Here is a 57,671-nt window from a genome sequence, read left to right on the forward strand (position 1 = left end):
CTTATTATATAAGGATTCTTTTTTGTATCAAAAGTATACAAGGTAAAAAGATAAGATCGGCGAACACGATCTTATCTTTAGCACAAGGAGTAAACAAAAAGGATAACCATTATATTTTTATTTTGCTTAGATTTTTGCTGATTCTTAATATTAAAGCCATAATCAACAAGAGTATATATTGAGAAAGTAATTACAAATTTTGTTGTAAATGTTTAAAAAAATGAAAGTAAACTTTCACTTTCCTCTAAATATTGACTTAATAGAATTTTTTTATCGAATTTTTTTAATGTCTTGAACAATTTCGTCATAAGGAGTATTTTCGACACCTGAATATTTTTTTAGAACTTTTCCATTTTTGTTAATCAGATAAAAACTTGTGCCATGTATAACTTGTGTATCATTTTCTGGCTTAGTTACAAGTGATTGGAAGTTTTCTTTAGCAAAATTTTCAATATCTGCTCTTTTATATCCCGTGAGGAAATGAGTCCTATTTCCATCCATTTCATAGACCTTCATAAATTCTGTTATTTTTTCTGGTGTGTCTACTTCAGGATCAACACTAAATGATACAAATTCTACATCTTTAATCCCGTCCGTATTCAACATTCTCTGGATTTTTGCCATATTTGCTGTCATAGGTGGACAAACTGTTTGGCAACTTGTAAAGAAGAAATCAGCTACCCAAATTTTATCTTGTAACTCAGCGGATCCAAATGGCTTCCCATTTTGATCTGTAAATGAGAACTTTTGCACATCCCAATTTAGTGAATTGTTGAGTTCTGCATCTTTGCATGCTCCTAGAGCTATAACTGTGAATATAAGTATAAGTGATCTAATGAAATTCGTTTTTTTCATATGTATTTATCTCCTTTCAATTTTTATAGATTTTACGGAATGGTTATATGAACTACCCAACACTCGGTAGCATTTACTTTGGTTAATTTTTATTTTTAATAGCCATCGAATTAATCCCCTTGTTCCAGGGTATTTATACTACTACTACTACTATGCATATAGCTTCCACTTTGATGCTTATAGTTCACAAGACTGCTTATAATTAAGATTGTTAGGTATGTCATTAGTACATACATTACGGATCATAATAAAAGGTTAAAGGTAAAGTTAAAACAAGAAGATATTATCTAGTACTTTGTTATACAAAGCGCGATAGCTGATAAGAAGTATTATATGTAAGGAAAAATAGATAGTTCATTCAAGAACTTATTGACAATACTAGTAATAAATTCATCTCGGTATGATCCTTGAATTAATATCCTTCATAAGAGTGAGAAAACACCATATATTTGGATAACGTGTTAAAAATAGAGTTAACTATAGTATAAATTAAAGATTAAATTATACATATTGAGAAAATATTTTAGAGATTGAATATTAAGATTTCCCCTATTAAAATTAAATTTGAAATGAAAGGATAATCTGTAAGCATGGCCCTTATGTAGAAAAGAGATAGGACTATTTCTATCTCTTTTTGTTATGCTGTCAGTTTATATATCTTTGATTAATTCTTTAGACACATGTAAAAGAATTTAAATTATGCCTGATATATTCCTTTTATTAAGTTAACTAAGTTAATTGATTCTAGAATCTTATAACATTAGGAGGATAGCAAATGAAAAATTATCAACTTACACAGATTTTAAGAGAAAAAAGAAATTTAGACAAAAATTATTATGAATTTTTGCATGAAACGGATCTAAGTATGGGGATTTATGAATTGAAAGCAGGATCTTTAGATATGCAACAACCACATACAGAAGATGAAGTATATTATATTATCAATGGCAGAGCACAACTTGTAGTAGAAAGTGAAAATATTTTTGTGGAAACTGGTTCTATTATTTATGTAAAGGCTAACATGAAGCATAGATTTCATACTATTGAAGAAGATCTCACGGTACTAGTTTTCTTTGCACCTGCTGAATACTCTTGCGAAAAAGATTTTAAATTACAACGATAATTGCATAATAAGAAAGGTAAAAATAAATATCTTTTTATCAAGTTTGTTTCAATTAGACAACAACTAATTATAGGCAAGTATGTTATTCCATTAAAGAAAAATAAATTTTTTCAATAAATAATAATCAATAGAAAAAAACATAAATGTTAAAAATAGTAAATTTATGTTTAAAAAAGGTAAACTTTACGGCGTTTTAATGAATTCTTGTTTGTTTTTCTTAAGTAAAAATATCTAGTTGTATGACTTTTGATTTGGGAATATTTAGTATTTTTTCGCATAAAAATATATTTACGGGAAAATATTTCTAAATATTTCTAATCTATTGAACAATCAAAAGTTTTAGTATACGATTACAACGTGTTATCAAGATATACAGAGAAGAAAAGGAGATTACATATGAAAAATAAAAAAATTGGAATCATCATGAGAAAAGGTTATAGCATTCATGGTGATCATATTGAAACTGCAGGAAGAATATCTGATGAACTTTACTTGTTTACGAGTGTACCAAGTAAAACAATGGATGCGCGCTTTAAAGAAGTAATTGTACTTGAAGATGCTTCTGAAATAGATGCTGAAAATTATATTTTTACAAAAGGAAAAGATCTAGGAATTAGCTTTTTTGTAACTTGGCAAGAAACTGATATTGTCTTAACTGCTAAAATTAATGAACGCTTTGGGAATAAAGCGTTATCTGTTGAAGCTGCTACGACATCTCGAGATAAATCAAAGCAGAGAGAATTTATGTTAAAGAATTCCATTGTTAGTCCTAAATTTGCAAAAGTTAATTCTATAGAGGATGCAGAGAAAGAAATAGAAAATATTCCTTTCCCTGTAATCATTAAGCCTACTATGGCTGCTAGCAGTGAATCTGTATATTTAGTTAACAACTTAGAAGAATTGAATAATTCATTAGAAAAAATTATTAATCTTTCTAAAACAAATAAAGGATTCTACTTTAACCAAACACAACAATGTGTGGCATTAGTAGAAGAATTTCTGACTGGTGAAGAAATTACAGTTGATGGAGTCGTTTTAAATGGAGAATTTTACCTTGGTGGAATTCACAATAAAAATAAAATGATGGGCCCATATTTCGAGGAAGATGAATACACTTTACCGTATGTTGGTGTAGATGAAGACATAGTTGTTAATATTGCTAAAGAAATATGTGGAAAATTAGCTATTGAAAACAGTTTATTTAATGTAGAACTACGCCGAGATACGCAAGGGAATTTTAAAGTTGTAGAATTTAGTACTAGAATCAGTGGCGGGCATGTTTATCGTAATATACGTGATGTACATGGAATTGATTTAGTAGCCGTTAATATTCTTGGTTTATTAGATTGTAAAGGGGATATTATGGAATTCTTCTTAACTAGATCTACAACACCAAAATCTTGTACTTGTATTAAATTTGTATATAGATCTGGAATTATAAAGAAAAATGAATTGGGAATTGTTGCTGAACAGCCAGAGTATAAGGCTTACTATCCTGTAGCAAAAGTAGGAGCTGAAGTATATCATGCTCCAAAAGGATTTGATATAACGGGCTTACTTTCATTAAGAGCACCATATAATGATAAATCTGATGTAGAAAAATTGCGCCAAAGAGCTAGAGTATTAGATAATCAATTAGATATAGAATTAGAAATTCCGGTACATGCATAAAAACTTAAGTAAATCTGGTTGTTATATTCCTTGTTTTAAATGAGGAATATAACCGCTAGATTTATCGATAAAGTATTTAATAGTATCAATTTAAAACCAAGTAATCCTATATGTATTATCATAGAAATGGAGTGGAAAATATTATGAATAAAAAAGTATCTATTTTGGGAGCACCTACTTACTTCGGAGCTAGTATAGGAGGGGTTGACCTTGGACCATATGTTGTAAGATATGGTGGTATGTCGAAACAATTAACTGAAATCGGGATTGATTTTGTTGATCTAGGAGACATTTCTCTTCCTTCAACCAATAATGAAAATTATGGAATTGTCAAACAAGAGTTTTCAAATGAAGTAATTGATATATGTAAAAATATTGCTTCAACAGTTGAGAACGAATTGGAAAAAGGGCATTTTCCATTAGTTTTAGGAGGAGATCATAGTATTGCAATTGGTACTGTTACTGGAATTCTTAGAAAAGTACCACGATTGGGAGTAATCTGGTTTGATGCTCATGGAGATGCAAATACATTTGAAACATCGATTTCTGGTAATATTCATGGGATGTCTTTAGCAATTCTCTTAGGATACGGTAACGAAAAATTTAAAGATTTTCTAGAGAAAGAAACTAAAATTGATCCAAAGAATATCGTACAAATAGGAATTCGTGATTTAGACCCGGGGGAAGAAGAGTTTCTCAAAAATTTAGGAGTAACAATTTTTACAGCAGAAGATGTGAGAAAACAAGGAATAAAAAGTATTATGGAAAAGGCAATTAAGATTCTCAATAATAATACAGATGCAGTTCATCTAACATTTGATTTAGATGCTTTAGATCCTGAATTTGCTCCTGGAGGAGGATTGGCAGTTCCACATGGTTTAAGTTTAGATGATACAAAAGAGGCAATTGATATGCTAAGAAATAATACAAACCTAGTAGCTGCAGAGTTCACGGAAATAAACCCTATATTAGACAAGGATAATATTACTGTCAACACAACAATTGAACTTATCACTGAACTTTTAAGTAAGAAAGTTACTATGTCTAAATAAAAATTTTTCTGAAATTATTTTTAAAACTATAAAAAAACTATAAAAAAAATATAAAAAAAATATAAAAAATAAAATTATATACGAGAATTTAAAAAAAACGAAGAGGACGAGTCAAATGAATAATAAAATCTATGACGTTATTGGAATTGGATTTGGGCCAGCGAACCTAGCTTTAGCAACTGCTATTGAAGAAGAAAATAATTCAATGGAAAGAATTTTTCTAGAAGAAAAAACGCACTATCAATGGCATCCAGGGATGCTTTTAGATAATACAAATATTCAAATTTCATTTTTGAAAGACCTTGTAACTCTAAAAAATCCTAAAAGTAAATTCTCCTTCTTAAATTATCTACATGAAAATGAAAGACTAAGCGATTTTATTAATCTCTCAGAGTTTTATCCGTCACGACTTGAATACAATGATTATATGTCTTGGGTTGCTTCTCAATTAGAAGATCACGTTTATTATAGTCGAACAGTAATTTCAGTAGACCCTATTGTGTCTGAAGATTCAGTCGAATTATTAGAAGTTATTGTGCAAAATACAAAAACTAATCAATTAGAGAGCTATATTACTAAAAATATTGTTTTGGCTACGGGTGGAACACCAAGAACGCCAATAAATATTGAAATGAATAATAGTAGAGTATTTCATTCAAGTCAATTTAAAAACAAAATTAATAACTTTGAACAGAATGATGCTCATAAGTTTTTAGTTGTAGGATCGGGACAAAGTTCAGCTGAATTATTTTTCCATCTAATCAATAATTATCCGAAATCAGATATTACGGCAACGATGAGACCTTTCTCATATAAAGCTGTAAATGAAAGTAAGCTTGTTAATCGTATATTTGACGCTAATATGATTGACTTTATTTATTCTTTACCAGAAAAAAATCGAGATGCTTTATTAAAACACCACAGTGATACTAATTATGCAGCTGCGGATGGAAGTTTAATAAGCCAAATTAATAAAGCTTTATATAACCAAAAATTTCATGGAGAAGATCGTTTTAGAATAAAGCCATTTTTAGAATTAACGGAGATAAAAACACTGTCTGATAAAGTGGTTGTTTATTACAAAGACATAGTAAAACATACAGAAGTTGTTATTGAAGCTGATGCTGTAATTCTTGCTACTGGGTACGAAAGTAAAAAGAACCATCCTTTATTAAAAAATCTTAACTCGTACATTTCAGATAATATTGAAGTTTCCCGAAATTATCGTTTAGAAACAACGGATAAATTTAAACCTGGTATTTATTTGCAGGGTGTAAATGAAAGCACTCATGGACTGAGTGACACTTTATTATCTAATTTATCTATTCGGTCAAATGAAATTTTAAAAACCGTACAAGAAAATAATTCATTAACAGAAGAAAAAACTAAAAACGTGGTTTCATAATATAGGGGGTCTAAAGATGCATATTGAAAAGATAAATCCACAGATTTTCACAAATGAATATGATATTATGTGTCAACGATTATTTCCGCATTCTAATAAATTATATGATTCACCATTTGGTGCAATGTGGGGAATCATAGAACCTGGAGAAATTTCTAAAATTCATGGACATCATGAAGTTGAAACTTTTATTATCTTTAAGGGTGAAGGAATAGTTAAAGTGGGTAAAAAAGAAGAACCTGTTACGCAAGGGGACGCCATCTTTATTCCACCATTTGAAGAACATAGTTTGAAAAATACATCAGATGAAAATTTGATATTCTTCACCATATGGTGGGAAAATGCTTTTAGTAAAAAAAATAGTAAGAAGTTAGATTCAGATAAAAAGAAATATTTAATAACGGCGACACCACCAACACCTAATGGTGATTTACATGTGGGGCACCTATCTGGTCCATATACAGGAGCTGACATTTTAACTAGATATTTAAAACTTAAAGGAAATGAAGTCTTTTATATGAGTGGGGCGGATGATCATCAAAGCTATGTGCCGTTTAAGGCGGGACAATTAGAAAAATCTCCTAGAGAAACGGCAGATTATTTTGCTAATGAAATTGAAAAAACATTAAGACTAGCAGAAATTAATCCGGATATTTTTGTAAAACCTCATTTTTCAACATTCCATATTGAGTTTGTCAAAGAGTTTTTTGAAAAACTTTGGAATGAAGGTAAATTAGTAGAAAAAGAAGTCGACATTCTATTCTGTAAGCAATGCGATAAGCACCTTTATGAAGCTTATGTGAGAGGTAATTGTCCACATTGTGATGAATTATCAGATGGCAACGCTTGTGAAAAATGTGGTAGACCTAATTTATGTATAGATTTATTAAACCCAACTTGTAAATGTTGTGGCAGCGAACCAGAGAAGTCTAAAATTAAACAACTATTTTTCCCATTAAGTAATTATAAAACACAATTAAAACAGTACTACAAAGAATTAAAAATAGGGCCACATCTAACGGCATTATGTGAGAGAATGCTAGATGAGGATTTGCCTGATATTCCTATTTCACATGTATCTGATTGGGGAATTCCAGTTCCGGTAGAAGGATATGAAAATCAAACTATATATGTATGGTTTGAAATGGCACCTGGATATTTATCTGCGACAAACGAATTAATTCAGGATAAAAACCTTTCGTATACGTTAAGGGATTTTTGGAAGAATCAAGATACGACTATCATTAATTTCTTTGGATATGATAATGGTTATTTCCATTCAGTGCTTTTCCCAGCTATTTGGCTAGCATATAGTGAAGATATAAATCTTCCTAAAACAATGATAACAAATGAATTTTATCAACTAGAGGGTCTTAAGTTTTCAACAAGCAGGGGACATGCTGTATGGGGCAAAGAATTATTAGAAAATGCTTCACATGATGTTGTAAGGTATTATTTATCTTATAGTAGACCGGAAACAGTTGAAACAAACTTTACTATGGAAGAATTTAATCATATTGTAGATACGAATTTAAACCAAGAATGGGAATCATGGTTACATGATTTAAAATGCAAGTTAGAAGCAGAGTTTCCAAATGGTGCTCCAGAATTAGAGACACTATCAGGTAACTATTTAATGTATTATCAACATGTAAATCGAATTATGAATGAAATTATGAATGCATATGAACCAAATACATTTTCACCGCAAAAGGTAGTTAGATTATTAAACGAATTAGTGAGAATTGCTAAAAAATTCTCGGCAGGAGAAGAATTTTTAACGGTATTAAAGAATAATCAACAAAGAAGAAATACTGCTATTGCACTAGAATTATATACTGCAAAAATTTTAGCAATATTTTCTAGCCCAATCATGCCTACATTTGGTAAAATGCTATGGGGGGATTTGGGATTTAATGTTGACATGCAGTTGGATGAGGAAGTAAGCTTTTTGTCTGCTGGACAGAAAGTGGATCTTCAAGAGAATTATTTTTCAAAAACAAACGACAGTTTTTATCTTCAGAATATTTGATAATATGAGGAGGTAGTACTTACCTCCTCATATTTCCTAATAAAAAATATATAGGGAGCTCAAATTATGAAAAAGAAAATAAAAATTGGAGTAGTAGGCCCTTTTTCAGGTCCTAGGTCTGTATACGGACAAATGTTAATTGAGGGTGTAAATCGTGCGAAGCTAAATTATGCTGATAACATCGAATGGGTTTATCAAGATGATAAAGGAGATCCAAATACCATCAAAGATATTTCTAAAAAAATGATTGAATCAGGGGTTGTTGCTGTAATTGGCCACTTTAATAGTGCATGTGCTTTAAAAGCAATACCGTTTTATTCCAAGGCGAAAATTCCATTCTTAGTTCCTGCATCAACTAATTTAGAAGTTACGCTTAATAGCGAGGAATTAGTATTTAGGTTTTGTTCTAATGATTTGGTACAAGCTGAAACCGTTATTAATTTTTTGAAAACTAAAGATATTCAAACGATTACGGCAGTTTCCGATGAAACATTTTACGGTAAAAGCCTAGCAGATTTACTGTATCAAAGTGCAAATTCTTTATTTAAAGAAGTTACTAGAATTGAAGATTTTAATAGTGAAAATAATAAGCATAGCGATGCAATATTCTTTGCTGGGACACACTTTAACTCCGCAACTTATCTAAGGGAACTAAGGATGAGAGGGTATAAAGGAATTTTTATAGCTTCAGATGATTCTTATGTAGATGAATTTATAGAATTAGCCCAAGATTATTCTAACGATGCTTTTACCATAAAAGCAAAAGAGGATTATGTAGAAACATCATTTCTTGCAGCTTCGTATCTATTAGAATGTATTGAATCTAATGTAGAAAACTTAATTAATGAATTAGCAACAGGTAATTCTACAATTAAATTTTCAAGCAATGGAGATCGTTTAGGAGCTTCATGGATAATTGCACAAGTTATTGATAAATCTTTTGTTGAGGTGAATTATCATAAAACATTCAGCTGATGTAGTTATTATTGGCGGCGGCATTATTGGTGCAGCTATACAGTATTATTTAACCAAGCAAAATATTACAAATACAATTTTATTAGAGAAAAATTCCTTTAGTAGTGGATCAACAGGCCAATCCGGAGGTTTTATAAGGGTCTATCATAATGATCCGTATCTAACTGAAATAGCAAAAGAAGGAATAAATGATTTTTTAAGTATTAGTGAAGAGGTTAAATTTAAGCAGACTGGAATGTTGTATGTTGAAAATGAAACACAACATATAAAAATGGAAGATCAAATTGGAGAACTTGAAAAATCTGGGCATAAAATTAGTATCCTTTCACCTGAAGTATTAAAGAAAGAATTTAAATTTATAAATTTCCCTAAAAACAGCTGTGTGGCTTACGAGGAACAAGCAGGGTACATTAGCCCATCGTTAGCCACGAATACATGGATTGAAACATCTAGAACTAAAGGTGCATTAGCTTGTGAAGGAATCGAAGTGAAAGAAATTTTAATGGATAATAACTGTGTTGTAGGTGTTAAAACCTCCTATGGGACTATACATTGTAAACATGTTGTTGTTGCAGCTGGAGCCTGGAGTGGAAATATATTAGATACTATAAGCATTAAAATTCCAGTAAGAAGTAAAATTATTCAAATTCATTTCTTTGATGGAATAGGACAAACAGACCATCCAATTTTTATAGATGATAGTACTGGATTATATGGCAGACCTGATAATCTAGGTACTTCTCTAGTAGGATATCCAGTAGATAAGTATGATATTGATCCGGACAAAAAAATGTCAATTGACCCAAATGACTTTGAAGAAATGCTTCAAAATTCAAAAAATAGATTGCCATATCTAAATAAAAAATTATTTATAGGTGGAAGAAGAAGCTTTGATGCATATACATCAGATAATCGAGGAATTATAGAACAATTTCCACAAGCACAAGGCTTAATCGTTGCAACTGGCTGGAGTGGTGGTGGAGTAAAGCTGGCTCCTGGTATTGGTAAGAGAATAGCGAAAATGATTACTGGAGTATAAGGGGAGAAAAGACTATGAACAATCTCGAGAATATTGAAATTTTTGAAGCGACCTATGATGATAGAGAGACTGTTATCAATTTAATTAGAATGTATATGGAATTCTATGAAAAACCTGTGCATGAAAAAAGTTCTTTAGATACATTAGTAAATACGATAATAAAAAATAAAGATTTGGGATTATTCTACGTTTGTACGGTTAATAAAGAGCCAGTAGGATTTGCTACTTTATATACCACTTTCAGTACGTTAAGTATGGGAAGAGCAATGATTTTAAATGATTTATTTGTTATCCCTGATTATAGAAAATTGGGTGTTGGGGATATGTTATTTAATACTTGTAAAAAGTACGTCCAAGACAATAATTATGCATATATGGAATGGGTTACCGCAAAAGATAATATAGTTGCCCAAAATTTCTATAAAAAACAAAAAGCAAATAAGAGTGATTGGATTGTTTACAGTATTTAAATAGCAATCTAATAGTATTTAGGGCGGATATAACAGAATATTTTCAATGTGCAATTTTGTTATGTATTTTCCAAATCCCTTTCTTTAAACAAGTTAAAACAAATTTAAGGTCAAACAACCGATATAAGAAAGAAGGAATGTATAATGCCAATTCAATTTATATTTATAGTACTATTGGCGCTGACTCTTTGTGGGGAAGGTATGTTAACAGTAACTCTAACCTGGACAATTTTGGATAAAGGGGGATCAGTTACTCATTTAGGAATTATATTAACATTAATGAGTTTGTTACCATTCTTTATGCAAAAATATTCGAAAAGTCTTAAGATGTGGTTAACAAAAAGTCCATTGTTAATTTTCTCTGGTGTCCGTTGCATCGGTATTATTCTGATTATAATAAGTCTTTTAAATAGTGAGCATATTAATGTTTTTACTTTATATATTTTTGCAGGTGTTTTTTCTATTATTTTATTTTTATCTACGCAAAGCTTGGAAACTTATATGTCTCAAATGGTATTATCAGGAGAAATTCCAGCAGGAAAGGCTTCAAATATGTTACAAACTGCAATACAAATTGGAGCATTTGGTGGGAACGCAATAGCAGGGTTTATGATGAATGTAGGTGGATTTAATAATGTACTTTATGGTTTAGCATTCTCTTTAGGTATTGGGGTATTTTTACCTCTTCTAATGCCGCTATTAAAAAGTAAAGATGTTCAGCAAAATAAAAAACCTGTATCAAATCATATTGAAAAAATAAATCCAATAGATAATTCAAAAATATTATGGATTACAATTACTGGTATTGCTGTTTTAACAATACAACTTGCATCATTTAATTTTTTAGTACCAATTTTATTTCACGATGTATATCGTTGGGATCCTATGCAGTATGGATTTGTTAGTGCTGCAGCAGGTTTAGGGGCTTTATTAGCTACACTTGTTGGGAAATTTGAAAAATTTATTCCAAGGTCAATTTTTCTATTAATTGCTGTTTTTGATATTACTTTAGGATTAGTACATTCCTGGTATTTAGCAATTGCCGTTTCATTTATGCTTGGTTTTGTTTTTAATCGTTCACGTATCAATCAAAGAACTGTCATGTTTGACTTTATTAAAACAAAAGAAGAAACGGTTATTTGGTCAAGTCGATCTACACTAGCATTCCAGTTTACCAAAGCTGCTTTACCTTTATCATTAGCATTACCTATTCAATGGATTGGGATTATGAATGCAGGCCATCTGTTTGGAGTGATAGGTACGGTTGTTGCCGCTACTATGATGGTAATTTATCTTAACGAACTAAATCATAGAAAGAAAATAGAGGTTTTACAACAAGAAGTTGCTCCGAAATCATTTTAATAGTAGCGTATTAAATGAAAAGAATAGCTAATGAAGTAAATTTTACAACGTCGAAACAACTTATAAATAACTATGTAGAAATGAGTACTGTATTATACAGTACTCATTTCTTTTAGTTCGTCTTTAATTATAATTAAAATAGTCAATATCATTTCCTAATTCCAATACAAATAAGCAATTAAATTTCAACTACTCTATTAATAGATTTCTCAAATGAAACAATATCAACATTAATTCCTTATATAGATATGAGAGTATTAGATCCATTTTACTATGCATTTTGTGTAGTAATGTATTTATATTATGTTTTAGAGTGGTGACTTAAACTTAATTTATATCGTCAAAAAACTACACCCAAATTGTTAGGAGTGTAGTTTTTAGTTATGGTGTTTATTATTAGGAAAAGTCGCTTATAACCTTAATTCTCTGTCAAATCATAATTAGTATTTGTTTTGAATATTATAAGATTAGATACTATTTGAGCCACAGAAATATAATTATCAACAAATTCTTCTAATTCTCTCAAATCAGCTATTATGATTTTAGCAATAAAGTCAGTCTTTCCTGTAACTCTATAACAAAATTCAATATTTGTTTCAAGCTGTATACAATCCATAAATTCCTGGAATTGTCCTTCTTTTACTTTTATTTCTAATATTGCTTGTAAAGAATTTGTAGTTGCTTCTTTATTGCTATTTTCCGTTCCAATCATGTTAGTGGATTTAGTTTGAATAACGGTATTTTTCATTTGATAAAAAATCCTTTCAAATTAGTTTCAAATAGAAAAAATATAACCTTTTTCCATTACAGGTGAAATGGTAAGTCGAAGTAGGGTTTAGTATTATAAAGGTATTCAGATATAGATATAAAATATTATATGGTAAAAAAATTCAAAAGGAGGAATTTATATTATGAAAAAAGCATCGGATGATCAAAAGTTATTGAGTATCTATTTTCAGCAAATTGTGAAAGCAATTATACTCATGAAATAGTATAACATTCTATCATTCATTAAGAAGTATATTATTGAAAAAATTTAATAGATCTTGGTAATTGTAATAGTTTTCTAAATGCTAAAGAGCAATTTCATAAGACTGAAAATATTGAGAAATAAGAAAAGTTAGTCACTTGATATTGGATTTATTACGCGAAATGTTATAATACATATATAAGCATTATTTAAAAAAGCAACTCGAACCCCAATCCGAGTTGCTTTTTTATCGTTTTCCGACAGAAGACTCCTTCCTCAAAAATGTGAAGGTGTGAAACACCAATTTTTAGGTGGGAGATGAATGTCGGTTGGCATAGGCCAACATGTTTGCTATCATTTACTTGTACAGATTGCTCTTTGAAAACTGAAGATATGAGGTTGGTTGCAGAAAAACGTTGCAACCGTAAAATCTTCAACGTTCTATCGCCCACACTTGCCGAAGTTGCGAAAACCAAGCTAAAGTAGGGAGTGTGGTGAGTCAACGTACAAGATACTTATGTTCTCACCGTAGGGACTACGGGTAGAGCCTGCTAAGATAACCGGTGGATAATCGGTGTTCGCAGGAATCTCCCACTTCAAACAGTCCGTTAGGACGTTAAGTGGTGAGTAGTTCAATATCTGTTTAATTATAAAATAACAACTAATTGAGTTGTTATTTTATAATCTATGATTGTTTGAAAATTGAATTTTTATATGCAATATTGCATATAAAAGCCTTTGTTTAACATGTTATAATTTTGTTAGTAAATTATTCATCCATTAATTTACTGCTATTCATATCAACAGATATGAAAACCCTAAACTTATAAATAAAAAGAGAAGAACTATGGTGGGTTCTTCTCTTTTTATTTATAATTATTTATTACTTTTAAAAAAGTCTATAGAACCTTAGTCATTTTAAATTTGCTAATAACCATTTTCAAGTATTAGAATATTTAGCAAGTTTGTATTCTAATCAAGTGTTTTTGTACAAGTATGAGATATAAAAATTCAATTAAAATATGACATGCATAGTGAGAAATTTTTAGGTTGAAGTATGTGAGAATAATGATTATACCTATGGAATAGGTTTAGATGGAACAAATACATGATTTTTATTTATTTGTTGCAAATTTAATAGATCTTTAAAAATGAAGTTTACTTTTAAGGTATTGATTATCGTGATTCTGTAAAATTAGAAAAACCAATATGCCACTTATACGTGCATTTGATTAGCGGTCTTATTTGTTTCCTACTATTCTCCATTTGTTTATGAATATTTGATAAAAGAAACTAAAGAATTAAAAAGGCAATCATCGTAGCAGTTTAGTTTTTTGCAGAAAAACGGACAAAAATCCTATAGAAATGAGAAGAAAACAATCTTGTTATCCTAAGGCATTGTGTAAAATTTTAATTTGTCCCACATTTGTGTATCTTGATTTTAATAATATATTATTAATTGTTTATATTCATATCTGGTATTTAAGACTTAGGGATTTGCTAGCTTATTAAGGTTATATCTGATTAAAGATTAGAATGAATTTGAAATAAATGGGGTGTTTATGAAAATTTAGGTGTATAAAAAACGAAACCTTTATTTCATAGCAAGTAGGAAGAGTAAGCGTATAAGTATGCTCTTAAAAAAGGTAGATTTTTATGAGCGAAGAGTCTTTTATGTCTATCTAGTTAAAAAATATTATCTTATTAGTAAGAAAATTAAGAAGGACCTGATGTATTAAATCAGGTCCTTCAATTAAAGCACTAGAAAACAAACTGTCACCATTATAATAACAATAAAGGGAATTTAATTCAATATGTTAAATGTTGAGAAATAAACGATAATAATTCCATTGTATCGTAAATAAAAGAGTACTTACTTCTCGTAATTATTGCCACAATAGGTAAAGTGGATCATACCAGCAATAATTAGACGCCTGTGAATCAGCATCACTATTTAAATTTTTACCAGAGAGCAATTTATTTAATTGGAAGAAAAAAAGGAAGGGTCTTTTTTGACTCCTTCCTTTTTCTCGTACATACATAACGATTGTTGACAACTTATGAAATAATAGCATTCATCGCTATTAAAATATAACATTAAAAGCAATTAAGTAGATATGTAATTATGCATACATCGTGTTATTTCATGAATGGGAACAAAACTATTTATCTCTTTCGGGTTGGAAACAAATAAATTTAGGTATACTTAGGGTAAAAACACCTGATCATTGATTGCTGATTAAACCATATTTCTACATATCTGAAACAAGTTATTTCATTGGATTGCATGTTAAACAGGGGAAGGGCTTTATTAAATGTAGATTGTTCCTTAGTTTCTTGCTCGTGATTTTACTAGTAGGATGTATCGGAAAAGAAGTCACGTTATATACGATTCCAAAAGGGGTATTAGTCAGTGCCCCCAAAGACACGCTCCGTTTAAAATTTCCTATCCTACTAAATTATCATTCTAAGTAGATTCTTTCTCTTTCAAACAATTCCATTGAACAAAGTTAATTCCGCCATACGTATCGCGTGGCATGGTAAAGGGGAGCGCATATATCGGTGCAATCATTGAAAAAGTCAGGAAAAAATAATTGTGTTTTTAGTGAGATGTAACATAGTACCAATTTTTTTCTATTTTCATTATATCTCTAAAGATACTATTAAAATCGCCTTCATTTGGTTTGACATCATTGGGCGAGTAAATAAATCCAGAAAAGTTGTCTATTAGGCCACGATAAGTATAGAAGAAAACTGAAGCATTTTTGTTTCCATAGTGGACAATTACATCTCCTCCCCCCTTTGAGGTAGCTTTAAATTTTGGAGGCAAATGAATTTGGTTATTATCATAGGATACATTAGGGATTAATTTTTTATGTTCTATAAGTTCTATAACTTGTTTACGATCATCTTTGTAAATTAAAAAATCTAGTTTTATATATATCTTTGTAAAGGGGGTAAATATCCAAATAATTATTATGATTAATTGAATAATTAAAGGTTTCGGATTTTTATATCTAGCAAGATGTATAATTGATAAAATTAATAATATGAAAAACCATCCATGAATTGCTATTGAAAGAAGTGGCATAACAAATGGAGTAAGGAATTGAGTTAAATACCATTTTAAAAAGTGATAGAATATTAAGATAGTACCGCTTATCATTGTGATTTTGGTTAAATTTTTTTTCATATTTTGTATGTCCTTTCACTCTAAAATAATATGTGATTTTAGTGATTCATTTATTCCTTGAATGCCGAATATATATCAGTTTAATAATATTTTAAACTAAAAAAGAACAAGTTAAAAATAAACTTGTTCTTTTTTAGTTTAAATTTATATAAATTAATATCCTTTATTATAATAATCTATGCCTACTTGAATCATTTCTTGGTCTCTAGGGTCATCGAAATAAGTTTGGTAGTATACCCATTCCGCGGTACCGGAGAGTATCTGATAAAAACCAGCTCCACCTTTAAGTTCAAAATCTGTAAAACCAATTGCTTTACCAACATATCCAAAGTGGAAGTTTCCAAGATCCTCCCCAGTTAGTGTTCTGTTATCAAAAGTATATTTATTCCCATATCCATACTTTAATTTATAGTCCCATGGACCTCCTGATTTTACTAATTTTACAAAAACAGTATATCTAAAGGCTCTTGATGCAGCAGCACCTTCAAGAGGGTTATTACTCTTTTTTGCAATTTCGTCAGCTGATGCTTTTACAACTTTCATACGATTCTTATTGGCTTTCATTAAACTAGTAAAATCACTGGTAAGATCCGGATAAGTAGTTGGCTTAACTCCATCACTTCCTGGACTAAAGTTATATGGTTGTAATTTTAATCGAAGCCCTAATTCTTTCTCTTGTCTTAAGGTATCTTGAGCAATTTCATCAGCTAATTTCTCCGCTTGAAGTTTTAGTTCAGGAGATAATTCGTAATTTTCTATATCTTGAAATTTTTGTTCTGCTGGACCTTTGATTGAAGATTCAGTCGCTGCTGAAACTGGCGTTAAAGTAAAACTAGAAAAGAAAACACATGATAATCCTAAAACTGCAATACTTTTCTTCACAACTCCACCCCTATTAATCTAAGTATTTACCATAAATTGTATTATATTTTAAGTTCGTAATATTTTCAATATATTTATTTTAATAAAATATCTGACTATTATTCTCAATATCTATTTATTTAACAAATCACTTATGGTATATTCAGGATATTAATGTAAAATAATAGAATTTAGGAAAGAGGAACATGTATGAATAAGAAGCGTTTATTTGTTTCTGTTAGCGCGCTTTTATTAGGATTTTTCTTAAGTGATCCAATTAATTCAAGAGCAGAAGAAACAGTAGAAATTGTGACAAAAGAAGATGCACAAAGTAAAGCAGAGTTTTATTTAAAAGGTATAAGTAAAAAATCCTATCCAGAATGGAAAGAGGCTAATTTTAGTGAAAGTAAAACTTTATATGATTTAGAGGGAAAAGTTAAAGGGTATGTATTTCAAGTAAAAAAAGAGAATAAAGATTTTGGATACATTATTGTTAACAGCGATAAAAATGGTACTCCAATTATAGAGTCTACAAGGGAAGGTACTAATCCGTATAAAGGGGTAGAAGAGGGAAAAGCAATATATACAGGACCTATTCAATATTTAAAGAAAGAAAAAGAGAATGTTACAAGCATTTCAGGGGACCAAACACTGAGCATTAAAGAAGCAAAAAAAAATGGGGAAGAAAAAGAGTTACAGCACAATAATAAAAATGATTTCAACAAAAAAAATAAGACCTTTATGAAATCTGCACCTGCATCCGATAATGAAGAATTCAAAAAAATAGAAGGTGTACCAGATTATAATTGGTATAAAGGATGTACACCTACAGCGCTAGCAAATTTAGTGGCATATTGGGATAAGCATGGATATCCTAATTTAGTAGCAGATAATGTAAGTGTTGATCAATTGATAAGTAATTTAGCAATTGAATTAGAAACAGATGATAAAGGATATACATACACATCTAAAGTTGCTCCAGTAGTGTGGAAATATTTTTCTAATCTTGGGTATTTCCCACAGTCTTATCAGGATAATAGTCCGTCATACGATAGATTTGTAGGAGAGATTGATATGGGGAGACCACTCTTAGTCTCTACACAATCTGACCCATTTTATAAAAATCATATGATGACTGGTGTAGGATATCAAAAAGTCTTTATTCCTGAACTGAATGAAGAATTTAAAGAACTAATTGTTCATGATACCTGGCATACGACTCCAGTAGATGTACATATAAACTATGATCAATATTCTAAATATATTTCGAATTATCAAATTATTAATCCGTTCCCAACTGGTTGGCTTACAAATTCTATTTATCAAGAGGTAAAAAAGGAACTGGAATATAATTATCTTAATGGTAGTCCGTTTGGTGTTAGAAATGATGATTTTATGGCTAAATATGATCAATCGCAGACATTAAGGGCTGGAGACTATTTTTTCCAAGCCCTTGCAGATGATTATGTAAGAGTTAATTTTGATGGGAACTTAATTATCGATGGATGGAGTGATAGTTCCACTGGGGTTATTCAACGTGCATTAGTTACAAACTTAAACAAAGGGCACCATTATATTACTACAGCATTCCAAGAGAATAAGGGAATTGCAGCAATCTTTTCTCACGTTGTACCCTTTGATTCTTGGTTGGCCTATTATTATAATAATAAGGATCTAGTAGGGGCACCTTATAAATCAAAAATAATTGCTCCACAAGGACTAGAAAAGAGCCTAATTGAAGATAATGGAACTGGATTTCCAATTTGGGGCATTAACCCTGATAATTTCTCTGCAAAATATACAACAGTAAAGCGCTTACCTGCAGGGGATTATATAATTCGAGGGAAAGCTGACGACGGTATTCGTGTATTTGTTGATGGTAAACTTGTTATCGATCGTTTTTATGCATCTGGCGGATTCGTTGAAGATGCTAGAAAAATTACCATTCAAGATAATGCAGCAAATGGATTATTTGGGAAGAAAAATGAGAAGGATGTACACCTTATAGAAGTACAGTATTTAGAAGAAGGCGGTAATAGTAATTTAGAGTTTAACATAGAACCATACAAAGAATCTGTGGAACACCCTACTTGGACAGCAGAATACTATAATAATACTGAATTAAGTGGTACTGCAATAGTGACTGGAGGAGAAAACTCTAATGCAAGAATTGATAAATTGAACTTTGATTGGGGGGCCAAATCACCAGGTGCAGTACAAGTAGATAATTTCTCTGCAAGATTTACAAAAACAGAGACATTTGAACAAGGAAATTATTATTTTGAAGCAATGGCAGATGATGGAGTCCGTGTATACGTAGATGATAAAAAAATTATTGATTCCTGGGGATCAATAGGATGGAACGACGTAAGATCGGTGACAGTCCCTATTACAGCTGGGGATCATAAAGTAAAAGTAGAATATTTAGAGTTAAGTGGAAACGCTAAGTTACGCGTAGATTATAGAAAAGTAAACTAGTATTTATAAGTCTTTTAATGGAAGTAAAGGGGGAAGCGATTCTCTCTTTTTTCTGTGAAAGGAATTGAGTTAAAATAGCTTTAATTTTTCAAGAATTATCATTAGAAATCTTCATTGGGATAAACTCTCATATAATCAAAATGGGAAAGAAGTACTAACACATAATACTTGGGAAGGAAACAACCAAGATAAAATGGTTCATTACTCTACAGTAATACCACTTCCACCGAATTCAAAAAATGTAAAAGTCGTAGCGAGAGAATGTACAGGTCTTGCATGGGAATGGTGGAGAACCATTATTAATGAACAAAGTGTTCCAGTAACAAATGAAATAAAAGTTTCAATTGGAGGAACAACTCTATACCCAACTGCTAATATTAGTCATTAGGTAGAAGTGAAGCACCCTGTTTACAGGGTGCTTTTTTACTTGGTCACAAGTATATCAAGATTTTTTTCAAATATAGCATACTCATTAGATAACGATGGAGTGTAGACTCATTTAGTAAAATTTGCAACTGAACCACTAATTTTAATTTTTATAGATTTGCAAGAATTTTGTTATATTCAAGTTAGCGTTTTTTGTATATCTATTTCTGTATCTGATGAATTACTATATATCAATACACTTCGGTATTGATATAAAATCTTGTATGTTATTCGAGGTTTTAAATAGTTTAAATAAATTTATGAGAGAACTGAGATGGAACAATGATTTTTTTAAAAGTTATTGCATATATTTTATTAATTGATACTCCTACCCCCTAAAGGGTCAGCTGACTAACGCCAGTGGGGTTCTTGCTACCAAAGGCAAAGTCCATTTCTGGTATCGCTGACATGCAAGATTGCGGTGTGCTATCACCTAACTAAGAAAAATCTGATATGTATCAAAGTGTGTACCTATCTTCAAAAATTATAATTGTAAACAACAAATAAGAATGATCTGTGAAAAAACTTAGGGAAAAAAGGAGTGGAGAAATCTTGATACATCAATATGAATTGAATTTTTCAGTGATGTATAGTGGTAAAGTATCAAGCTCACAATCTACGGTGATTCCAGCAAGTTCTTTAGAGGAAGCAAAGGGAAAATTACTATCAGAAGTAAAACGGCGATTAGGGGATTGTAGTATAGAAGTTAATTCAAAAAGTTTATATGTTTCAGAAGATAGCCGATATACCATTGAATAAGATAAAAAGTTCCCTAGAAAGGGAGCTTTTTTTATCAATTTTACAAAATGAAGTTATATATTGATCGATTCTTTATATAGTATCAATCTGAGTATTTCTTCAGAATAGCCCTCATAACAAGAATCATTTCCGTCCCTAATAGATAAAAATTTGTTTTCTTCATCTTTTGTAGCTGTACGAACAAAGTAATATCTATTCAAGGATTACCTTAAAATAACATTTTCACATGTAATTTTAAAAATATATATAGATTTATTTATGAGTTATTTGTATAGTTTAATTGTCTGTTATTTTTTTTAATTCATTTTTTTGAGTGCTCCAGAAATGGAGCCTTTTTTATGCAATAATCCACTCTCCTTAGGTTATTAAATAGATCCATATGTGCTTTACTTTCTCTAATTAAGGAATCCGTCATATGTTCATCAACTTAATATTTTGAGGTATTCCCAAAATCAAAAAAGAAAACTTTATAAATCTACAGTTATTTATGAGGATTCAGCTCATCTTTTACATTTTAGGGAGGAGTGTATTTCTTATCTTGATGGCAATGCGATAGATTAATTTTTATTAGTAATTTAAGAGTATTTTGTGAGAAGTATAAATTTACTAAAATAACCATCTTATACTCCTTGCTACAAAAGAAATGACAATATTAAATTTCTCTTATTTTTTATTATGGAATAAATTTTGCAGCTAATCAAAACTTAGAAGAAACGATAGAAAAACTCCAAAAAATAATGAGTAAATTTAAAGTATAATAACAGCTTACTTATTGTATATTTACCAAAGATCGCGTAGAAGAATTAGAGGAGTCAATGAAGAGATGAAAAAAAGGAAAAAACTATTGGATTTATGGAAAACAATCACATTATTAGTGTGTACAGTTGTAATGTTTTCTTTACTTGTAACAGATATATTAATTAGTCATAATGTAGAACGGGCAACGGAGGATAGCCAAGCAGAGAAAGCAAAAACGATTGCACGTATTGTGGCGAATGATTCAGTTGTAATCGATAGTTTAACAGGCAAAGCAGATACTTCCGCAATCCAAACGTATACAAATAGGCTATTAAAAAATACAGATGTTCAGTTTATTGTCGTTATGGACATGGGCGGAATAAGAAAGTCTCACCCAGATCCCAAAAAAATAGGTCATCATTTTATTGGAGGAGATGAGGGACCTGCATTGAAAGGACAGGAACATGTTTCACTTGCAGAAGGAACTTTAGGGGTTTCTATGCGAGTATTCGTACCTATTTTTGCTGAAACAGGTGAGCAACTTGGTGCGGTCGCTGTTGGCATTTCAGCTGATAATGTGAAAGAGAGTGTGAAAAAAAGTAGACATATTATTTATATCGGTGTTGGAGTAGGAATATTAGTTGGTATTATAGGGGCGATATTGCTAGCTAGACATATAAAGAAAAGTTTATTTGGTCTTGAGCCACATAGGATAGCGAAAATTCTTGAAGAAAGAAATGCGATGTTACTTTCGGTGAAGGAGGGTATTATTGCTGTAGATAAAGATGCCAATGTAACTTTAATAAATAATGAAGCAAAACGAATATTAAAGAAAGGTGGACTCACGGGAGATATTATCGGTAAAAATCTTGAAATGTATACGCCGAATTCACGTATAAAAGAAGTGTTGCAAACAGGAGATGTACAATTAAACGAGGAACAAACTGTTTATGGAATTACAATTGTTACGAATCGGGTTCCTTTATATGTAAAAGGAGAAATAGTTGGTGCAATTGCAACATTTCGTGACAAAACAGAGATTAGACAATTAGCGGAAGAACTAACTGGCATTAAGCTATATGCGGAAGCATTACGGGCACAATCTCATGAATTTATGAATAAAATGCATGTCGTTTTAGGGCTAACACATATGAAACAGTATGAAGAATTGCAGAAATATGTAAGTCGTATGGTATCAGAGCATCAATATGAAATTGGTGGGGTTATGAAAAGAATTAAAAGTCCAGTATTCGCTGGTTTTTTACTGGGTAAACTTAGCTATGCTAGGGAGAAAAATATAAAGTTAATTATAAGTGAAGAATCGGACTTACCAGATATATATGATGATTGTATCATCCATGAACTTATTACGATTGTTGGAAATTTAATCAATAATGCATTTGACGCAGTAATGAATTTTGAGAAAAAACAAGTTGAAGTTGGAATACAACATGGAGATGCCTTAATGATAACCGTACAAGATACAGGCAGTGGAATACCAGAAGATATGCTGGATAAATTGTTTACAAAAGGTTATTCCACAAAGGGAGATAATCGGGGTTATGGCTTATATCTTGTAAAAGAAAGTACACAGCGAATAAATGGGGAGATTTATATCCATTCATCATTAGGAGAGGGAACAAAGATAACAATTGAAATACCTAATAGTAGGGATGAGGGGCAAATATGATTAAAGTTTTAATTGTAGAAGATGATCCGATGGTAGCAATGTTAAATACACATTATTTAGAACAAGTAGGAGGGTTTGAACTTGTCCAAGCAGTTAACTCAGTAAAATCGGCGATAGAAGTATTAGAGAAATCGCAAGTAGATTTAGTCTTACTTGATATTTTTATGCCTGAAGAGACTGGATTTGAGCTTTTAATGTATATTCGAAATCAAGAGAAAGAAATTGATATTATAATGATTTCAGCTGTACATGATATGGGGAGTATTAAAAAAGCATTACATTATGGCGTAGTAGATTATTTAATTAAACCCTTTACATTTGAAAGATTTAAAGAGGCATTAGCTATATATCGAGAAAAGCTTACTTTCATGACAGAACAACAAAAAATTAGTCAATCGGAACTAGATTCGTTAATTTTACAAAAGGAAAAAAGAAAGCCTATTGTCACTAAAGAGCTTCCAAAGGGATTAACAAAACAAACGTTACAATTAATTTGGGAGAAAATCGAGTCACTGAATGGACGGACGTTTACAACAGATGAAATGGCGCAATTAGTAGGGATTTCAAGAGTTTCTATTCGAAAGTATGTCATATTTTTGACTGAAATAGGAATATTAGAGAATAAAATGGTGTATCAGCATGTGGGAAGACCTGTGAGTAAATTGAGATGTATTGACCAAAATAAAATAAGTTTTTACGTATAAGCGACTTATGATAAGTCGCTTATATTTTTAAATTTTTGTTGAGAGATGTGAGACTACTCATTTAGTAAGGTGAGAAAATTGTCGAAAAAAAGATATAATTGTCAAATTATGTTGCAGTAAGACTTGTTCAATGTTAAATTCTTATTAATAAGAAAAAAGGAAATAGGTTCGTTTCATTCTCATACCCTATCTTTTTTAATTATTTAGTATAAACAAGGTTGAAAATTTCTTTTTTCTAGTATGTTTTATATTTATTAAACAATAGAAAGATTTTTGAGTTTATATTTCTGAAATTTCAGAAATATAAACTCGCCAGGAAATCGAAATTAATTACATTCGTTCAACAAAAGGATTTTAACAGAAAAAATTGAAAAAGAAAGGATTATTTATATGAAGAAAAGGAATCATTATATATTTCAAAAACCGATGAAAGTACTTGCGACATCTGCTATTTTGACAACTACATTATTTACACCTATTATAACAAACAATTTAAATGTACACGCTGAAACAGTTAATCAACCAACTACAAATCAATATGAACTAAGGGAGTTTGACCTACCAGCTACAGGAAGCTATCAGGATGAAGCAACAAGAGAGAGAAGAAGTGAACAAAAAACCTATATACCAACTGGAATTTATATACAACCGAATGAAGAAGTTACAGTTGAAGTATCAGGAACGAATAAGATTAGAGCAATTATCGGAACACATGGCTATGATAAAGAATGGGGAAAAGAATTTAAACTTTCACCTGGTACGAATAAGATTTCATCTCCAAATGGTGGATTATTAGGACTTGATAATAATCAAACAACAGGAACAGTTAAGGTGAAAGTTACACAAGGCGGGAGCCATGTCCCGTTCTTTGAATTAGGAAAGCATACGAAAGCAGACTGGATTGCGATGATGGACAAGTATCCAAATGCACATGCTGTTCAATTAAAATCAAAGAAAGCAGTGCTTACGGTTACTCAAGATAGTGCTAGGAAGCATATAGTGAATCAAGATCCTATCCCGTTATTAGAAACATATGATGGAATGATTCGAGCGCAAGATAAAATATCTGGATTATCTGAAACAGATCCTAATCCTTTACATCGTTCAACTGAACGTATTTGGGCCTTTATAGAAAATCCTAACAGACCAACATGGGGCATGTATGCAAGTTTAGATGGAGCTGCATTTACTACTGCTGGTAACGCAATTGAAAGTGCTTTAAATGTAAATAAATTTGGATGGGGACAAATGCACGAAGCGGGACATGCAAGACAACAATACCCATGGACGTGGAATGATTTAAGAGGGATGGGTGAAGTAACTGTTAATCTATATTCTTTAGCTGCACAAAAGCGATTATTCCCGAATCAACCGACGCGTTTAGAAAAATCGGGTGATTACGATAAAGCCTTTGTATACTTAAAGCAAACAGATAAAGACTATAAAAATATAAATGACTTGTTTGTGAAACTTGTTATGCTTTGGCAACTTCATCTCGCATATGGTGAGGATTTTTATCCGAATCTTCACAAACTATATCGAGAGTTACCAAAGGATCAACTTCCAAAAACGGATGAAGAGAAAATTCAAGCATTTATTTACAATACATCCAAAGTAGCGAAACAAAATGTACTCCCGTTTTTTGATCAATGGGGACTGAAAGCATCGCAAGAAACGCGACAAAAAATAGAAGCTTTGAACTATCCGATATTAACCGCACCTATTTGGGAAGCCACAGATTCTAAACCTGTAATTGTAGAAGAAATTCCAGATATGGAACCGAATTTTACAGTACCTGTTGGAACGACAGTTAATATAGGTAATTCATTCGACCCAATGTTAGGAGTGTCTGCTACTGATAAGGAAGACGGAGACCTTACTAATAAAATAACAGTTGACGGTAAAGTAGATATCTCTAAAGCAGGCACTTACGAGTTAACTTACACAGTTAAAGACTCTAAAAGTCATAAAGTAAACGCAAAACAAACGGTTACGGTTAAAGAGAAAGAAGAAATAAAAGATGAGGCGCCATTACTAAAAGTACCCTCAGAAGCTACAATTTCGGAAGGGGATAAATTCGATCCAATGAGAGATGTAAGTGCTACTGATAAAGAAGATGGTGACCTTACATCAGAAGTAAAATATGAAGGTGAAGTAGATACAAATACATCTGGCACTTGCACGATTAAATACACAGTTAGAGATTCTGCAGGTCATTTGGCAACTCAAATACAAACTGTAACAGTTAAAGAAAAAGAAAAACCTATTGAGATTCAAGAGCCTGAGTTAACTGTACCTACTGAAGGGAATATGAATGTAGAAGACAAATTCGCACCAATGACTGGGGTTAAAGCTATTGAGAAAGAAGATGGTAATATTACTGATAAAGTAAGATATTTTGGTGAAATAGATATATTTAAAACTGGTACTTCCGAGGTAAAATTCTTTGGTCGTGACTCCGGTAGTAATGAGGTAACTACAATACAAAAAGTGGTAGTGAAAGATAAAGAAAACGGTATTAATAATATCTCTAACAACAGTAATTCTGATGAAAAAGAAGATACGTATAAAGAGCTTCCAAAAGCAGGTACAAGTACAAATAACAGTGCAGCAATAGGCATATTGATGGTTATTGCAGGTATGATAATTACTTTTGGTTGCAAATTTAAAAAGGTACTAAAATAGTTGTACCTCAGTGCATTAAATAAAAGTAAGACTGAATCAAGAGTTCAAATTGAAACAATGGAGAGATTGACACTCCCACGTCTAAAGAAGGACTAAAGTCCTGCGTGGGCTTTCTCGTATCGTAAATTCTGTAATTTTTTTGTTACCTTCAAATGAATCAGCTATATGTTAAAATGTTTATATTCCTCCTAATCAATTCATGTGATTAGGTGAGCCCTAAGGAGCCCCTATCTCCTAAGGGCTCTTTCATAATCTATTATTCTATCTTATTTACCTACTCTTTGAACTACTCACCACTTAACGTCCTTACGGACTGTTTGAAGTGGGAGATTCCTGCGAACACCGATGTATCCACCGGTTATCTTAGCAGGCTCTACCCGTAGTCCCAACGGTGGGAACATAAGTATCTTGTACGTTGACTCACCACACTCCCTACTTTAGCTTGGTTTTCGCAACTTCGGCAAGCGTGGGGCGATAGAACGTTGAAGATTTTACGGTTGCAACGTTTTTCTGCAACCAACCTCATATCTTCAGTTTTCGAAGAGCAATCTGTACAAGTAAATGATAGCAAATATGTTGGTCTATGCCAACCGACATTCATCTCCCACCTAAAATTGGTGTTTCACACCTTCACATTTTTGAGGAAGGAGTTTTCTGTCGGAAAACGATAAAGCAAATTAATCTCCCTTGCATACCCACAAATTATCCTCCTCAATATCAGATGCCTTGAAATCTCTCTTCAGGATATTAGGTACTTCCCAGAGTATTAAGCCATTATTAGCACTGTTTATAGTTATGTATTTTTTACATAATTAAAATTGATTAACTATCTATTTTTTAGTATTTATTCTTACAAAGATTCAAGTATACATTAGTTCTTCGCCAAGGTTCCCTAAATAAAAATATATCCATAGGGAAGCATGTAGAACCTTGCTATAACGATAATAAGAAAATACAGCCAATATATGTTACCTATATGTCTGCATTGCAATTGTAGGATTAGCAAAAACAAAATAATAATTTGGAAATGCTGCATAAATTGTATGAACAAATATTAATCTCCTATCTATTGTTGAAGAGAACTAAAAAAAGAAGTTGTCCCTAAAAAGTCGTTTTTTAACGAATTTTTGAGACAACTTCTTTTCTTACATATTGTAAGTTAAATTTGAGAGTAAAATAAAATTAAGCATGTTATTATTTTGTAGAAATTCCTACATACGATGAAATATCAACATTTAATGCTTCTGCTAAGCGAATACCATATTCGCGATCTGCACGGAAGAAGTTACAAATAGCTAGTAGTTTCGTACGCTCATTTACGTCTTTCAAGTCATTAGTTAAGTTTGCAATTAAGTTGTCTTGCTCTTCTTTAGAGAATGAACGATAACGCTCACCGGCTTGTTTGAAGTCGTTCGGTTTCTCATTTTTTTCACGAGATACATAGCCTCCTACTCTCATAGTTGAATCGCGGTATGTTGGGTCTTCAACTGGATTTTCAGTATGGCGGCTCGGTTCATAGTTTATTGTAGATGGGTTTTGATTTACTTGCATCGCACCATCACGTTGTTGATTACGAACAGTTGCGTATGGGCAGTTTACAGGGATTTGTAAATAATTTGCACCAAGTCGGTAACGCTGTGTATCTGGGTAAGAGAATAAACGACCTTGTAATAGTTTATCTTCAGATGGTTCAATACCAGGTATAGTTGCACTTGGTGTAAAGGCCACTTGCTCTACTTCCGCAAAAAAGTTTTGTGGGTTACGATTTAGTGTCATTGTGCCTACTTCAATGAGTGGGAAACAATCTTCTGGCCATACTTTTGTTGGATCTAATGGGTCGAAATCCAAAGAATCCATTTGATCTAATTGCATCACTTGTACGTATAGATCCCATTTTGGATGATTTCCTTTTTCAATCGCATCGAATAAATCGCGAGTTGCATGATTGAAATCTTTACCTTGTACTTGTTCCACTTCTTTTGCACTTAAATTTCGTACACCTTGCTGTGGTTTCCAATGATATTTAATGTAAACAATTTTACCTTTTGCATTAATCCATTTAAATGAATGGACGCCGAAACCTTCCATTTCACGATAGTTTGCTGGTGTACCATAATCAGAAAATACCCATGTCATCATATGAGTAGATTCTGGTGTTAACGTCATAAAATCCCAATAACGATCTGGCGTTTGAATATTTGTATCAGGTGCTGGCTTTAAAGAATGCACCATGTCAGGGAATTTAATTGCATCACGAATGAAGAAAACTGGTAAATGGTTACCTACGATATCGTAGTTTCCTTCTTCTGTATAAAATTTAACAGCGAACCCACGCGGATCACGTGCTGTCTCCGGAGAGCCTTGGCCATGAATAACTGTTGAGAAACGAACGAATACAGGCGTTTCAGTTCCTTCATTTTGTAAAAATGCTGCCTTCGTATATTGCTTCATACTGTTTTTAGTTACAAATACACCGTGAGCACCTGCACCACGTGCATGTACAACACGCTCTGGAATACGTTCACGATCAAAATGAGCAAGCTTTTCTACTAAATGATAGTCTTCTAATAATACCGACCCACGGCGACCAGCTGTACGAGAATTTTGGTTATCTCCAACTGGAGCACCTTGGTTTGTTGTTAAGCGATTATTTGGATTCATGAAGTGGAACCTCCTATTTATAAACAATAATAATTTTTTTATAATAATTATTATTGTTTAATATATATTTAGTTTTATTGTTTGTCAATAATTAAAAATCGTTTTTATTTCATTTTTTGAGATAGGGTCCGCGAATCAATCTATAAATATATCTTGTATATTTACCATAGCCAACCTAACATACTCTGCAATAAATCCATGACTCTGTTTTATCACCTGAAATTATCCAACCGATTAGTAATCTTCTAAACTAGAGCATACTAATCACACATCTTTTCTGCAGTTTCATTCCCCTTATATTTATATAAATTAATCCGTATGAGTACTCATCCATCATTTTGGAATTTTTTCAAAACCTCTACAGTGGTAACTATATGCTCAACTAAGTAATTATTACATATTATGTAGTATGTCTATTAAGTTGTAATTATTATAAATTGATAATTGATAAAAGTAAATAATTTGTCGATAAATGTCATAAAAAAACCAATATCAATTCTTTTTTTATAATTTTTATAAAAAAAGAATTGATATTGCATGGAGATTATATTAATATCATTCGAGGATATTATGTACTATTTGGGGCTACCGCCAGCATTTTGGAACAACCAAGCTTCTTAAATGAAAAGATCTCTACCGTACGATATTCGCCTTTAGGCTAGGAAGATATTAATTTCTTAGGAGAATATAAGTTTGGGAAATTACACCCAATAACTTTACATTGCTTATGTCTTTTGAATATTAAAGAGCCGATTTGCTCATAACGAGGTAAATTGGGCTCTTTTCTTCTCTGAATTTTCTTAGCTTGGTTTTTTTCTGAAATTAACGTTAATTATGAGGAGAGAATGCCGATGCTTAGAAAATGCAGAAATATAGGGAGCTTATTATTAATTCTTACTTTGCTAATTATAGCTTGTGTATTACAGGCCTTGGGAGAGGAGAATGGGGAATGACGGATGCAATTATAGAAATTTTTATGAAATTCATTGTGATTTATTGTATAGGCTGTTTTGGTGGTAGTTTGTTATGGAAAATGAAAACAGATTGAAAGATAAGGAGATTCACTATGAGCCTTCCCACCCAAAAAAGGATGTTGCAGCGAGTTAAAAAAGAGGCAACGTCATACTGTAATGTTGATCCGTTGGCTTTTGCAATAGGGATTAGAAATGGATTTTTAATGGTAATGCCATTTTGGTTAGTTGTATTGTATTTAGTTATATGAAAATACCATAACTACGAAAGGGTGAAAGAAATGATTGCTTCGAATGGAATTGTAGATATCCATTCCAAAAAGCATGCCCAAGAATTCACAATGGGAATGACAAAACAAATGCTTCATGAAACCGTTGGATTCAAGTGGGGGAGAACTACATAATCATTTTTAAGTGGAACCATCTTTGATATTAAAGCTAAGTATAAAGAACAAGCTCATTTATCCGAACTTAAGGTGTTTGTTGTACAAAGTGAGAAGAAGGACAGCTTTTTAGCATATATCACTAGCCATTTGAGATTATCCTTCCTCTCATTCATGCTTTTTAAATCATGTTAGCTTGAAGAATCAATGCGTGCTCTTTGTTCCTATCCTTTCTGGATCGTATATGAGGGCAATAGAGGGGGGAAATAACAAAATGAGTTTAATCACTCCACATTATTTGCTTGTAGGTGGATGTTCGAAAGACAAAGTGTTACAGGCACATAAAAAAGCAAAAGAAATATTTAATCTGAATAATGAAATGAATAAATTGATAAGTCCGTTGAAAAGCGACTCCTTTTTTATACTTTACGACGGCAGCCATCACAGATGGAAAAATGAAGATGAATATATGAAGGCGAAAACGGCATATATTCAATACCTTGTAGAGTCTGATATTCAGTTTGTAGAAATGGCAACACAAGAATTGATTTCTTGAAAGCATGCAAAAGGTCCAAAAAAACTAGAACAGCACATCTATCATGTAGAAAGAAAAAAACGGTGCATCATTAATCAGCTAATCAATTGGGGAGTTTCAAGAGGCTCAACTTTATTTAGGTGAATCAGAAGAGAACTTGGATTATCTAGTCAAAGCGTTTTGAGGTGTATATAAAAACGTGGAAATTTAAGAGCAAACGATGAAAAATATTTCGTTTTCACGTAATAAATTATGGGTGCTAGAGTCGACAGGAGAATGAGATTAAGGACGAAAAAGTCCTATCACTTAATTAATATAAGGCGAATAAACTAGGGATACCACTCCATGTCCACCAACTTAAGAATCTTTACTAGCTCCACGTTAATCTTTCTAAAAGACTAAATAGAAAGGATGACAGTTTTTTTACTAGATTTTTAAGTTGATGGACATATATAGTGACTCCTAGGAGTTGATACATATAAAAAAGAGCTCATGTATATACAATTTTAAAAAAATAAACTACCAGAATCTTAGAACTTATATCAAACCAATAGCCGTTTATCAACAAGAATAAAGGAGCGGTGAGTATGACAACAATTTTAGTATTAGAAGATGATATAACCATCCGTAGTTTTATTACATTGAATATGAAGCGTGCTGGTTTCAATGTTTTAGAAACTGATACAGGTGAAAAAGCTCTTGAGCTTCTAGAACAGAATAATGTTGATATTGTAATACTTGATGTTATGTTACCAGGAATAGATGGATTTCGGGTATGCAAAAGCATACGAAAAAACAATGAAGATATTGGTATTATTATATTAACGGCACTTGTTCAAGAGAAAGATCAGATACACGGTTTGACAATTGGGGCAGATGATTATATTAAAAAGCCATTTAGTATAAATGAATTAGTAGCACGTGTACAATCATTGCTAAGAAGAATTCAAAAAAATAAAAAGGATTTGGAATTGATTCATTCGGGGCCATTTCAATTAAATCTTCTGCTAGGAGAATTATATAGGAATGAGGTAGTAATTGATTTAACTCCAACAGAGCATATTATTTTACGATATTTAATGGAAAATTCCATGAAACCAATTTCACGTAATGAACTCTTAAATAAAATATGGGGTATAAATTGTGTAGGTAATACAAAAGTCATCGATGTGAATATTAATCGTCTTCGTCAGAAAATCGAAACTAGTCCTTCTAATCCTGAGTTTCTCCTTACGGTACGAGGAAAAGGATATAGATGGAACGAAAACAAACATTGCAACTAATTTGGCAGAAAATCGATTCGCTTATACTTTTTTTTAATTACAAAAGTATTTACAAAACTTACAAAAACTATTTTTACTATTGAAAGCATTTTAATATTAGTGTTAAGAAAACAAGTTTTTTGTGGATAGCTTGTTTTCTTTCACCCTTACAGAACTGTCATCTTTATGTAAGGTTATTAGATAGTTAATTTAGCTTTTAAATTTAATAATAGGATTATAGCAATCAACAATAACTTTTTAAAAATTATAGGAGTGTGTTAATAATGATCGTAACAACAACTAATACTATTCAGGGTAAAGAAATTATTGAGTATATAGACATCGTAAACGGTGAAGCAATTATGGGTGCAAATATCGTACGCGACATCTTCGCTTCTGTTCGTGACGTTGTAGGTGGCCGTTCTGGTGCTTATGAAAGTAAATTAAAAGAAGCTCGTGACATTGCCATGGAAGAAATGAAACAACTTGCAACGCAAAAAGGAGCAAATGCAATTGTTGGTATCGATGTAGACTACGAAGTCGTTCGTGATGGAATGCTAATGGTTGCAGTAAGCGGTACAGCTGTACGTGTCTAAATAGAAAGCAAAATATAACCTAATTGGTGAACTGCAACTCTACTTGTTAGACATAAATAACAAGTAGAGTTGCAGTTTTTTATAGAAAAATACTCTTTGAAAAAAATTAGTTACATAGAGGTTTTGGCGAATAGCTAACAATGTATCAAATAAGTCGATACATTAGGTGTAGGGTTTACAAAATCGCTATTAACTATTGGAATTTCTGGCATATCCCAAAAAGGATTCTTGCGAAAGTACATGAAGGGAGTCAATTCCTACTACTAGAAACCACTGATTCGGTTAAGCAAAGCTACCTAGGTAAGAAACCATCAAAGATGATCTTGGAATTATGTCTTATATGAAAAAGCCAAATGCAACATTTTTAGATGAATTAAAGCAAGTAAAGATACAAGTAAAAAAGAGAATAAGAGTGTCTGGAGTATACCCGGTTATGTTGAAGAAATAATAAACTAATTAAATCAAAAAGATGATGCAGAATAAATTATTAATATTATAAACATATATCGACTCAAAAGGAGATGTTTAGTTTGTTAAATTATGAAAAAGACGCAGAAGTTTTTAAGGCATTAGCTCATCCAGTAAGAATTGAAATTTTGAAAGAATTAATTATAAGAGGGGCATGTAATGTAACACAAATTGTAGATATATTGGGTATCCCACAATCTACTGTTTCACAGCATTTAGCAAAGATGAAATCTCAAAAATTAATTAGAAATGATAGAAAAGGATTAGAGGTTTACTATAGTGCCCAAAACAAAACTATTAATTCCATTGTCAAAATACTATTAAATTAGAACTCTATTAATTGTAAGTGAAAATTAGTAATCTTTGCACCAAAATTTAAAAAAACATGCCCATCTATCAATACGATTACGTTACATAGGGAGTAACACCCATGCCCGTCAAGCTAAGAAAACAAGTTACCCCCAAAAATAAATTTTTTAACTTAATGACGATGGGATGGAATTCCATAATAGGATTATTTAATAGATTAATTGAGATAAAGATCAGGATAGTTCGAGAAATGCTTTATATATTTGTCTAAAACAACAGACATTATCAATAAAAAAATAATAATAAATAATAAAAATTTATTGAAAAACAATAAATACCGTGTTAATCTTTAAAAAAAGATAGACAAGGATGAAGAAGAATGAAAAAATTACTATTAGTTGGACTTTCTACAATAACTTTGATTATTATTGGTTTTGTCTCTTACATTACATTAACAACGAAAGATCCATTAAGTGAGAAAGAATTTCCAAAAACTCGAGAAAAAGCAAAGGAAACTGCTATTGAATATTTTCAAAAAGAAAAACAGTTAGATGTTGTGATAACTGAAGTTGGAGTAACGGGAGAAATGGGATATAAAGTTTGGATCGAAGGACATGAGCTGAATAATGAACAAAAAAAGATTCGTGCAATTATAGATGTTGCAAAAGAAGATAAATATAAAGTAATAAGTTCTAATATCGATTAAATGATTCATCATAGAAATCTACCTATAAAATGAAAAAAGCGCTATCCTGTTTGTAGAAATATACAGAAAGGATGGCGTTTTTGTATGAATTTATCGATTCAAGATGAGTTTCATTTGTTCGCTGAAAAACCACAGCGATATCTATCTCCACTTATTCTTCAAAAACTTGGCCAAGAGACAGGTTTTGTAAAACGTAAAAGTAAGTATGGTGCACGAGATTTGGCTGCTTTATGTATTTGGATTAGTCAACATGTAGCAAGCGATTCTCTTAATCGATTATGTAGCCAGCTTTATGCAAATACAGCTACACTTATGAGTCCAGAAGGACTTAATCAACGTTTTAACCGATGTGCTGTTTTATTTCTACAACGTGTATTTTCCCTTTTAGTCAAAAGTCAGCTAAACGATTCAGCTCAAATCCCAAACCAATACACTTCTTATTTTGAACGTATCCGTATTTTAGATGCTACTATTTTTCAAGTACCCAACCATTTAGCTCCTATTTATCCTGGTTCAGGAGGATGTGCACAAACAGCTGGTATTAAGATTCAACTAGAGTATGATTTACATAGTGGGAAATTCCTCAATTTTCAAATAGAACCAGGTAAAAATAATGATAAAACCTTCGGTACAGAATGTTTGGATACCTTACGACCAGGAGATTTATGTATTCGAGATTTATGTATTCGAGATTTAGGATACTTTTCTCTAAAAGATTTAGACCAGATAGATCAACGAGGGGTATTCTATGTTTCACGGTTGAAATTAAATAATAGAGTATATGTGAAAAATGAATCTCCAGAATTCTTTCAGGATGGGACAGTAAAAAAGCAATCTTTATATGCTTTACTTGACCTTGAACATATCATGCATCAGATAAAACCAGGAGATACTTATGAAATTCGAAATGCCTATGTTGGACAACAAAAATTACCCTCGCGAGTTGTAATATACAGACTCACATCAACTCAAGTTCATAAACGTAGGAAAAAGCAGACTTATGTTGAAAAGAAAAAGGGGTTATATACTCTGAAAAAAGTAAACGTTTAACAGAAATTAATGTTTATATTACCAACATCACATGGGAAATTGTTCCGATGGAACATGTTCACGAGATTTACTCTCTACGTTGGCAAATAGAGATTGTATTTAAAACATGGAAATCTCTTTTTGGTATTAATCATTGTCATAATATTAAGCGAGAGCGTCTAGAATGTCATCTTTATGGACAGTTAATCGCTATTTTTCTTTGTTCTTCTACTATGTTCAAAATGCGATAGCTGTTACTACAGAAAAAACAAAAAGAATTAAGTGAATATAAAGCAATTTATATGATTCAAGATCATCTGTACTTAGTATATGAAGCTATACAAAAAGACACCCAAGAAGTATCAAAAATTTTCCTTCGTCTGTTTGATCTCTTACAGAAAAACGGACGAAAATCCCATCGATATGAGAAAAAGACAGTCTTTGATATTTTAGGCGCTGTTTATTAGTGCACTGTATCCAATCTAAAGCAGAAAACTGCATAATCTTTAAAAATACACCTTATCAAGGTTTATTTGGAATGCTTATTTTTAAAAACAAATAAAAAAATATCAAGCATGTAGGCAACAAAAACGAAAGGTCATGGAATCCCCAACCTTAACTTGATGGGCATGGGCTCACCATACCATTTCGGGAAAATTGTACGTTTAGACATATTTTAGACAGAAATCAACCGATTCCCTGTACGTTAAGAAATCGGTTATTTATTTTATGGCTTTTTTATACAGTTTTTATCTCCCGCTGTTCAATAACTTAATTCTGTATATTTATCTGAACATACATAAGTTTACAAGGTTTTTGAACACAAAAAAGGAGAAATCCTATGTTTTTTGGTTCGATATTAACGTGTACAGAAATATACAATTTTTTGTACACAAGAGTCCCAAAAAAAGAGTTTGTTGGGACACGGCAAGAATTCGTTCTTTTTTGAGCTACTCATCATGAAGCTAAATAAAAAAGTACATTGTCACATTCCTGTCACAATGTATTTGTATCATAGAAATAAAAATAAGGAGGTTTATAAATATGAATAATAAAATGAAAAAGCTAGTTATTCCAATCTTGATGAGTTCAATATGTCTTACATTGCCATCCCTGAGTTATGCACAACAAAAGGATTTTACAACAAAGGGACAAAACGTAGTTTCTCAATACAAAAATTTCACTTTTGATGTGAATCCTGAAACTGGTGAAATTTTTGTGGAAAAAGATGGTGTAAGAGAAAGTGCGTCCTTACCACTACCGAAGAAAAAAATTACAAATCTAATAAAAAAAGATGATTGTATATCTTGGAATTATCCAGATGACCAAATAAATGTGAAGATTGAAAAGAAGGAATCCTATTTAAGTATTAAGTTAAAATCTACTAAGTCTGACGGAGCTAATAAATTTACATGGCCTAAAGTAAGTGCGGACAGCTATACGTTACCCTTATCGGAAGGGAAAAATATACCTAGCAATGACCCAAATTGGAAAGAATATTTAAAAGATCAAGACATGTCATTCATAGAAAATTTTTCTATGAGATTCTTTGCATTGAATAAATCTAAATATTCCATCATGTATATAGCTGACAATATGTATAATGATAATATTCATTTCACTGCTGATTCCGATATACAGTTTAGTTTTACACATCAATATCCTTCTATTAATAAGCATAAAGAATATGGATTCAGATTGTATCTAACTGATAAAAACCCTGTCTCGATGGCAAAAATTTATAAAAATTATATAAAAGAACAGGGAGAATTTAAGACACTAGAAGAAAAAGCAAAAACAAATCCGAACATCAAAAAATTATATGGTGCGCCTCATATTTATTTTTGGAACCACAGTGGGATTTCAGTAGAAAATATTAAGTGGGATACATTCACACAAAAAATGGATGAGATATTTACAAATTGGATTGCACAGTTGTTACAAGCAAATACGGAAGATGGCTCAAAAGATTTTGAAACTGTTATGCAAGATATAAAGAATCAAAAAGCTATCGATAAAAGCCAGCAAAAAGTAATAGTTAATGCGATAAATCAGGTATTAAAATTAGAACAACTTTATAATAAAGACATTTTCAGCAATCTAGATTCTGGAACAAATGAATTGTTGAAAAAAGGAATCCAAAACTTGAGTGAACAAGAACTATATACACTGAATAAAGGATTAATTAAGAGTAAGTTAACAGATGCAGTGGATGAAGTAAGCAGATGGGAACAGAAAGAAACAACTGATGTTTTAGTTGATATGAAGAAATCGAATGTTAAAAAAGCATGGGTAGGGTTACCTAATTGGGCTAATGGATTAATGAATCCTAAAATGGTAGAAGAAGCAAATAGAATGGGGTATTTAATCGGCCCTTATGATTCATACCACTCGATTCATGAAGTTGGAAGTAGGGATTGGAATACTGCTTCTTTTAAAGATAAAACTTTATATGAAAATGCAACAATATCTAATGAAAAAGGAGAAAAAATAGGAGGATTCTTAGGAAAAGGAAGAAAGTTAAATCCAACTTTATCCTTACCTAGTGTGAAAGAACGTGTAGATGATATTTTACAAAATAATATACCGTTTAATTCTTGGTTTGTCGATTGCGATGCTACAGGCGAAATTTATGATGATTATTCTCCAAATCATATTACTACTCAGGAACAAGATGTAAAAGCAAGATTGCAAAGAATGAAATATATTAGCGAAGAAAAGCATATGGTCGTCGGATCAGAAGGTGGGAATGACTTTGCTAGTAATATAATTGCCTTTGCGCATGGAATAGAAACACCCGGGATTTGGCCCGATTCTGATATGAGAGATAAAAAGAACCCATATTATGTAGGCGGATATAAATCCACTTCACCAGATGGTGCTATTCCAGAATCGAATGCTAAAACAATACCAATCAAACCTATTTATAAAAATATTTATAATAATCCTGTATATTCAATTCCGTTATATAAACTTGTATATAATGATTCAATTATTACGACTCACCAATGGTCATGGGGAAGTTTTAGAATTAAGGATGAGATCGGAAATAGAATGTTATCTGAAATGTTGTATAATGTACCACCTTTATATCATATTGATAAAAATGAATGGGAGAAAAGTAAATCCATCATTACCTCTTATTTGAAAGTATGGTCTCCATTTCATGAGAAAGCCGTAACAAAACCAATGACTAATTTTGAAGTATTGTCTGAAGATCGGCAAGTTCAAAGTACGACATTTGGAAAGAACATGAAAGTAATTGTGAATTTCTCCAACCAAGATTTCACATATAATAATGATAATATAAAAGCAAAAACAGCCATTGTATATGATGGAAAGAAAAAGAGTATATTAGAAGTTCCTAAGTACTAAGATACATGACTTAGTTGTTGCTGTGGAATAAAGTTTAACTGTTTGCAAAAAAAGTTGCACCGTCTTGCATCATTAGATAAAGCTGTCACGGTAAAACTCCTGAGTTTTGATCAAACTTCATTCCAAACCAACATAAAAAGGACTTCTGTGTTTTGAAGTCTCTTTTTATTTGTAATCAGGATTTTTGAAAGATTTGTGAATTTCATAGAAAACAAACGGGATATAAAGTAAAATGTTATAGTTTTGTATATTAAAGGTTATTTAAATTATATTTTTACGAAGGTACTAGAGGGAGTGCTATCATGTATAGTGTGGTTGAAACTGCAAAAGAGAACAATTTAAGTCCTTATCATTCTCTTTGATATTTGTTTGAAACGCTCTCCAATATAGATCTAAACCATTATGAAGAAAAATCTGCGTTGGATTTTCTTTTCATTGGTCTTAGTTGTGGGAGGAGCCCTAGTGTTGTGTTATAACTCTGGAATATTGACATATCTAGGAGGACCTATAGATTTCGGTTAATTATATGAAATGAAAAATCAAGTCGTTATTTTTTGGATTCAGACTACCAGTATTTAAACTATTATTCACACTAAAAGAAGTACAAGGAGGAAGGTATATCTATTAAAATAGTGAGATATACCAAAGTAGAAATGAATATTAAATTTAACAAAAAAGTAGTAGCATTAACAGCAGGATTAACGGTATTATCTTCACCATTGGCATCATTTGCAGAGGAACAACAATCAGTAAACAATAAGCAACCTACAAGCGTCCAAGAACAAGGTAAAACAGACCAACTTCAAGCATCAGATGAACAGGCTTTAAAAAGTATTGAAGCTAGTTTTGAAGGGATAGATGGACGTGGTGGAGGTACTGTCGATAATAAGAAAGCAGACAGTCTTCAGCATTCAGAAGGTATTCATGAAGAAACGGGTACATTAACTGTTCCTAACAATTCAAACAGAACAAAACGTAGTCTGTCTTTCGCATCACCTAGAAGCTCTAGTACAATAAACGGTGTTCCATTCACTGAATGGATTGTTCCAGTAGGTAACGATAATATTCGTCCTCAAAACTACATGAGTCCAAAGTACATTACAATTCATGAGACTGATAATACAAGTGTAGGAGCAGGTGCTAGAAACCACGCTCAATATCTATATAACCAAGCAGTAGGGAACACAGACCGCGCTGCATCATGGCACTTTACAGTAGACGATAAAGAGATTTATCAACACTTACCATTAAACGAGAACGGGTGGCACGCAGGAGACGGTGATGGTCCAGGTAATAGACAATCTATTGCAATTGAAATCGCAGTTAACAGAGACGGTAACTACAGTAAAGCAGTAGATAACGCTAAGAAACTTGTAGCTTATTTAATGAAAGAAACTGGTGTACCATTAAATAATATCGTAAAACACCAAAGATGGAGTGGTAAAAACTGTCCTGCTAACATGATTAATAATGGACTATGGAATTCATTCGTAAATGGTGTTGAGGGGTATTATAATAACCTTTCTCAATCAACAAACGACATTATAACAGGCTGGCAACAAATTGATGGCAAGTGGTATTACTTTGATTCTACTGGTATCATGCAAACAGATTGGCAGCAAGTTGATGGTATTTGGTATTATTTAAACTCTTCTGGAGCCATGCAAACAGATTGGCAGCAAGTTAATGGTATTTGGTATTATTTTAATTCTTCTGGAGCTATGCAAACAGGCTGGCAACAAATTAATGGCAAATGGTACTATTTTAACTCAGATGGTTCATGGGATAGTTCGAAATAATAGATTTTCATGTAATTATTTTGGGGAAATAAAAATCAATACACGCCCGTATATTTATAATTAATGAAAAAGCTCTTCAAAATGCTAAAATGAAGAGCTTTTTCACTAAATTCACATCAATATTTACTTAATAATTTCTATTATGGTTTGCTACATAATGAATCCAATTGACAATTTTATTCTCCATTTCGATTAAGACCTCCCTTAGTCTAATTATTACAAATTTATCAATCGCACGATAAAAAAATATTCTCCTTTGAATTTGATATAAGTTTTATCTGGTTCAAAAGATTACTGTGCAGTTTTGTTTTTCTTCCCCCTACTTTTCTCATTGTTATATAATAAACATGAAATAGAACAAATTAGACGTAACATCCTTTTAGAAATGTGTCTTAAACAAACGTTTGTTTAAATTTCCCACAATTAATTGCTACATAATATAGGGGTACAGAAACATCGCCATCAAGTTAAGAAAAACGAGATACCCCCAAATCGAAAAAAATGAGGGCATCTTGTTTTATATATCCAGCTCAATTTCTTTGTTCATACAACAAAACTTGTATTTTTTCCCACTGTTACATGAACAACTCTCATAAATATTTGCTGGCCTTGAGCAATCTTTGATTGCTTTTTTTAAATCCGTCACATCTTCGTTGAATTCTAGTCCAACTATGTAGTAAAAATTGTATGCCTCACAAATCGCAGTCACTTTCTCTGCTCTTGCTTTAGACGAAACCTTTACGATGATAGGACGTTCTTTAGAACCTAATGGATACATGTCCGCTTCCCTCTTTCCTTTTTCTTTCTATTGTATAAAATTTAAGAAAAAGCGGAGGAATATTTATGAAAAAACTATCTAGTTCTCAAGTGTTTCGACTGCGCTCAGAGGAATTACAACGCGTCTTTTCACCACAAGCATTAACAGAGCTTGCCAAACAAACTCAGTTTGTGCAACGTAACAGTAAATTCAGGGCACAAGATTTATCTGCCTTATGTATTGGGATGGGACAAGACATTGCGAGTTATTCTCTGACTTGACTATGTGGAAATTTGAAATCAGAAACCGGCGTCCTTATCAGGGGTACGGAAACGATTCAAAGAATAACCCGCCAAATCTGAATTTTTTTCCAATTTAGGATTTTTTATATATTTTATCTTGTAGTTTTCTATATGGAGTAGGACCATATATAGGCGTATCGCCAGCATTTCGGAAAAAAACCACGCTAAGAGTTTTTGAGTCATTTTAACCTTATTTTAAATTGGGGTGCATATAAAAGTAGGCTATTTTGAGTAAATTGGGGTGCGTTAGCAATCGATTTGAATAGTATTTCTCATTTTAATACAACACAAATGACATTGTGCTGCATTAAACACTCTTAACGTTGTTAAAATCACTTGTTTCTATGTCGAAATTTGCTTAATGTGGGTTTTTTCCGATTTGCGGTCTGTACCCTATCGCCATCAAACTAAGGCTTTGAAGTATCCCCTAAATGAAAAGTTTCTTTCTCTACAGTTAGTTATTTTGAGAAGTTAGCTCATTTATTCGTTTTGGGACGTTTGCTTTGCTTAAATTGATGGGCGTGGGGGTATGACATTCTCTGCAATACACAATAAAAGGAGAAACTATTCAATTAGTTTTTCCTTTTTATTTTGTCAAACAAATGTAACAAACGAAAGGCATACTTAGTTAAGTAATAAGAGAAGACAAATATAGGAGTCTGTACTTTCCCCTTTCTAAAGAGAGTGCTGAAACCACTTTACAATAACTAAACAATCCCTATTTTGTTGATCAATGAAAGGAGAAATCTACATGAATGATAATTCTGAATCCATGGATGAATATTTGAAAAAGCGGAAACAGAAAAAACGTCGACGAAGATTTGTTGTTATACCATTACTCTTTCTCATTTTTTTGGGAAGTTTTTACGGTGGCCATATATTTATGAAAGCTAGGGCTGTTATAAAGGATGCGTATGCAGAATTAGATAGAGGGAACAAATCGGATAAACGTCAAACGGCAGTTGACCCCCTAAAAAATAATATTTCAATTTTAATTATGGGCGTTGATGAAAGTGAAGGGCGAAAAAAACAATATGGAGAAGCAGTTCGTTCAGATGCCCTATTATTAGCCACTATTAATAAAGATAGTAAATCAGTGAAGTTATTAAGCATTCCACGCGATTCTAGAGTATTTATTCCCTCAAAGAATATAAAGGATAAAATTGGGCATGCACATGCATATGGTGGTGTCGATGGTACAATTAATACAATAGAAAATTTTTTAGATGTTCCAGTTGATTACTATATAAAATTCAACTTTGAATCATTTACCAAAATTGTAGATTCTTTAGGTGGTATTGATGTTGATGTTCCAATAACGTTTACTGAACAAGATAGTAAAGATCAAGCTGGTGCTATCCATCTTGAAAAGGGTATACAACATTTGGATGGAGAACAAGCTCTTGCTTTAGCAAGAACGCGAAAAATTGATAGTGACTTTATGAGGGGAAAACGACAACAATTAGTACTTGAAGCCATCGCAAAAAAGGCATTATCTGTTGGTTCTATTCAAAAATTAGGTAATATATTAGATGCGGCTCATGGTGATATTAAAACAAATTTAACATTTGAGGACATGGGAGTAGTTGCTAAAAATATGATGGGGAGTAACTTAGTATTAGATAAAATGCAGATAAAATGTGAGGATCAATATATAAATGGCGTTTATTATGCTGTTCCTAATAAACAAAGTGTTGATGAAATTTCAAATCAATTGAAAAAACATCTTAATGTAACAAACAGTTCAAATCATAAAAGTTTGTAAAAAAACCAACTACTTCATGAAGTAGTTGGTTTTTTAATAGTATATTATCCCTGGAAAATCCAATTTGAGGAAATAATTAAAAGTTCATTTTATTAAAGATGTCACTTGGTTGTAACAAACTACTATTATTATTGCATTGAGTGAAAGATATATACAAGCGTATAAAAAAATTAGAATTTGATAGGGCTATCTATTAAATGGATATTTCGTAAGTTTAAGTGAGTTATTTGTTAGGAGGAAAAGCAATTGTATAATAAAACAATTTTGGTTACTGGTGGTACAGGCTCTTGGGGGTACGAACTTATCAAACAATTATTAAAAGAATCCCCTAAAGAAATACGAATCTTTTCAAGAAATGAAACGGTTCAATTTGAAATGCAACAACAATTTAATAATCATGATAATTTTAAATTTATTATTGGAGATATTCGTGATAAAGAGGCGTTAGTTTCTGCTTGTAAAGGTGTTCATTATGTGTTTCACCTTGCCGCTTTGAAACATGTTCCAGTATGCGAATACCAACCTTATGAGGCAATTAAAACGAATATAAATGGTACAGAAAATGTAATTGAAGCATCCATTCAAAATAATGTAGAAAAAGTAATATATGTTTCAACTGATAAAGCTGCTGACCCATCTAACACATATGGGATGACAAAAGCAATTGGGGAAAAACTAATAATCCATGCAAATTTACAATCAAGTAAAACAAAGTTTATTTGTGTCCGAGGTGGAAATGTTTTAGGTTCAAATGGAAGTGTAGTACCTATTTTTAAGAATCAAATTAAGGAATATTCAAAAATAGGTATTACAGATTTTGATATGACTAGATTTTTCTTAACAATTGAAGAGGCAGTGGAATTGTTATTTAAAGCAACAAAAGAAGGAAAAGGTGGAGAAATATTTGTAATGAAAATGCCAGCTTGTAAAATCACTGATTTGGCAGAAGTTTTAATTGAAGATTCTCAGAACACAGATGTACAAATAAAGGAATTAGGGATTCGTCCCGGTGAGAAATTAAGTGAAATTTTGCTTTCTGAAGTTGAAAGTAAAACGAGTATATGTTTTGGTGAAGATTATTTTGTAGTATTGCCTACTATTCATATAGAAGGTCTTCAGGAACACTATTCCAATTATCCACCTGTTACACTATCGAATTATAGTTCTCAACAGGAGTTTCTACAAAAAAGTGAAGTGAAGAAAATGTTGAAAAAGGGAGGTTTCATATCATGAAAAAAGATGCATGTCTTTTGATTACGGGTGTAAATGGTTTCACCGGACGACACACGTATCAATATTTTTCAAAGATGGGTATAAACGTAATTCCCATGTTCCAAACACATTCTCGTACAATTAAGCTTCCGAATAGTGTTGTGTGTGATTTGACAAATAAAACAGAAGTGATGAACTTAATTAAGAGAATAAAACCTGATTATGTATTACATCTAGCAGGACGGAATTCTGTTTTAGAATCATGGAAGAATCCTCTTGAGAGCATGGAAGTCAATATAATGGGAACTTCTTATTTATTAGAATCACTGAGACAAGAGGTTCCAAATTGTAAAACGCTTATTTTAGGCTCAGCGCTACAGTATGATTTAACCAAAAATACAATACCTCCACATCCATATAGTTTAAGCAAAACAATGCAAGCACTGATTGCGGATGCATGGGGCGAATTAATGGGCTCGAATATCGTTATAGCAAAGCCTTCCAATCTAATTGGACCAGGTGAATCTACAGGGATATGTTCTCTTATTGGAAGGAAACTAGTAGATATTAAGATGGGGAAATGTGAGCCGATCATTGAAGTTAACGATCTCCAAGATGCAAGAGATTTTTTAGATGTTCGTGATGCAGTTGCTGCGTATCATGTATTACTATGTGAAGGTGAAAAAGGAAAGAAATATAATATTGGATCGGGTATAAAACGTTCATTATTAGAAGTATTAAATGTGTATAAAGAAATAACGAACTTAGATTTTCGGGTACGAGAAACAAATAATGTGAAGAGCAAAGATCAATATGATTTAGTTTTACATGATATTAGAAAACATGGCTGGTCTCCTAAAATTCAATTCATAGATTCATTGCAAGATATATGGGAATACATGAGCAAACGATAAAGGAGAAGTATAAAATGGCACTTCATTCTAAAAATAAGATAGATATATTTTCTATAGATATGAAAGGTAACGATACCATAAATGTATCTATTTTTGATTTATTAGATTGGAATGATCAAGAAAAACATGCAGCACTATTACTGAAAAAAATAAAGGAATGTGTAACGTTTATTGAGAGTAAAGAGATTTACGGAAAAATTCCAGGAATAGTAGGAAGAAGTAAATTTGTCATACTGATATTTACTAAGTTTGAATGTAGTGAATTTGGAAATGACCTTTATGAAATTGTAGAGGATCTTTTACTAGATAAAGGATATGAACTAAAGGTTTATCAAACAAATCAACTATTTGAACTACTCACCACTTAACGTCCTTACGGACTGTTTGAAGTGGGAGATTCCTGTGAACACCGATGTATCCACCGGTTATCTTAACAGGCTCTACCCGTAGTCCCTACGGTGAGAACATAAGTATCTTGTACGTTGACTCACCACACTACCTACTTTGGCATGGTTTTCGCAACTTCGGCAAGCGTGGGTCGATAGAACGTTGAAGATTTTACGGTTGCAACGTTTTTCTGCAACCAACCTCATATCTTCAGTTTTCGAAGAGCAATTTGTACAAGTAAATGATAGCAAACATGTTGGCATATGCCAACCGACATTCATCTCCCACCTAAAATTGGTGTTTCACACCTTCACATTTTTGAGGAAGGAGTCTTCTGTCGGAGAACGATAAAAAGTTTAATCAATTAGGAACTTCAATAAATAGTAAAAGAGAAAAATAATTTTCAATTGCTTTTGCCGCATTCATTAGGAGCAAATAAAACATGGACTATGTGACAGAGCTTAGAAAAATTATAGGACATCGCCCTTTGATTTTAGTTGGAGCTGTTGTTATTTTAATCGATCATGAAAATCGTATCTTATTACAGAAAAGAAAGGAACCAAACGGTCTATGGGGAATTCCTGGAGGGCTAATGGAACTAGGAGAATCCATTGAAACTACTGCAAAAAGAGAAGTTCATGAGGAAACAGGGTTGCTAGTAGAGGCTCTTACGTTATTTAATGTATTTTCTGGGGAAGCATATTTTAGAAAGCTGGAAAATAAAGATGAATTTTATGCGGTTACCGTTGTGTATAGCTCTAATAAATTTAAAGGAAAATTGCAAATATCAGATGATGAATCTTTAAATTTACATTTTTATAAGGTTGATAACTTGCCAGAAGCTATGCTAAGTACACATAAAAACATTCTTTATGACTTCTTGAAAAAAACGGATGTTTAGTAGTTTGGTTTGAGAACTCTTGAGATGATAGAAATGGTTAAGGAAAGGAAAGAAAATTAAATCTCAATTAATCTAGACCTGAGTATTTTACTAAAAAATAAAGGTGGAATCATGTATGCGTAAAAGAATTCTATTCACTGGAGGCGGTACAGCTGGACATGTCATGGTTAATGTTGCGCTAATCCCTAAATTTATTAAAAAGGAATGGGATGTTCAGTATATTGGATCTCACAATGGAATTGAAAAATCATTAGTTACAAATGTACCGTATCATAGTATTTCAACAGGAAAACTTAGGCGGTATTGGGATTGGGATAATATAAAAGATCCTTTCAAAATTATAAAGGGATGTTTACAGAGTTATAGATTAATTAAAAAAATGAAACCAGATGTTGTGTTTTCAGCGGGTGGATTTGTATCTGTTCCTGTAGTTATAGGGGCGCGTTTGAATAAGATACCTATTATTATACGTGAACCAGATAGTACTTTGGGACTTGCTAATAAAATAGCTCTTCCTTTTGCAACGAAAATATGTACAACTTTCCCTGATACAGAAAAAAATTTAAAATCCGAAAAAACAACTTATATCGGTCCAATTGTTAGAGAGGAAATTTTAAAAGGTAATAGATTAAGCGGAAAAGCCTTTTGTAGATTTCAACTAAATAAACCTATTCTACTTGTAATGGGGGGAAGTCAAGGGGCACAGTGGATTAATGATATAGTGAGAGGCAATTTGGATAAATTGCTGATGGAATTTAATATTGTTCATATGTGTGGAAAAGGGAAAGTGGATGCATCTATTAATATGGAAGGGTACAAACAATTCGAATATATAGGAGAGGAGTTACCAGATATACTTAATCTGGCTAGCATAGTGGTTTCAAGAGCGGGTTCTAGCGCTATATCTGAACTGTTGGTTTTAAAAAAGCCAATGCTTCTCATTCCACTTACTAGTGGTTCAAGTAGAGGAGATCAAATTATAAACGCAAAATACTTTGAACGTTCAGGGTATGCTGAAGTATTACTTCAAGAAGACACAAAATATGATACGTTTATTCGCGCAATAAAAAAATTATATGAAAATAAAGAAAAGTACATTCAAAATATGAATAATTCCAAAAGTAAAAATAACGAGGGGATAAATCAGTTAGTTGATTTAATAAGTGAAACGTGTCAACCTAACTGAGGAATTTGAGTTGGGATGTATAGTCTTATTCCTTCATGTAATCAATTGATCGAGGAGGATAAAACTGTGAAACATCTAAGAAAATTCTTAAAAAGGTTTTTAATCCTTTTTTGTATTTTCATTCTTATTGGTATAGGTATATTATTCGGTACCGAATATGGTCGAGGGCTTCGTATAACCGTTGCTGAGAGTATACTGACTTCTCAACATCCACAATACGTAAAGTACACCTTCTTATCTCAAAAAGAGTTAGATAAATTGAGAGAAATTATTAATAATCCTAAATGGGAAAATAGTAATAATGGAATCTATAAAAGAATAGCAGAAAAAAGATTAAAAGAATTAAAAAACCAACCCTTAAAAATTGATGTAGAGACCATTAAAAGTAACAAAACCAGTCGCTTTCATTTTGAGGGGAAATTAATTACTATTAGTAATCCTTTTAATGTCAAACTTGTTACCCATCAAGGTACACAGGGAAAAGACAAGGGAGAAAAAATTAGCGTAATGGCAAAAAGAAATGATGCGATTGTTGCTGTGAATGCGAGTGGATTTGCTGATGAAACTGGAAGAGGCGGGGGAAGTATGGCAACTGGAATTGTAATAGAAGATGGAAAAATTATCGAAACAAATCACGATAAGGATTCTCCTGCAATCATTACTGGATTAACAAAATTTGGTCAAATGATAACTGGAAATTACTCTCCACATCAACTATTAGATAAACAAGTTGTTTCTGCAGCAGGGTTCATGCCACAGTTAATTGTAAACGAAAAAAGAATGATAACAGAAGGTGATGGAGGTTGGGGGTCTGGACCGCGTAGTATAATGGCCCAGAAAAAAGATGGCTCCATTATGTTTCTAGTTATAGATGGTCGACAATCGCAAAGTATTGGAGCTACGTTGAAAGAATGTCAAGATATTTTGTATGAAAAAGGAGCTATAAATGCAATGGCTATGGATGGAGGATCTTCCGCTACCCTATATTTAGGGGGAAAAGTTAGAAATTCACCTTCTACTTTATCTCATGAGGACCGATTCTTACCAAATGCTTGGACGGTAACTGCACATCCAAAACAAAAAGTACAAATAAAAATAGATGGGGAAATTACGGATTTTAATTCATTAAAAGATCTAGACTAAAATATAATAACTAATCAAAACGATTCTGGTGCAAAAATACTCGGTTGACAAACTCTCCAAGTAGACAATTCTGTCCCCTTGGAGAGTTTGTCCTTTTTATCATATGTATGACTTCGATTTCAGCTAATGTTTTGTTTTCTAAAATGAATCATCTCCGCTTTAAATGGAGTGATGAACTTATTCCGCCGTGGTATTCCAATGTTTTTCTATTTCAACTCAATTTCTATATGAGTAACTAGACCATAAAAATATATCGAGGCATAGGATTTAATAGGGAGGAAAGTTATGAGTAAACTTGCTCAAAAATTATTTATAAATATATCAATTATAATCTTTTTTATTTTTACACTATCATTATTATTGACAAACTATTTTTTACCTAAATATTACTTATATAAAACAAGAGAAAAAGTTAATATTGTGACGACACAAATACAAAATCAATCAAAGGAACAATTTGTAAATAACATTCAAGATATGGAGCAAAAGTATAATCTGACCATTGTGTATACACCTATAACAAAAAAACCAGAAGATTTGATTTGGTCTTTACGTGAGGAACTTTCAAAGAAACGAGTTACATTAAATCGTTTTTGGATTGGAATAGAAAAATTAAAACAAGTAGAAAAAAGCGGAAAAACTGGTGAACTATATGATCAAGGAAAATTAAAGGCCCAATTCTTTGCTAATTTACTCTCAAAAGAAGATATGTTTATTGTGGTAGGGGTATCTATGGCTCACTCTGACGAAATCATAAATATGTTTAATGAACTTAATATTTTTATATTTAGTGTTGCTGTTGTTATAGTAATCGTATTAGTATGGATACAATCTAAAAAGATTACTGATCCGTTAAAGCAACTGAGTATTGTTACAAAAGATATTTCAAGCTTAAATTTTAAACAAACTAATATAAAAACCAATGATGAAATTCAAGATCTGGCTGAGAGTATAAATATAATGAGTAATAAACTATGCCAGGCCCATCACGATTTAACTCACAGAAATGAAAATTTAAAAAGAGTTATGGGTGATATTACACATGAATTAAAAACGCCTATTTCATTGATTAAAGCATACTCTCTTGGAATCAAAGACGGGTTAGATGACGGAACATATCTAGAGACTGTTATTAAACAAACTGATAACATCTCAAAGTTAATTGAAGAACTTTTGAAATTTGCAAAAATAGAACGAAATGAATTAAAAAAAGAACAATTTAATATAGTATCACACATTCACAATGTTTTAGAAGCGCATGAAATTGAAATGAAATCCAAAAATATAGATGTGTTTTTTAAATATCCACAAGATAAGATACTTATATTTGGTGATAAAGAAAAAATAGAAATGGTTTTTAATAACTTTATTTCAAATGCAATTAGATATACAGCAAATCAAAAGATAGAAATTAAGTTAGAGGAGTCTCGTGAACAGTTGTTGTTTAGTATAAAAAACGGAGTAGAATTTTCAACTACAACTCAAATTGAAAAAATTTGGGAACCATTTTTTGTCTTAGAAAGCTCTAGAAGTAAAGACATATCTGGAACAGGTTTAGGTTTAGCGATTGTAAAAGGAATATTAGAAATGCATGATTTTCAATATGGCATTTACACTACAGAAGATGAAATAGAATTTTATGTGTATATGCAAAAGAGCCTAGAATAAATTAATATTGTCTAATTATCAGTGCGATTTAGAATGCAATCATAATAGTTTGTTTCTTTAAAAATTTGCATCTTATCAAAGATAAAAATATTATGGAACATGGAATGTATACCACGTAAAGCATCTACGGCACGTGAGATATATACGGCAAACATAAATAATAATGAAGTATTGATTACAGGGGCTGAAAATACAATTGAGCAAATGAAATATGAGATTGCAAAAGACTTTGACGCGCAACTCGATCTAGATAACATTTTTCTTGAAAATTGTTCTGTTTGTTAGGAAATTACAAAATGTTTAGTAACTATGACTGAACAATAACTTGTTGGTCAATTTACTCATTCATAATAGGGTAAGACATCTTAGACAACGATAAGTGGTAGCATATATTCTTTTAGTTGAATTTGGTTTATAAAAATCTTCATTTAAATAAATGATGGCATAAAAGCGTCCAAATAATATGCTTTTTTCTTTGTTGTAAAAAATACACAATAAGTATAGGTTTGGGTATAGTTATATTGATTGTGTAATTACCAATCTAAATGTTTAAACAAATGCTTGATTAGATATTTATAAAATATTTCAATATTGGGGTAACACGCTATCGCCATGTGAAGTGCCGGTTTGCTAGATCCTCTGGATTTCAAACATTTTGCCATGCTATACCGTACGATAAAGAGAATCGAAACCATTCATACCCTATACAAACAAAGGCGGAGTCTTCAAATAGACTCCGCCTTTTCAGCGTACAATGAACTACAACAATTACTAACCACGGCCTAAATGGTTTGCCGCATTTATATACATAAAATAAAAGTAATACATGTATGAAAGAATTTTTATATTTATGAAAGACTTTTGTAACACTTTTGAGAGATAAATGAAAGATGTATTAGATATGATGAAGTTGTTCTTAATAGTAGGTGTTCTAACTCACCTAAAAATCAAGGAGGAAAAATAATAATGAAGAAATTGAAGCCAGCACTTAGTGTATTAGGTAGTGTATCGATGGCACTGACTTTAGCATCTCCTGCTTTAGCAGACATAAAACAGCCGAATGCAGGAAGCACAATTGAAATGTTCAAAGAGGATGCAAATGCAAAAGAAGGAAAAGATCTTATCTATGGAACTGATGGAAAAAAGGGAAAGATGTCTACTGAAAAAATTGAAATACAAAATAACGATTGGGATCAAGATGGTATTTCTAACGACTTAGAAATAAAAGGCTATAAAATTGAGTTCAATCGACAAACCGGGAAAAATGAAGCACAGGCATGGGATCCAGAGCGAGACAAGGATAAATTAAAATTTATTACAAATCCTATGAGCGCGAATTCTGATGGAGATCCTTTTACAGATGCATATGAAGTTCAGTATTATGGCAGTAACTCTGATACTGAGTTTAATCCAATGGTTGCAAATATACCGAATTTGCAAGTTGGTATAAAACGTATTGGGGTTACTCCTCTTGCGGCTATTACGGATTCAAACGGTGGGTCCATTGATAAAGGTTGGGAAAAAAGTGTATCGACACAACATTCGTTTGGTGTAGGAGCAGGTGTCGAAGGTGGTGTAGAAGGTTCCGCAGCCGGTCCTGTTCCTTCTGGGAAGGCCTCATTAAATGTGAGCTATGGATACTCGAAAACATCAACAGATACCGAAAGATATTCTTCTAATATAGATTGGTCTACCGCAAAAACTGTTGATTCAGCAAAAGCAGCAAAAGTGAGCTTACAGTTAGAATATAAAAATACAGGGACGGCGTCTGCTCAAAATGTTTCTCCTCATTTTAACATTCGTTTAGGAGACAAGATTATCAGTACAGTAAAGGCAACACAAGATCGTTATAAAGCAAATCAGTTAAGTACAGAAAAAGGTGGAAGAAATACAACAGAAGTATTGATAGACAGTGTAGATAATCAAGCAGATGTAAATATTTACTTGTCGTTGGATGAATTGAAAGCTGTTGAACAAGGTGCAATTCTTTCTGTTGAAGTCCTACCTACGAGTACAATGGAATTGTATATTGAGAAAGATGGAGAATTTATGACTTTAGGAGATTCAGGAAAATTTGAATCTCGTGTAAATGCTTCGACTACAATACTAGAGACTGATATCGGGAACAAACCGAAGTTTAGAATGTATGCACCAGAAGGTGTTGGTAGTGATACAAATTTAACGTTTAACGAGGTTCTGAAGCATGTTAAAGTAGATTCTAAAAAGATAAATGAATTTATAGATAATAGCAGAGGAGATCAAGTTATCATTGCGAAAGAGAATCTAGAAAATGCTAAAAAATCTTATGTTTCGAAAGGCGCAAAAGTCGGTGTTTTCACAAAAATTCAGCAACCGGAATTGTCATATAGTGCTTATGATCCATTTACGAAAAAGTTTTATGCAGCAGTCGTACCTGGATTATTCGGAGCGAGTAATGAAGTCTCTGTTTCTTTTGAAAATAAAAAATCCAAACAAACACAACAAGTAACATTAGTGAGAAAGGGAAACGTGTATGAGTCTAAAGAAACTGTAAGTTTGAATGATTTCAATCCATCACAAGAAGTTACATTTGAAATCAATGATGCACAAAAGAAACTTCCGACACAAAAAATCTCTACAGTTGTTACGTATAATAAAGAATATGAAAATTATTTGACCCATCGATTCAGCGAAGAGCATATTGTAGAAGGAACTCCTTATACTCTGCAGCTTGGTGGATATCCTGTGCTCAGTTATAAAGGAAATGATAAGTGGCAATACCTTGCATCTGGTGGGAATTACACGCAATCAGTTAATGTAATCATTGAAAGAAAAGGGCAGCCTAAACCTGGACAACCAATCAAAGCAGGTGAAGAGGTACACATTAAAGTTCAAAATAGTGCTTATTCAGGCTATGAATATTTAAAACTTCAAGATAAGTATATCCATTTTGACCAAAAACAAAATGCAAGTACTTTTAGATTTAATCGTGTACATAGCCCAGGCCACCCTGATTACCAGAGAGAATGGAGCCTACAATCTGATGGCAACGAGATAGGGTTTTCTACTTATGATGGTGGTTATATCTCATATGGTAATGATATACAGAAATATCGTGGTGAGATTAAAGATAGATGGAGTTTCGCCAAAGCTAAGTAAAAGGGAACGGTTTTGTTGCAAAGTTTAAAAAACATCGGTAATGGACTGAACCCAAAAAGTTAGAAATAAGAATGTAGGCTGCTAATAGGGAATGAGTTCGATATTGAACTCATTCCTTTTAATGTATCCTTCATTCGTTTGTTCTTGTAATCATGTATGTAAAAATCCATAGCTAAAGCAGTGGTTTTTTACTATGAAAATCTTGGAAAACAGATACACAATAAAAAATCTGATTTAAATTTTCGATTTATATGATTGGGATACTACTATTTTAAGTGTTTATCTAGTCATATAAGTAATCAAATACTAAAATTATCATCTAGATTATATTGGCACTTTTAATCGTTTTCAGTGACCATAAGACCAAAGTGTAGGATTCTGATTTAGATCTACGATTAGTCGTTACATCTTTCTATCTGAATTTTATATCTGTATTAGATGAAAGCATATAAGAGAACCTTTTGTATTATTGGTGAAAAGAAGAGAGGCTTACAGATGAAAAAAAGAATTTTAATCGTAGAAGATGAAGAAAATATTCGAGAAGTATGCAAACGGTATTTAGAAAGAGAAGAATATGAATTATATACCGCTGTAAATGGCACAGAAGGTTGGGATTTATTCCTTACGTATCAACCAGATTTAATTATTTTAGATTTGATGATGCCGAAAAAAGATGGATGGGAATTATGCGAGGAAATTCGTCAACAATCAAATGTACCTATTATTATGTTAACTGCTAAAGGCGAGGAACGGGATCGAATTTTAGGACTAACAATGGGTGCAGATGATTATGTAACAAAGCCGTTTTCCCCTCGTGAATTAGTACTAAGGGTTCAAATTGTACTAAGAAGAGTCAACCAGATACCGGTACAAGCAAAAGAATCCTTATCAGAAGTGATAGAATTTCCAGATTTGAAAATTTATCCAAAGACGAGATGTGTATTGGTTTGTGAACATGAAGTGGATTTAACAACGAAAGAGTTTGAGGTACTTTATGTCATGGCAAAGCATCCAAAACAAGTATTTTCTCGCTCACAACTTCTTGAATGCATTTGGGGTACTGAATATGAAGGGATTACAAACACAGTCACCGTGGTAGTGAGCCGTTTACGTGACAAGCTGGAGAAACATACGATAAAGAATCGTTGGATTCATACAGTTTGGGGCATAGGATATCGTTTTGAACCAAATGGAGGAAATGAAACATGAGATTACGTATTCAATTGTTATTGATGAATGTATTAAGTACCAGTATTATGGTACTTGCTATATGGTATAGTGAGACGAAAATGTTACTTGAACCAGAACAAACAAGGCTATTAACAATAATTGCGGTTGTGGCATTTATAATTTCTACGTTTATTTACTGGTTAATGACACGCCCTATCATGAGATCTATCAAAAATTTAATGACATTAACGAAACAATTTAGTGATAGACAATTTGAAACAATATATATAATTGGAAAAGAACCACAGGAGTTTAAAGAATTAGCAACAGCCTTTCAACAGATGGCAAAAAAATTAGAAGAAGGGTTTACTAGGTTAGAAGAAGGAGAAAATGCACGTAAGGAGCTGATTACAAATATTTCACATGACTTACGAACGCCTATGGCTAGCATACAATTGATGATAGAAGCGTTACAAGATAACCTGATTGAAGATCCTGAAATGAGAAAGCAATACTTAGCGACGATCTTAAAAGAAATAGAAAGATTAAGTGGATTAATCAATGACTTATTTGAACTTTCAAAGTTAGAGTTTGAACAAGTAGATTTTTATCCAAGTTTCACACATATAGATAAAGTTCTATTAGATGTATTAGAGTCACATTCTGTCTTATTAGAAGACAAACAGATTAATTTACAATTGCAGGTTCCTGATAGATTACCCCGACTATTAATTATGCCGTGTAAAATAGCAAGGGTCATAGGTAATTTGTTAGATAATGCTATTCGATATTCCCCTGTCTCTGGAACAATTGAGTTGATTGTTGAGGAAAATAAGCAAAATCAACAAGTCCAGTTCATTTTGCGTGATGAAGGAGAAGGAATTTCTCCAAATGACCAACTACGCGTATTTGAACGCTTTTTTAGGACTGATCAATCAAGAAGTTCACAATCTGGAGGATCTGGTCTTGGACTAGCCATTGCAAAATCATTGATTGAAAAGCATAAAGGAGAAATTGGTGTGAGAGATCGCACAGATGGAAAACAGGGAAGTGAATTTTGGTTTACTCTTCCCATCACATCAGAAAAAAATAAGAACGCTGAAAGACTTTTGTAACATTTATGAAAGAGAAATGAAAGACCTTCTTGTTAACATACTACTACACAGTATATTAACGGAGGTCTTTTACTTTATGAAAAGAAAATATATATGGTTTATAGGTGTTTTTATAATTGTCGTGGGAATGTTATGGTCTTTGTTCCGACCGGAGAAATTATTTATTGATAAGCAAGTGAATGAAGCGTTGCCACAGACAGAAATGCAATCAATGAAAACAAAACAAACTCAAGAACAAGTTCAGGATCAAGTTCAAGATCAAGTTATAAGTGCAGGTCAGTTTCAAAACGGTGTCCATGAAACAACTGGAACAGCAACAATCTATCAATTAGCGGATGGAAAACGTGTTTTACGCCTTTCTAATTTTTCAACATCTAACGGGCCAGATGTGCGAGTAGTATTAGTTCCTACAGATCGTTTAAAAAATAATGAAGATGTGAAAAACCACCAGTATATTGAATTAGGAAAGTTAAAGGGAAACAAAGGCGACCAAAACTATGAAATTCCTGAAGGGATAGATGTAAGTACATATGGCTCGGTTTCTGTTTGGTGTAAGAGATTTAATGAAAACTTTGGTGTTGCTTATTTTAAAAAGTAAGCAAGAACATAAAAGTGTGATTTGTGTAATATAAGTATCATCCTATAGAACAAGAAAATGATTAAATACAAAACGACTGCAACCAATGGAGATAGCAATTCATATTTCTTGTCTCTTATTTGAGGTTACCATATCAAAAAAAGAAAATTGTACGTTATCAAGATATAAATCCCCAAAAAAGCTTAAAATCAAAGGCCCTACATATTATATATGACTAATATGTTAGAGCCTTTAATTTTGGGCAATGAATTTTGAAACTAGATTTAAACAGTATTTTTCCCTATTTGGGTAGAAAAAAATAAAGTCCTATAAACGGTCGCTTATGGATATAAAGATGTTATGTGCTGAACATAATATCTTTATAAATTACTGTACGTTATATTAATCCAATTAAAAGATAAATGGCAGTTCCCCAAATAAACAGGGCAGAGCATTTGTTGAATATGTTCATTATACCTCCTGTACCATCTATCTTCTTCATGACTGTACCTGCGAGAGTTAATCCAAAGAACCAAATCCAAGATACTGTAATACATGTGATTGTAAAAATAGCTTGTTCCGGTCCGACATATTTTAATGCACTTGTTCCAATAACACCAACTATATCTAAGAGGGCATGAGGGTTTAATAAAGAAACCGATAAAGCAAAGATGACTTGTTGGCGGACTGGTAATGCTTTATTTGTTTCACTTGTTGTTGGCTCAGACCTCCAAATAACGTATCCCATGTAAAGTAAAAATAAAATACCAACAATCATTAGGCTAAGTCGTAGCCATTCAAATTGTAAAACGATAGTGGATAGCCCAAAAACAGCTAAAAGAATTAAAAAAGTA

At 32.0% G+C, this 57,671-nt stretch carries 44 protein-coding genes and 5 pseudogenes (1 of these 49 cut by a window edge); 42 read left to right on the forward strand and 7 right to left on the reverse strand.

The genetic code is table 11. From position 1 onward, the window contains the following. Nucleotides 1–270: 270 nt before the first annotated feature. Nucleotides 271–855: an SCO family protein gene (locus JDS98_RS16575; protein ID WP_097959909.1), complete on the reverse strand. Its 585-nt coding sequence runs from the start codon at nt 853–855 to the stop codon at nt 271–273. A gap of 775 nt (nt 856–1,630) precedes the next feature. Between JDS98_RS16575 and JDS98_RS16580 the strand changes: the two genes are divergently transcribed. The 9 genes from JDS98_RS16580 (at nt 1,631) to JDS98_RS16620 (ending at nt 11,984) form a co-directional block, all read left to right on the forward strand. After that, a complete protein-coding gene (locus tag JDS98_RS16580) occupies nt 1,631–1,978 on the forward strand; it encodes a cupin domain-containing protein (RefSeq protein ID WP_097959228.1) in 348 nt (115 codons plus the stop codon). A gap of 396 nt (nt 1,979–2,374) precedes the next feature. After that, the gene (locus JDS98_RS16585; protein ID WP_199634088.1) at nt 2,375–3,649 is read left to right on the forward strand and encodes an ATP-grasp domain-containing protein; all 1,275 of its coding nucleotides are present in this window, start codon (nt 2,375–2,377) and stop codon (nt 3,647–3,649) included. Between the two features lie 143 nt (nt 3,650–3,792). Further along, nucleotides 3,793–4,701: an arginase gene (rocF, locus tag JDS98_RS16590; RefSeq protein ID WP_199634089.1), complete on the forward strand. Its 909-nt coding sequence runs from the start codon at nt 3,793–3,795 to the stop codon at nt 4,699–4,701. Between the two features lie 115 nt (nt 4,702–4,816). Next, entirely contained in the window at nt 4,817–6,106 is a 1,290-nt protein-coding gene (locus tag JDS98_RS16595; protein ID WP_001060352.1) for a lysine N(6)-hydroxylase/L-ornithine N(5)-oxygenase family protein, read from the forward strand. 16 nt (nt 6,107–6,122) lie between these two features. Next, the gene (locus tag JDS98_RS16600) at nt 6,123–8,138 is read left to right on the forward strand and encodes a class I tRNA ligase family protein (protein WP_199634090.1); all 2,016 of its coding nucleotides are present in this window, start codon (nt 6,123–6,125) and stop codon (nt 8,136–8,138) included. A 66-nt stretch (nt 8,139–8,204) separates the two neighbouring features. Continuing rightward, nucleotides 8,205–9,113 (forward strand): branched-chain amino acid ABC transporter substrate-binding protein, encoded by a 909-nt coding sequence (locus JDS98_RS16605; RefSeq protein ID WP_016107103.1) that lies wholly within the window; start codon nt 8,205–8,207, stop codon nt 9,111–9,113. A gap of 10 nt (nt 9,114–9,123) precedes the next feature. After that, nucleotides 9,124–10,152 carry an NAD(P)/FAD-dependent oxidoreductase gene (locus tag JDS98_RS16610; RefSeq protein ID WP_199634158.1) on the forward strand — a complete coding sequence of 343 codons (1,029 nt, stop codon included), beginning with the start codon at nt 9,124–9,126 and terminating at the stop codon, nt 10,150–10,152. Between the two features lie 14 nt (nt 10,153–10,166). Further along, nucleotides 10,167–10,622 (forward strand): GNAT family N-acetyltransferase, encoded by a 456-nt coding sequence (locus JDS98_RS16615; protein ID WP_001061014.1) that lies wholly within the window; start codon nt 10,167–10,169, stop codon nt 10,620–10,622. A gap of 144 nt (nt 10,623–10,766) precedes the next feature. Next, nucleotides 10,767–11,984, forward strand: a complete 1,218-nt coding sequence (locus JDS98_RS16620) for an MFS transporter (RefSeq protein WP_001122312.1) — start codon at nt 10,767–10,769, stop codon at nt 11,982–11,984. A 418-nt stretch (nt 11,985–12,402) separates the two neighbouring features. Here the strand turns inward: JDS98_RS16620 and JDS98_RS16625 are convergent, their stop codons facing one another. From JDS98_RS16625 to JDS98_RS30605, 3 genes are all read right to left on the reverse strand, one after another. Further along, the gene (locus JDS98_RS16625) at nt 12,403–12,732 is read right to left on the reverse strand and encodes an Lrp/AsnC family transcriptional regulator (protein ID WP_000799644.1); all 330 of its coding nucleotides are present in this window, start codon (nt 12,730–12,732) and stop codon (nt 12,403–12,405) included. Between the two features lie 2,824 nt (nt 12,733–15,556). Further along, the gene (locus tag JDS98_RS16630) at nt 15,557–16,147 is read right to left on the reverse strand and encodes a hypothetical protein (protein ID WP_199634091.1); all 591 of its coding nucleotides are present in this window, start codon (nt 16,145–16,147) and stop codon (nt 15,557–15,559) included. A 153-nt stretch (nt 16,148–16,300) separates the two neighbouring features. Continuing rightward, the gene (locus JDS98_RS30605; RefSeq protein WP_098822146.1) at nt 16,301–17,029 is read right to left on the reverse strand and encodes a polymorphic toxin type 44 domain-containing protein; all 729 of its coding nucleotides are present in this window, start codon (nt 17,027–17,029) and stop codon (nt 16,301–16,303) included. Between the two features lie 189 nt (nt 17,030–17,218). Between JDS98_RS30605 and JDS98_RS16640 the strand changes: the two genes are divergently transcribed. From JDS98_RS16640 to JDS98_RS16665, 6 genes and pseudogenes are all read left to right on the forward strand, one after another. Then, nucleotides 17,219–19,486, forward strand: a complete 2,268-nt coding sequence (locus tag JDS98_RS16640; RefSeq protein WP_199634092.1) for a PA14 domain-containing protein — start codon at nt 17,219–17,221, stop codon at nt 19,484–19,486. Nucleotides 19,487–19,601: 115 nt separating this feature from the next. Beyond that, nucleotides 19,602–19,874 (forward strand): annotated as a pseudogene (locus JDS98_RS16645) (thiol-activated cytolysin C-terminal domain-containing protein); the annotation flags it as partial. Nucleotides 19,875–20,464: 590 nt separating this feature from the next. Then, entirely contained in the window at nt 20,465–20,671 is a 207-nt protein-coding gene (locus JDS98_RS16650) for a hypothetical protein (RefSeq protein ID WP_098157651.1), read from the forward strand. 823 nt (nt 20,672–21,494) lie between these two features. Next, nucleotides 21,495–23,099: a sensor histidine kinase gene (locus tag JDS98_RS16655; protein ID WP_199634093.1), complete on the forward strand. Its 1,605-nt coding sequence runs from the start codon at nt 21,495–21,497 to the stop codon at nt 23,097–23,099. Further along, nucleotides 23,096–23,803 carry a response regulator gene (locus JDS98_RS16660; protein WP_199634094.1) on the forward strand — a complete coding sequence of 236 codons (708 nt, stop codon included), beginning with the start codon at nt 23,096–23,098 and terminating at the stop codon, nt 23,801–23,803. The genes JDS98_RS16655 and JDS98_RS16660 overlap by 4 nt, the downstream gene beginning before the upstream one ends. Nucleotides 23,804–24,193: 390 nt before the next feature. Continuing rightward, entirely contained in the window at nt 24,194–26,488 is a 2,295-nt protein-coding gene (locus JDS98_RS16665) for a M60 family metallopeptidase (RefSeq protein ID WP_199634095.1), read from the forward strand. A gap of 1,194 nt (nt 26,489–27,682) precedes the next feature. Here JDS98_RS16665 and JDS98_RS16670 read toward each other — a convergent pair. Then, a complete protein-coding gene (locus JDS98_RS16670; RefSeq protein WP_001069194.1) occupies nt 27,683–29,149 on the reverse strand; it encodes a catalase in 1,467 nt (488 codons plus the stop codon). 1,066 nt (nt 29,150–30,215) lie between these two features. Between JDS98_RS16670 and JDS98_RS16675 the strand changes: the two genes are divergently transcribed. From JDS98_RS16675 to JDS98_RS30610, 12 genes and pseudogenes are all read left to right on the forward strand, one after another. After that, nucleotides 30,216–30,371: a hypothetical protein gene (locus tag JDS98_RS16675; protein WP_199634096.1), complete on the forward strand. Its 156-nt coding sequence runs from the start codon at nt 30,216–30,218 to the stop codon at nt 30,369–30,371. A 30-nt stretch (nt 30,372–30,401) separates the two neighbouring features. Then, nucleotides 30,402–30,524, forward strand: a complete 123-nt coding sequence (locus tag JDS98_RS30485) for a hypothetical protein (RefSeq protein ID WP_274605743.1) — start codon at nt 30,402–30,404, stop codon at nt 30,522–30,524. Between the two features lie 253 nt (nt 30,525–30,777). After that, nucleotides 30,778–31,059, forward strand: a complete 282-nt coding sequence (locus tag JDS98_RS16680; RefSeq protein ID WP_016107134.1) for a hypothetical protein — start codon at nt 30,778–30,780, stop codon at nt 31,057–31,059. A gap of 566 nt (nt 31,060–31,625) precedes the next feature. Beyond that, nucleotides 31,626–32,321, forward strand: coding sequence for a response regulator transcription factor (locus tag JDS98_RS16685; RefSeq protein ID WP_199634097.1), 696 nt, complete (start codon nt 31,626–31,628; stop codon nt 32,319–32,321). A gap of 263 nt (nt 32,322–32,584) precedes the next feature. Continuing rightward, entirely contained in the window at nt 32,585–32,896 is a 312-nt protein-coding gene (locus tag JDS98_RS16690; protein ID WP_000637486.1) for a heavy metal-binding domain-containing protein, read from the forward strand. A gap of 530 nt (nt 32,897–33,426) precedes the next feature. Beyond that, nucleotides 33,427–33,693: an ArsR/SmtB family transcription factor gene (locus tag JDS98_RS16695; protein ID WP_274605744.1), complete on the forward strand. Its 267-nt coding sequence runs from the start codon at nt 33,427–33,429 to the stop codon at nt 33,691–33,693. A gap of 359 nt (nt 33,694–34,052) precedes the next feature. Then, complete coding sequence (locus tag JDS98_RS16700; protein WP_048567251.1) at nt 34,053–34,379, forward strand: hypothetical protein; 327 nt, start codon at nt 34,053–34,055, stop codon at nt 34,377–34,379. 84 nt (nt 34,380–34,463) lie between these two features. Next, nucleotides 34,464–35,875: pseudogene (locus tag JDS98_RS16705) on the forward strand (IS4 family transposase). Between the two features lie 577 nt (nt 35,876–36,452). Further along, entirely contained in the window at nt 36,453–38,783 is a 2,331-nt protein-coding gene (locus tag JDS98_RS16710) for a glycoside hydrolase (RefSeq protein ID WP_199634099.1), read from the forward strand. 281 nt (nt 38,784–39,064) lie between these two features. Next, a pseudogene (locus tag JDS98_RS30750) lies at nt 39,065–39,259 on the forward strand (hypothetical protein); the annotation flags it as partial. A 177-nt stretch (nt 39,260–39,436) separates the two neighbouring features. Then, nucleotides 39,437–40,447 (forward strand): annotated as a pseudogene (locus JDS98_RS16715) (N-acetylmuramoyl-L-alanine amidase); the annotation flags it as partial. Beyond that, nucleotides 40,445–40,582, forward strand: coding sequence for a hypothetical protein (locus JDS98_RS30610; protein WP_081621537.1), 138 nt, complete (start codon nt 40,445–40,447; stop codon nt 40,580–40,582). The pseudogene JDS98_RS16715 and the gene JDS98_RS30610, both read left to right, overlap by 3 nt. Before the next feature lie 517 nt (nt 40,583–41,099). Here the strand turns inward: JDS98_RS30610 and JDS98_RS16720 are convergent. Continuing rightward, on the reverse strand, nt 41,100–41,360 hold the full coding sequence (locus JDS98_RS16720) for a DNA-binding protein (protein ID WP_199634100.1): 261 nt from the start codon (nt 41,358–41,360) through the stop codon (nt 41,100–41,102). 65 nt (nt 41,361–41,425) lie between these two features. Between JDS98_RS16720 and JDS98_RS16725 the strand changes: the two genes are divergently transcribed. The 15 genes and pseudogenes from JDS98_RS16725 to JDS98_RS16790 all read left to right on the forward strand — a co-directional run bounded on the left by JDS98_RS16725 (nt 41,426) and on the right by JDS98_RS16790 (nt 56,838). Beyond that, on the forward strand, nt 41,426–41,620 hold the full coding sequence (locus tag JDS98_RS16725) for a hypothetical protein (RefSeq protein ID WP_199634101.1): 195 nt from the start codon (nt 41,426–41,428) through the stop codon (nt 41,618–41,620). 772 nt (nt 41,621–42,392) lie between these two features. Beyond that, nucleotides 42,393–43,406: an LCP family protein gene (locus JDS98_RS16730; RefSeq protein ID WP_199634102.1), complete on the forward strand. Its 1,014-nt coding sequence runs from the start codon at nt 42,393–42,395 to the stop codon at nt 43,404–43,406. Between the two features lie 246 nt (nt 43,407–43,652). Further along, complete coding sequence (locus JDS98_RS16735) at nt 43,653–44,639, forward strand: UDP-N-acetylglucosamine 4,6-dehydratase family protein (RefSeq protein WP_199634103.1); 987 nt, start codon at nt 43,653–43,655, stop codon at nt 44,637–44,639. Continuing rightward, complete coding sequence (locus JDS98_RS16740) at nt 44,636–45,532, forward strand: NAD-dependent epimerase/dehydratase family protein (protein ID WP_199634104.1); 897 nt, start codon at nt 44,636–44,638, stop codon at nt 45,530–45,532. Before JDS98_RS16735 ends, JDS98_RS16740 begins: the two co-directional genes overlap by 4 nt. A 14-nt stretch (nt 45,533–45,546) precedes the next feature. After that, a complete protein-coding gene (locus JDS98_RS16745; RefSeq protein ID WP_199634105.1) occupies nt 45,547–45,900 on the forward strand; it encodes a DUF6572 domain-containing protein in 354 nt (117 codons plus the stop codon). A 461-nt stretch (nt 45,901–46,361) separates the two neighbouring features. After that, a complete protein-coding gene (locus JDS98_RS16750; protein WP_199634106.1) occupies nt 46,362–46,820 on the forward strand; it encodes an NUDIX hydrolase in 459 nt (152 codons plus the stop codon). A gap of 115 nt (nt 46,821–46,935) precedes the next feature. Further along, entirely contained in the window at nt 46,936–48,006 is a 1,071-nt protein-coding gene (locus JDS98_RS16755; RefSeq protein ID WP_199634107.1) for an undecaprenyldiphospho-muramoylpentapeptide beta-N-acetylglucosaminyltransferase, read from the forward strand. Nucleotides 48,007–48,072: 66 nt separating this feature from the next. After that, the gene (locus JDS98_RS16760; protein ID WP_199634108.1) at nt 48,073–49,149 is read left to right on the forward strand and encodes a phosphodiester glycosidase family protein; all 1,077 of its coding nucleotides are present in this window, start codon (nt 48,073–48,075) and stop codon (nt 49,147–49,149) included. A gap of 285 nt (nt 49,150–49,434) precedes the next feature. Then, complete coding sequence (locus tag JDS98_RS16765; protein WP_199634109.1) at nt 49,435–50,817, forward strand: sensor histidine kinase; 1,383 nt, start codon at nt 49,435–49,437, stop codon at nt 50,815–50,817. 99 nt (nt 50,818–50,916) lie between these two features. Further along, nucleotides 50,917–51,102, forward strand: coding sequence for a small, acid-soluble spore protein, alpha/beta type (locus JDS98_RS16770; RefSeq protein WP_199634110.1), 186 nt, complete (start codon nt 50,917–50,919; stop codon nt 51,100–51,102). A 320-nt stretch (nt 51,103–51,422) separates the two neighbouring features. Next, nucleotides 51,423–51,603 (forward strand): annotated as a pseudogene (locus tag JDS98_RS30310) (IS6 family transposase); the annotation flags it as partial. Between the two features lie 180 nt (nt 51,604–51,783). Beyond that, complete coding sequence (locus JDS98_RS16775; protein ID WP_199634111.1) at nt 51,784–53,955, forward strand: binary toxin-like calcium binding domain-containing protein; 2,172 nt, start codon at nt 51,784–51,786, stop codon at nt 53,953–53,955. Between the two features lie 495 nt (nt 53,956–54,450). Then, the gene (locus JDS98_RS16780; protein WP_199634112.1) at nt 54,451–55,164 is read left to right on the forward strand and encodes a response regulator transcription factor; all 714 of its coding nucleotides are present in this window, start codon (nt 54,451–54,453) and stop codon (nt 55,162–55,164) included. Continuing rightward, nucleotides 55,161–56,240, forward strand: a complete 1,080-nt coding sequence (locus tag JDS98_RS16785; protein WP_199634113.1) for a sensor histidine kinase — start codon at nt 55,161–55,163, stop codon at nt 56,238–56,240. The genes JDS98_RS16780 and JDS98_RS16785 overlap by 4 nt, the downstream gene beginning before the upstream one ends. A gap of 76 nt (nt 56,241–56,316) precedes the next feature. After that, a complete protein-coding gene (locus JDS98_RS16790) occupies nt 56,317–56,838 on the forward strand; it encodes a DM13 domain-containing protein (RefSeq protein ID WP_199634114.1) in 522 nt (173 codons plus the stop codon). Between the two features lie 376 nt (nt 56,839–57,214). On the opposite strand, the gene JDS98_RS16795 is transcribed toward JDS98_RS16790, so the two are convergent. Continuing rightward, nucleotides 57,215–57,671 carry the 3' portion of a LysE/ArgO family amino acid transporter gene (locus JDS98_RS16795; protein WP_199634115.1) on the reverse strand. It continues 146 nt past the right edge of the window, so 457 of the gene's 603 nt are visible here — the last part of the coding sequence; the start codon falls outside the window, past its right edge; its stop codon occupies nt 57,215–57,217.

The organism is Bacillus cereus group sp. N11, from assembly GCF_016483605.1.
Classification (GTDB): Bacteria; Bacillota; Bacilli; order Bacillales; family Bacillaceae_G; genus Bacillus_A; species Bacillus_A toyonensis.

Bases quoted from the DNA above. Each gene is read 5' to 3' on its own strand.
- JDS98_RS16680 (WP_016107134.1), top strand. From the start codon at position 30,778: ATGAGTTTAATCACTCCACATTATTTGCTTGTAGGTGGATGTTCGAAA.
- JDS98_RS16685 (WP_199634097.1), top strand. From the start codon at position 31,626: ATGACAACAATTTTAGTATTAGAAGATGATATAACCATCCGTAGTTTT.
- JDS98_RS16595 (WP_001060352.1), top strand. From the start codon at position 4,817: ATGAATAATAAAATCTATGACGTTATTGGAATTGGATTTGGGCCAGCG.
- JDS98_RS16770 (WP_199634110.1), top strand. From the start codon at position 50,917: ATGGAATGTATACCACGTAAAGCATCTACGGCACGTGAGATATATACG.
- JDS98_RS16675 (WP_199634096.1), top strand. From the start codon at position 30,216: ATGAGCCTTCCCACCCAAAAAAGGATGTTGCAGCGAGTTAAAAAAGAG.
- JDS98_RS16700 (WP_048567251.1), top strand. From the start codon at position 34,053: ATGAAAAAATTACTATTAGTTGGACTTTCTACAATAACTTTGATTATT.
- JDS98_RS16605 (WP_016107103.1), top strand. From the start codon at position 8,205: ATGAAAAAGAAAATAAAAATTGGAGTAGTAGGCCCTTTTTCAGGTCCT.
- JDS98_RS16620 (WP_001122312.1), top strand. From the start codon at position 10,767: ATGCCAATTCAATTTATATTTATAGTACTATTGGCGCTGACTCTTTGT.
- JDS98_RS16575 (WP_097959909.1), bottom strand. From the start codon at position 855: ATGAAAAAAACGAATTTCATTAGATCACTTATACTTATATTCACAGTT.
- JDS98_RS16775 (WP_199634111.1), top strand. From the start codon at position 51,784: ATGAAGAAATTGAAGCCAGCACTTAGTGTATTAGGTAGTGTATCGATG.
- JDS98_RS16755 (WP_199634107.1), top strand. From the start codon at position 46,936: ATGCGTAAAAGAATTCTATTCACTGGAGGCGGTACAGCTGGACATGTC.
- JDS98_RS16625 (WP_000799644.1), bottom strand. From the start codon at position 12,732: ATGAAAAATACCGTTATTCAAACTAAATCCACTAACATGATTGGAACG.
- JDS98_RS16630 (WP_199634091.1), bottom strand. From the start codon at position 16,147: ATGAAAAAAAATTTAACCAAAATCACAATGATAAGCGGTACTATCTTA.
- JDS98_RS16750 (WP_199634106.1), top strand. From the start codon at position 46,362: ATGGACTATGTGACAGAGCTTAGAAAAATTATAGGACATCGCCCTTTG.
- JDS98_RS16640 (WP_199634092.1), top strand. From the start codon at position 17,219: ATGAATAAGAAGCGTTTATTTGTTTCTGTTAGCGCGCTTTTATTAGGA.
- JDS98_RS16725 (WP_199634101.1), top strand. From the start codon at position 41,426: ATGAAAAAACTATCTAGTTCTCAAGTGTTTCGACTGCGCTCAGAGGAA.
- JDS98_RS30485 (WP_274605743.1), top strand. From the start codon at position 30,402: ATGATTGCTTCGAATGGAATTGTAGATATCCATTCCAAAAAGCATGCC.
- JDS98_RS16690 (WP_000637486.1), top strand. From the start codon at position 32,585: ATGATCGTAACAACAACTAATACTATTCAGGGTAAAGAAATTATTGAG.
- JDS98_RS30610 (WP_081621537.1), top strand. From the start codon at position 40,445: ATGCAAACAGATTGGCAGCAAGTTAATGGTATTTGGTATTATTTTAAT.
- rocF (WP_199634089.1), top strand. From the start codon at position 3,793: ATGAATAAAAAAGTATCTATTTTGGGAGCACCTACTTACTTCGGAGCT.
- JDS98_RS16665 (WP_199634095.1), top strand. From the start codon at position 24,194: ATGAAGAAAAGGAATCATTATATATTTCAAAAACCGATGAAAGTACTT.
- JDS98_RS16765 (WP_199634109.1), top strand. From the start codon at position 49,435: ATGAGTAAACTTGCTCAAAAATTATTTATAAATATATCAATTATAATC.
- JDS98_RS16670 (WP_001069194.1), bottom strand. From the start codon at position 29,149: ATGAATCCAAATAATCGCTTAACAACAAACCAAGGTGCTCCAGTTGGA.
- JDS98_RS16730 (WP_199634102.1), top strand. From the start codon at position 42,393: ATGAATGATAATTCTGAATCCATGGATGAATATTTGAAAAAGCGGAAA.
- JDS98_RS16785 (WP_199634113.1), top strand. From the start codon at position 55,161: ATGAGATTACGTATTCAATTGTTATTGATGAATGTATTAAGTACCAGT.
- JDS98_RS16745 (WP_199634105.1), top strand. From the start codon at position 45,547: ATGGCACTTCATTCTAAAAATAAGATAGATATATTTTCTATAGATATG.
- JDS98_RS16600 (WP_199634090.1), top strand. From the start codon at position 6,123: ATGCATATTGAAAAGATAAATCCACAGATTTTCACAAATGAATATGAT.
- JDS98_RS16660 (WP_199634094.1), top strand. From the start codon at position 23,096: ATGATTAAAGTTTTAATTGTAGAAGATGATCCGATGGTAGCAATGTTA.
- JDS98_RS16615 (WP_001061014.1), top strand. From the start codon at position 10,167: ATGAACAATCTCGAGAATATTGAAATTTTTGAAGCGACCTATGATGAT.
- JDS98_RS16585 (WP_199634088.1), top strand. From the start codon at position 2,375: ATGAAAAATAAAAAAATTGGAATCATCATGAGAAAAGGTTATAGCATT.
- JDS98_RS16720 (WP_199634100.1), bottom strand. From the start codon at position 41,360: ATGTATCCATTAGGTTCTAAAGAACGTCCTATCATCGTAAAGGTTTCG.
- JDS98_RS16710 (WP_199634099.1), top strand. From the start codon at position 36,453: ATGAATAATAAAATGAAAAAGCTAGTTATTCCAATCTTGATGAGTTCA.
- JDS98_RS16790 (WP_199634114.1), top strand. From the start codon at position 56,317: ATGAAAAGAAAATATATATGGTTTATAGGTGTTTTTATAATTGTCGTG.
- JDS98_RS16655 (WP_199634093.1), top strand. From the start codon at position 21,495: ATGAAAAAAAGGAAAAAACTATTGGATTTATGGAAAACAATCACATTA.
- JDS98_RS16580 (WP_097959228.1), top strand. From the start codon at position 1,631: ATGAAAAATTATCAACTTACACAGATTTTAAGAGAAAAAAGAAATTTA.
- JDS98_RS16780 (WP_199634112.1), top strand. From the start codon at position 54,451: ATGAAAAAAAGAATTTTAATCGTAGAAGATGAAGAAAATATTCGAGAA.
- JDS98_RS16740 (WP_199634104.1), top strand. From the start codon at position 44,636: ATGAAAAAAGATGCATGTCTTTTGATTACGGGTGTAAATGGTTTCACC.